The sequence below is a fragment of the Lysinibacillus sp. UGB7 genome (assembly GCF_049058285.1).
Taxonomy (GTDB): Bacteria; Bacillota; Bacilli; order Bacillales_A; family Planococcaceae; genus Lysinibacillus; species Lysinibacillus sphaericus_B.
On record NZ_JBMGUV010000037.1, the window covers coordinates 1 to 48,445 of the forward strand.

General features: G+C 38.2%; 42 protein-coding genes, 2 pseudogenes and 4 riboswitches. Of the genes and pseudogenes, 30 read left to right on the top strand and 14 right to left on the bottom strand.

Annotated features, from left to right (window positions below; all coding sequences use genetic code 11):
* Nucleotides 1-390: 390 nt before the first annotated feature.
* The 3 genes and pseudogenes from ACOMCU_RS23400 to ACOMCU_RS23410 all read right to left on the bottom strand — a co-directional run bounded on the left by ACOMCU_RS23400 (nucleotide 391) and on the right by ACOMCU_RS23410 (nucleotide 2,197).
* Entirely contained in the window at nucleotides 391-966 is a 576-nt protein-coding gene (locus ACOMCU_RS23400; RefSeq protein WP_010857086.1) for a YdhK family protein, read from the bottom strand.
* A 180-nt stretch (nucleotides 967-1,146) separates the two neighbouring features.
* A pseudogene (locus ACOMCU_RS23405) lies at nucleotides 1,147-1,391 on the bottom strand (transposase); the annotation flags it as partial.
* A gap of 209 nt (nucleotides 1,392-1,600) precedes the next feature.
* Nucleotides 1,601-2,197, bottom strand: a complete 597-nt coding sequence (locus ACOMCU_RS23410) for a biotin transporter BioY (RefSeq protein ID WP_421051584.1) — start codon at nucleotides 2,195-2,197, stop codon at nucleotides 1,601-1,603.
* A 190-nt stretch (nucleotides 2,198-2,387) separates the two neighbouring features.
* Nucleotides 2,388-2,579: riboswitch (cobalamin riboswitch) on the top strand.
* Nucleotides 2,580-2,730: 151 nt separating this feature from the next.
* Between ACOMCU_RS23410 and ACOMCU_RS23415 the strand changes: the two genes are divergently transcribed.
* A complete protein-coding gene (locus ACOMCU_RS23415; protein ID WP_010857089.1) occupies nucleotides 2,731-3,798 on the top strand; it encodes a FecCD family ABC transporter permease in 1,068 nt (355 codons plus the stop codon).
* A 5-nt stretch (nucleotides 3,799-3,803) separates the two neighbouring features.
* Nucleotides 3,804-4,607, top strand: coding sequence for an ABC transporter ATP-binding protein (locus tag ACOMCU_RS23420; RefSeq protein ID WP_010857090.1), 804 nt, complete (start codon nucleotides 3,804-3,806; stop codon nucleotides 4,605-4,607).
* Between the two features lie 362 nt (nucleotides 4,608-4,969).
* On the opposite strand, the gene ACOMCU_RS23425 is transcribed toward ACOMCU_RS23420, so the two are convergent.
* The 3 genes from ACOMCU_RS23425 to ACOMCU_RS23435 all read right to left on the bottom strand — a co-directional run bounded on the left by ACOMCU_RS23425 (nucleotide 4,970) and on the right by ACOMCU_RS23435 (nucleotide 6,286).
* The gene (locus ACOMCU_RS23425) at nucleotides 4,970-5,284 is read right to left on the bottom strand and encodes a DMT family transporter (protein WP_010857092.1); all 315 of its coding nucleotides are present in this window, start codon (nucleotides 5,282-5,284) and stop codon (nucleotides 4,970-4,972) included.
* Entirely contained in the window at nucleotides 5,284-5,637 is a 354-nt protein-coding gene (locus tag ACOMCU_RS23430) for a DMT family transporter (protein ID WP_010857093.1), read from the bottom strand. Before ACOMCU_RS23430 ends, ACOMCU_RS23425 begins: the two co-directional genes overlap by 1 nt.
* Before the next feature lie 70 nt (nucleotides 5,638-5,707).
* Nucleotides 5,708-6,286, bottom strand: a complete 579-nt coding sequence (locus tag ACOMCU_RS23435) for a TetR family transcriptional regulator (protein ID WP_010857094.1) — start codon at nucleotides 6,284-6,286, stop codon at nucleotides 5,708-5,710.
* Nucleotides 6,287-6,437: 151 nt separating this feature from the next.
* Here ACOMCU_RS23435 and ACOMCU_RS23440 point away from each other — a divergent pair, with 151 nt between their 5' ends.
* The 3 genes from ACOMCU_RS23440 to ACOMCU_RS23450 all read left to right on the top strand — a co-directional run bounded on the left by ACOMCU_RS23440 (nucleotide 6,438) and on the right by ACOMCU_RS23450 (nucleotide 9,600).
* Complete coding sequence (locus ACOMCU_RS23440) at nucleotides 6,438-6,608, top strand: hypothetical protein (RefSeq protein ID WP_010857095.1); 171 nt, start codon at nucleotides 6,438-6,440, stop codon at nucleotides 6,606-6,608.
* A 76-nt stretch (nucleotides 6,609-6,684) separates the two neighbouring features.
* A complete protein-coding gene (locus ACOMCU_RS23445) occupies nucleotides 6,685-7,866 on the top strand; it encodes an endonuclease Q family protein (RefSeq protein ID WP_010857096.1) in 1,182 nt (393 codons plus the stop codon).
* Between the two features lie 114 nt (nucleotides 7,867-7,980).
* A complete protein-coding gene (locus tag ACOMCU_RS23450) occupies nucleotides 7,981-9,600 on the top strand; it encodes an S-layer homology domain-containing protein (protein WP_421051586.1) in 1,620 nt (539 codons plus the stop codon).
* 76 nt (nucleotides 9,601-9,676) lie between these two features.
* On the opposite strand, the gene ACOMCU_RS23455 is transcribed toward ACOMCU_RS23450, so the two are convergent.
* Nucleotides 9,677-9,964 (bottom strand): DUF2653 family protein, encoded by a 288-nt coding sequence (locus ACOMCU_RS23455; RefSeq protein ID WP_010857098.1) that lies wholly within the window; start codon nucleotides 9,962-9,964, stop codon nucleotides 9,677-9,679.
* Nucleotides 9,952-10,425: a hypothetical protein gene (locus ACOMCU_RS23460; RefSeq protein ID WP_010857099.1), complete on the bottom strand. Its 474-nt coding sequence runs from the start codon at nucleotides 10,423-10,425 to the stop codon at nucleotides 9,952-9,954. The genes ACOMCU_RS23455 and ACOMCU_RS23460 overlap by 13 nt, the downstream gene beginning before the upstream one ends.
* 186 nt (nucleotides 10,426-10,611) lie before the next feature.
* Between ACOMCU_RS23460 and ACOMCU_RS23465 the strand changes: the two genes are divergently transcribed.
* The 7 genes from ACOMCU_RS23465 to ACOMCU_RS23495 all read left to right on the top strand — a co-directional run bounded on the left by ACOMCU_RS23465 (nucleotide 10,612) and on the right by ACOMCU_RS23495 (nucleotide 22,660).
* Nucleotides 10,612-11,628 carry a YdcF family protein gene (locus ACOMCU_RS23465; RefSeq protein ID WP_036129664.1) on the top strand — a complete coding sequence of 339 codons (1,017 nt, stop codon included), beginning with the start codon at nucleotides 10,612-10,614 and terminating at the stop codon, nucleotides 11,626-11,628.
* Nucleotides 11,629-11,701: 73 nt separating this feature from the next.
* The gene (locus ACOMCU_RS23470; protein ID WP_010857101.1) at nucleotides 11,702-12,985 is read left to right on the top strand and encodes an SEL1-like repeat protein; all 1,284 of its coding nucleotides are present in this window, start codon (nucleotides 11,702-11,704) and stop codon (nucleotides 12,983-12,985) included.
* A 556-nt stretch (nucleotides 12,986-13,541) separates the two neighbouring features.
* A complete protein-coding gene (locus tag ACOMCU_RS23475; protein WP_010857102.1) occupies nucleotides 13,542-14,831 on the top strand; it encodes a globin-coupled sensor protein in 1,290 nt (429 codons plus the stop codon).
* A gap of 156 nt (nucleotides 14,832-14,987) precedes the next feature.
* Nucleotides 14,988-16,376: a protoporphyrinogen oxidase gene (gene hemG / locus ACOMCU_RS23480; protein WP_010857103.1), complete on the top strand. Its 1,389-nt coding sequence runs from the start codon at nucleotides 14,988-14,990 to the stop codon at nucleotides 16,374-16,376.
* A 124-nt stretch (nucleotides 16,377-16,500) separates the two neighbouring features.
* Nucleotides 16,501-16,602: riboswitch (SAM riboswitch) on the top strand.
* A 92-nt stretch (nucleotides 16,603-16,694) separates the two neighbouring features.
* The gene (locus ACOMCU_RS23485) at nucleotides 16,695-18,542 is read left to right on the top strand and encodes a bifunctional homocysteine S-methyltransferase/methylenetetrahydrofolate reductase (RefSeq protein WP_010857104.1); all 1,848 of its coding nucleotides are present in this window, start codon (nucleotides 16,695-16,697) and stop codon (nucleotides 18,540-18,542) included.
* A complete protein-coding gene (gene metH, locus ACOMCU_RS23490) occupies nucleotides 18,535-21,966 on the top strand; it encodes a methionine synthase (RefSeq protein ID WP_421051587.1) in 3,432 nt (1,143 codons plus the stop codon). The genes ACOMCU_RS23485 and metH overlap by 8 nt, the downstream gene beginning before the upstream one ends.
* A 193-nt stretch (nucleotides 21,967-22,159) precedes the next feature.
* Nucleotides 22,160-22,660 (top strand): GNAT family N-acetyltransferase, encoded by a 501-nt coding sequence (locus ACOMCU_RS23495; protein WP_010857106.1) that lies wholly within the window; start codon nucleotides 22,160-22,162, stop codon nucleotides 22,658-22,660.
* 15 nt (nucleotides 22,661-22,675) lie between these two features.
* Here the strand turns inward: ACOMCU_RS23495 and ACOMCU_RS23500 are convergent.
* A pseudogene (locus ACOMCU_RS23500) lies at nucleotides 22,676-22,890 on the bottom strand (transposase); the annotation flags it as partial.
* Nucleotides 22,891-23,308: 418 nt separating this feature from the next.
* Between ACOMCU_RS23500 and ACOMCU_RS23505 the strand changes: the two are divergent.
* The 4 genes from ACOMCU_RS23505 to ACOMCU_RS23520 all read left to right on the top strand — a co-directional run bounded on the left by ACOMCU_RS23505 (nucleotide 23,309) and on the right by ACOMCU_RS23520 (nucleotide 27,111).
* Nucleotides 23,309-24,340 carry a fatty acid desaturase gene (locus tag ACOMCU_RS23505; RefSeq protein ID WP_010857107.1) on the top strand — a complete coding sequence of 344 codons (1,032 nt, stop codon included), beginning with the start codon at nucleotides 23,309-23,311 and terminating at the stop codon, nucleotides 24,338-24,340.
* A gap of 196 nt (nucleotides 24,341-24,536) precedes the next feature.
* A complete protein-coding gene (locus ACOMCU_RS23510) occupies nucleotides 24,537-25,682 on the top strand; it encodes a sensor histidine kinase (protein WP_421051598.1) in 1,146 nt (381 codons plus the stop codon).
* A 19-nt stretch (nucleotides 25,683-25,701) separates the two neighbouring features.
* Nucleotides 25,702-26,307 (top strand): response regulator transcription factor, encoded by a 606-nt coding sequence (locus tag ACOMCU_RS23515; protein WP_010857109.1) that lies wholly within the window; start codon nucleotides 25,702-25,704, stop codon nucleotides 26,305-26,307.
* Nucleotides 26,308-26,394: 87 nt separating this feature from the next.
* Nucleotides 26,395-27,111: a 3-ketoacyl-ACP reductase gene (locus ACOMCU_RS23520; RefSeq protein ID WP_010857110.1), complete on the top strand. Its 717-nt coding sequence runs from the start codon at nucleotides 26,395-26,397 to the stop codon at nucleotides 27,109-27,111.
* A gap of 165 nt (nucleotides 27,112-27,276) precedes the next feature.
* On the opposite strand, the gene ACOMCU_RS23525 is transcribed toward ACOMCU_RS23520, so the two are convergent.
* The 3 genes from ACOMCU_RS23525 to ACOMCU_RS23535 form a co-directional block, all read right to left on the bottom strand.
* Entirely contained in the window at nucleotides 27,277-28,251 is a 975-nt protein-coding gene (locus ACOMCU_RS23525; protein ID WP_010857111.1) for a proline dehydrogenase family protein, read from the bottom strand.
* Nucleotides 28,252-28,325: 74 nt separating this feature from the next.
* Complete coding sequence (locus tag ACOMCU_RS23530; RefSeq protein WP_421051589.1) at nucleotides 28,326-29,078, bottom strand: ABC transporter permease; 753 nt, start codon at nucleotides 29,076-29,078, stop codon at nucleotides 28,326-28,328.
* Entirely contained in the window at nucleotides 29,075-29,806 is a 732-nt protein-coding gene (locus ACOMCU_RS23535; protein WP_010857113.1) for a phosphate ABC transporter ATP-binding protein, read from the bottom strand. Before ACOMCU_RS23535 ends, ACOMCU_RS23530 begins: the two co-directional genes overlap by 4 nt.
* Nucleotides 29,807-29,931: 125 nt before the next feature.
* On the opposite strand from ACOMCU_RS23535, the gene ACOMCU_RS23540 reads away from it, so the two are divergent.
* Nucleotides 29,932-30,432: a methylated-DNA--[protein]-cysteine S-methyltransferase gene (locus ACOMCU_RS23540; protein WP_421051590.1), complete on the top strand. Its 501-nt coding sequence runs from the start codon at nucleotides 29,932-29,934 to the stop codon at nucleotides 30,430-30,432.
* A gap of 58 nt (nucleotides 30,433-30,490) precedes the next feature.
* Here ACOMCU_RS23540 and ACOMCU_RS23545 read toward each other — a convergent pair whose 3' ends face one another.
* Nucleotides 30,491-31,786 carry an ammonium transporter gene (locus ACOMCU_RS23545; RefSeq protein WP_421051591.1) on the bottom strand — a complete coding sequence of 432 codons (1,296 nt, stop codon included), beginning with the start codon at nucleotides 31,784-31,786 and terminating at the stop codon, nucleotides 30,491-30,493.
* 13 nt (nucleotides 31,787-31,799) lie between these two features.
* Nucleotides 31,800-32,141, bottom strand: coding sequence for a P-II family nitrogen regulator (locus ACOMCU_RS23550; RefSeq protein ID WP_010857116.1), 342 nt, complete (start codon nucleotides 32,139-32,141; stop codon nucleotides 31,800-31,802).
* A 312-nt stretch (nucleotides 32,142-32,453) separates the two neighbouring features.
* Between ACOMCU_RS23550 and ACOMCU_RS23555 the strand changes: the two genes are divergently transcribed.
* The 13 genes from ACOMCU_RS23555 (at nucleotide 32,454) to ACOMCU_RS23615 (ending at nucleotide 48,098) form a co-directional block, all read left to right on the top strand.
* Nucleotides 32,454-33,923 (top strand): nicotinate phosphoribosyltransferase, encoded by a 1,470-nt coding sequence (locus ACOMCU_RS23555; RefSeq protein WP_010857117.1) that lies wholly within the window; start codon nucleotides 32,454-32,456, stop codon nucleotides 33,921-33,923.
* A 15-nt stretch (nucleotides 33,924-33,938) separates the two neighbouring features.
* Nucleotides 33,939-34,763, top strand: coding sequence for an ammonia-dependent NAD(+) synthetase (gene nadE, locus ACOMCU_RS23560; RefSeq protein WP_010857118.1), 825 nt, complete (start codon nucleotides 33,939-33,941; stop codon nucleotides 34,761-34,763).
* Between the two features lie 166 nt (nucleotides 34,764-34,929).
* Complete coding sequence (locus tag ACOMCU_RS23565) at nucleotides 34,930-35,250, top strand: hypothetical protein (RefSeq protein ID WP_010857119.1); 321 nt, start codon at nucleotides 34,930-34,932, stop codon at nucleotides 35,248-35,250.
* Nucleotides 35,251-35,700: 450 nt separating this feature from the next.
* Nucleotides 35,701-36,339, top strand: coding sequence for a nitrous oxide reductase accessory protein NosL (locus tag ACOMCU_RS23570; protein ID WP_010857120.1), 639 nt, complete (start codon nucleotides 35,701-35,703; stop codon nucleotides 36,337-36,339).
* Between the two features lie 60 nt (nucleotides 36,340-36,399).
* Nucleotides 36,400-37,671, top strand: a complete 1,272-nt coding sequence (locus tag ACOMCU_RS23575; RefSeq protein ID WP_421051593.1) for a right-handed parallel beta-helix repeat-containing protein — start codon at nucleotides 36,400-36,402, stop codon at nucleotides 37,669-37,671.
* Nucleotides 37,668-38,120 (top strand): nitrous oxide reductase accessory protein NosL, encoded by a 453-nt coding sequence (locus tag ACOMCU_RS23580; RefSeq protein WP_421051594.1) that lies wholly within the window; start codon nucleotides 37,668-37,670, stop codon nucleotides 38,118-38,120. Before ACOMCU_RS23575 ends, ACOMCU_RS23580 begins: the two co-directional genes overlap by 4 nt.
* Complete coding sequence (locus tag ACOMCU_RS23585; RefSeq protein ID WP_010857123.1) at nucleotides 38,117-38,929, top strand: ABC transporter permease; 813 nt, start codon at nucleotides 38,117-38,119, stop codon at nucleotides 38,927-38,929. The genes ACOMCU_RS23580 and ACOMCU_RS23585 overlap by 4 nt, the downstream gene beginning before the upstream one ends.
* Entirely contained in the window at nucleotides 38,929-39,606 is a 678-nt protein-coding gene (locus ACOMCU_RS23590) for an ABC transporter ATP-binding protein (RefSeq protein WP_421051595.1), read from the top strand. Before ACOMCU_RS23585 ends, ACOMCU_RS23590 begins: the two co-directional genes overlap by 1 nt.
* Before the next feature lie 293 nt (nucleotides 39,607-39,899).
* Entirely contained in the window at nucleotides 39,900-40,844 is a 945-nt protein-coding gene (locus ACOMCU_RS23595) for an AAA family ATPase (protein WP_421051596.1), read from the top strand.
* On the top strand, nucleotides 40,841-42,022 hold the full coding sequence (locus tag ACOMCU_RS23600; protein ID WP_421051597.1) for a DUF58 domain-containing protein: 1,182 nt from the start codon (nucleotides 40,841-40,843) through the stop codon (nucleotides 42,020-42,022). Before ACOMCU_RS23595 ends, ACOMCU_RS23600 begins: the two co-directional genes overlap by 4 nt.
* Complete coding sequence (locus ACOMCU_RS23605; protein WP_010857128.1) at nucleotides 42,019-44,202, top strand: transglutaminase TgpA family protein; 2,184 nt, start codon at nucleotides 42,019-42,021, stop codon at nucleotides 44,200-44,202. The genes ACOMCU_RS23600 and ACOMCU_RS23605 overlap by 4 nt, the downstream gene beginning before the upstream one ends.
* A gap of 35 nt (nucleotides 44,203-44,237) precedes the next feature.
* A riboswitch (purine riboswitch) is annotated at nucleotides 44,238-44,339 on the top strand.
* 153 nt (nucleotides 44,340-44,492) lie between these two features.
* Complete coding sequence (gene guaA / locus ACOMCU_RS23610) at nucleotides 44,493-46,046, top strand: glutamine-hydrolyzing GMP synthase (RefSeq protein ID WP_010857129.1); 1,554 nt, start codon at nucleotides 44,493-44,495, stop codon at nucleotides 46,044-46,046.
* Nucleotides 46,047-46,561: 515 nt separating this feature from the next.
* Nucleotides 46,562-46,663, top strand: a riboswitch (purine riboswitch).
* A 130-nt stretch (nucleotides 46,664-46,793) separates the two neighbouring features.
* Nucleotides 46,794-48,098, top strand: a complete 1,305-nt coding sequence (locus ACOMCU_RS23615) for an NCS2 family permease (protein ID WP_010857130.1) — start codon at nucleotides 46,794-46,796, stop codon at nucleotides 48,096-48,098.
* Nucleotides 48,099-48,445 lie beyond the last annotated feature (347 nt).

Consider the following 48,445-nt stretch of genomic DNA (forward strand, 5'->3'; position numbering starts at 1 on the left):
AACGTAGCGACAGGAGCAGTCATATTTGTGACGAAAGCGTGAGTGAAACGTAGCGACAGGAGCAGTCATATATGCGACGAAAGCGTGAGTGAAACGTAGCGACAGGAGCAGTCATATATGCGACGAAAGCGTGAGTGAAACGTAGCGATAGGAGCAGTCATATTTGTGACGAAAGCGTGAGTGAAACGTAGCGACAGGAGCAGTCATATATGCGACGAAAGAATGAGTGAAACGTAGCGACAGGAGCAGGAAAAACAAGAGCATGAGACCCAGCAGGGAGCGTTAGCGACCGATGCGGCTCATGCCTTGCCCGCGGAAAGCGAAGCGGATTTTTACCATATAGGAAAGCGGATTGTATTGTTTGAAGGACTTTTTAGACAGCCCCTTCATCTATTCATTTTTTGTTAGTTCATCTTCAGTAACCCATTTGTGATTTTTAATAACATCTCCATTTGTCGTAGATACATAATCAATCATATAAATAGTGGTTTGTAGTGCCTCATCAATACGCACCATCGCATTTTCCATTCCTTCCATATGTGAAGCAGCCGTTTTTACTTCTGTTCCAGGTGTTAAAGGTGCGCTATCTGGATTTAATAATTCCTCATGAATGACCCATTTATGATTCTCCACACGTTTGCCACCTGTAGTTGGTTCATACGAGATAATGTAAGCAGTTGTATCATAAGCTCCAACAACAGTTGCTTCAGCACCTTTCATACCTTCCATATGGCCATCTGCAATAATAGCAGTACTACCAACAGGATATATTGGGTTTTCTGCGTTTTTCAGAGTTGCTGGTATTTCACCTGAACTGGAATGATTCATCGAAGAATGGTCCATTTCACTTTGTTGTTCAGCCTTGCTTTCTTTTTTTGTATCGGCTGTATTTTCTGAGCACGCGGATAATACCAGAACGGCAACTACCGTCAGTAAGCCTACACGCCATTTTTTTTGTAGTTTCAAAGCCAATTCCTCCTTCTTCATTTGCCGTAAATGTAGCAAATAAATGTGCAGAAATTATGGATGAAGACTGCATATCATATCTATTTTATAAATAGTAAAGTTCCACTCTAGAGTGGAGTTTCAGATTGACGACAAAAGGTATTCGGAATGATCACATTCCGAATACCTTTTGAAGCTTTATCAGAAATAGTAGTTACAAATAGCCACTATTAACGACAGTATTACGCTACGTTTAACCAACTTCTGCCACTTTAGAACTTTGCTATGACCATAAACTAGCTTCTTCAAATCCATAGCAGTAAAAGTAAGTACCGCCTGCATGGACAATTTTTTAATCCTTCGAAAGGTTGTCCAACGCATACCATACTTTTCTTCGCATCCGCACATACGCGTTCAATCGTCTCTTTACATCGTGCATAGATTTGTTACTTGTCACTTTGTTGAAATAAATGATGGACTGAAGCCATGCCCGCGAAAAGCGTCCGCCGTAGCGAAAATCAACGGGTTCTTATAGAAACTTCTATTTTTTAAAAAATAAGACTTACTGTAAAAACTCAACTTTGAGTATGTCTATAGTCTGAAACTCCACTCTCTAAAGTTATTGAGTGGAGTTTTTATCAAAATAGGTTTCGTATTATTTCACCGCAATAATTTTCAGCACTTTTTCCACACGATATGCGAAAATACCAGCGAATACGGCTAAGATAATATCCTTTGGCAATGGTGGCATCATCCAAAGCCATGCCATTTTATAGGTGAATCCTTCAGGTGCACTAGCCCATAGTTTATAAGCAAAATACATCCAGTTTGTACCAAGTAAATAATTAATGGTCATTGCACTTAGTGCGGCTATGACATAGCTTTTTTTCGTAGCACTTTTTTCTATTATAAGCCCTGCGATAAAGGCTGCTAAAATAAAAGTTACGATAAAGCCGAATGTCGGGCTTAAAATTTGTCCAAAACCCCCTCCGAAACGAGCAAATACAGGTGCCCCTGCTAAACCGATACACATATAGACGGTACAGGCGAGCGCTCCTTTTCTACTACCAAGAATAAGTCCTGCTAAAATAGCAAAAAACGTCTGTAATGTGATAGGCACGCTTCCAACTACCATGAAAGGTGCAAAGGAAGTAATATTTGCACCAATCATCATCAATGTAGAAAATAAGCCAATGTAGGCCAGGTCGACTGTTCTTAATTTATGATGTCCATGTTCAGCTACTGTTGTCATAATATCTCCTCTTTTTAGTAAAGTTGTTAGTGATATTTTAAGAAAATAAAAACTTTGTGTCAACTTTATAAATAAATTAAGTTAACGTAAAATTCCCTGTTTAGCGAGGAGATACATGGTTTAGATATGGTAAAAAGATAAAATATGTATAGACTACTATAATTATGTATGTTAGAATCGTCATAATTTTAATATTTCAGATACTATTGGTGTGATGCCTTTTAAAGCGTCACTTAAAAGGGAAATCGGTGTAAATCCGGTGCTGTCCCGCAACTGTAACGAGGAATTCTATGATATATAAGCCACTGTTTTTTAAATGGGAAGGCTGTCATAGCAATGATGAATCGAAGCCAGGAGACCTGCCAATTAGTTGTTACCTGTAATGCCCACGAGGATGCAAGCAATTACGGACAATTGAAGGATACATTTCTTACTTTTGTTTATTCGAGGGTATTTCTATGCAAATTTTTTGCGTAGAATACCTTTTTTTATTGCTTCACATCTATCATTTTTGACTAGGAGTTAATAAACAGATGAAGAAACAGTACCTGTTCCCAAAGAATAAATTTATCTTACTTTCTATCCTGCTTCTCCTATTGCTATTCATTTCAATTACTTTCGCCATCATGATTGGTTCCGTTTCTATAACACCGTTGTATGTTTGGAAAGTTATCCTTTCAAAAATTCCACTTGTCCAAAATTGGATAGAGCAAGATTGGAGTCGCTCACAAGAAATTATTATTTGGCAAATTCGTGTGCCACGTGTTTTACTTGCCGCAATCGTTGGGGGAGGATTAGCTATTGCTGGTGCTGCCATCCAAGCACTCGTTCGTAATTCAATTGCGGATCCGTATATTTTAGGGGTTTCATCTGGTGCAACAGTTGGGGCTACGGCGGTCATAATTTTAGGCGCCTTTTCATTTTTAGGCATATACGCACTTTCTATCGCTGCGTTTTTAGGCTCTTTACTAGCGATTGTATTAGTGTTTTTCTTATCACGTGTAGGTGGGCGAATTTCTATCTTTCGCTTGTTACTAGCAGGAATGGCCGTATCATTTATTTTATCAGCCACTTCGAATTTTATATTAATGATGTCGAAGCAAGAGGGTGGCATGAAAGCAGTAATGTACTGGATGCTAGGGAGTCTAGCAGGTGCTAAATGGAATAATCTACTCATCCCAACAATTATTTTTGTCGTTGTCTTTGCCTTGCTTTGGCTCCATTATCGGAATTTGAATTTGCTTCTACTTGGAGAAGAGGCAGCAGTAACATTAGGTGTTAATCTACAACAATTCCGAATACAACTTGTTGTTCTTGTATCTCTACTTACAGGCGTACTTGTTGCTGTAAGTGGCTCGATTGGGTTTGTTGGCTTGATTATTCCACATATTGTCCGGTTAATTATAGGTTCAAATTATAAATATGTTATCCCCATTAGTGCTTTATTAGGAGCGATTTTCTTAGTTTGGGCAGATGCGCTTGCACGAATACTAATTGCGCCAGAGGAAATGCCAATTGGTATTATTACTGCATTTTGTGGAGGGCCATTTTTCATTTGGTTACTGCGTCGTAACAATTATTCTTTCGGTGAAGGAGACTAAAACATATGACATTAGAAGCGAAACAAGTATCATTCTCCATTCATGATCAGCGTATTTTACATGAGGTGAGCATTCAAATAAAAGAAAAGCAATTTGTCGGCTTAATTGGTCCCAATGGCAGTGGAAAATCAACACTTTTAAAAAATATGTATCGTCTATTAAAGCCAGAAAGTGGAACGGTTTTACTGAACGAGAAAGACATTTTGAAGCAAACGAGTAAAACTATTGCAAAAAATCTAGCTGTTGTTAGTCAGGAAACTCCTGTATTATTCGATTTTCAAGTACGAGATCTGGTTAGCATGGGAAGAACTCCTCATAAAAAATTGTTTGAACTTGACCATGAAGATGACTTTCAAATTGTCAAAGAAGCATTATCGCAAACGGGTATTGCCCATTTAGAAACCCGTAGCTTTAGCTCTCTTTCAGGAGGAGAAAAGAAACGAGTGATGGTTGCTCGTGCTCTCGCTCAACAAGCACAGGTGATTATTCTAGATGAACCAACGAATCATTTAGATATTCAGCACCAATTACAACTGATGGATTTAATTCAAACACTACATTTGACTGTAGTGGCAGCGCTACACGATTTGAATATCGCTGCTATGTATTGCGATACTATTTATGTGTTACAGCAGGGAAGAATCGTACACTATGGAACGCCAGCAGAAGTGCTCACACCAACTTTACTAAGAGAGGTATTTGGTGTATATGCAGATATTCAAGTACACCCGTTGACAGGAAAACCGTACTTAACATATGTGTCTGAACAATTCACAAAAAAAGCTTTGAAAGAAAGTTCAATTATATAAATGTGAAATTATATTGGCATGTACATAGGAACACACAATAGAAAGCTGGATGTATTAAGTCAAAAGATGAAAAATGGACATTTCCCAGTTTATTTGAGAAACGTCCATTTTTACTTATTATTTTAAATGAGGCGCGGTTATTTGTAGATAATACTTCATCAGCTTCAAAAATTTTGCCACAAATATTAGTGACACCGAAGTTTGTTCAACGTGCCCTTTAGAATCAAATAAGCACACGCCACCAGCTTCTTTAGCAACCGCATCCTTGGTCCGTTTATACGGCGGTTTTGACTGACAATATGTTGAACTAAAGCTAAAGCCTGACTCAATTGATATATGAAAAATCAAAGTCATTATTTGCTTTATGCCACCGCTTTTAAACCAGCTACACCAATGATAATGGCAATGATGCTAATGATTCGGGTGAAGTTTTTAGATTCTCCGAAGAAAATAATATTAACGACTACTGCACCAACCGTACCAATGCCAATCCACACAACATAGGCAATACTTAACTGTAAATAGTTAAAGGATGCATATAAAAGGGCGAATGACAGACCGAAGCCGCCAATATATAATAATAAATTACGTACAGTTTTTTTCTGACTATAAAAACGTAAACCAATTACACCGATAATTTCTGCAATAGATGCTAGTAGTACGAGTAACCAACCCATTATACATTTGCCCCTTTCTCTGTATCTTTATCTTTTGGAGAGTTATCTGCCAGCTTAAGCCCTATAACACCAAGAACTAAAATAAACATAAAGATGCCTTTAATAGAGCTAAATTCACCGTCAAAAATAAAAATATCCATCAGGGCCGTACCAATTGTTCCTGCACCAGCAAAAACCGCATAAACAGTTCCAGTAGGTAGGTTTTCACAAGCCTTCGATAGAAAATGAAAATCAACGGCAATCAGGACTACAATAATAACCCAATGCCACCAAGCGCTTGCTACATTAAAGCCAAATATCCAAAACAATTCAAATAAACTCGTTAAACCAACATAAATCCAATCTTTTTGCATAGATAAAATCCTTTCTATTAACAATTTATATGACTGACAATCAGTCAATTTAATATAAAAGAGAACGTCACTAGTTGTGACGTAGACCGAGTGCATGATGTAAAAAATCTAGAAGCTCTAGCTTTTGAAGTCTAATTGTTTCGTCCTCACTATCATCATACAAATAAATCTGTTCGGCTGCAGATTCTACTAAACCAATAATAAGTTTCGTGGAGCGTGTTGTATTTAGAGAATCGCGTATAATTCCCTGTTTTTGTGCAACCGATAAGAAATCGTTCATCCATTCATAGTAGGGTGCATAGATATTTTCCCATTCTTTCATATGCTCCGTTTGTGTGATACCAGCATAAATAAGAGCAAAAACATCTCGATATTCTTCGGTTAAAGAAAAGACAATATCAATCACTTGTTCAAGTTGCTGTTCAAATGATTCCTGCCCATGGACACCTTGTTCAATTGCTGTAATAATTTTTTCGACCATGACTTTAGCAATCGCAGGCATGACAGACAATCGTGATGGAAAGTAAAGATAAAATGTGCCTTGTGCAATCCCAGCAGCTTTTACGATATCGGATACTTTCGCTTTTTCTATCCCTTTTTCTCGAAATACTTCAATAGCAGCTTGAATAATTTTTTCTTCTTTTGACATCTGAAATCCCTCGCTTTTGGAATGCTTATTTAGTATGTTACAGAATAGATGACATGAAGTCAAAGAAAATGACTGATAATCAGTCATTTATTTTTTGTATATATAGGAGCTTTTCCGGGAACTTTACTTTTGAAAGGAGAAGTGATGAAAAATGGAAGACGTTAAGATTGCTCAATTAGATAAGCAACAGCTCGATAAAATAAATGAGCTAGAAAAGAAAATAGGTGTTACATTAGTGGCGTATGATTGTGCGACAATGTCCTCGCAAGGTTCGGGTGCTTATCAGACCAATAATAGCACTCATAATAATCATCCATCATAAGTGAAAAATGCCTTGCAGCTATGTAAGGTTTTTTCATTTTTTATTAGAAAGTAATGGATTGAAGGAGAGATTTTCATTGTTTAAAGAGTACTATGCAGATTTACATATTCATATTGGTCGTACGGTAAGTGGGCGTGTTGTGAAAATTACGGGTAGTAAGACTTTAACATTAGCCCGAATTTTAGAGACAGCTAGTGCTAGAAAAGGGCTAGATATAATTGGAATCATTGATTGTCATTCACCCGAAGTAATAGAGGAAATGACCAAAATGATTGAACAGGGTGAGCTGGAAGAATTAGCTGAAGGGGGGCTTCGCTTTCAAGAAACAACACTTATCCCAGGCTCGGAAATTGAAATATTCGATAGTAGCTGTCAAGGTCCTATTCATGTGCTGGCCTATTTTCCAACGCTTACGGTAATGAAGGAGTTTTCGGATTGGATGCTGAAACATATGAAAAATATCCATTTGAGTTCGCAACGTATTTATTGTGACGGTCGAACACTACAAGAAAAAGTGTGTGATATAGGGGGACTTTTTATTCCTGCGCATGTATTTACACCTTTTAAAAGCTTGTTTGGTAAAGGCGTACATCGCAGTTTAACGGAAGTATTTGATCCACAGTTAATTGATGCAATCGAACTTGGCTTAAGCTCAGATACAAATATGGTGAGTGCCATAAGGGAACTTCAACAATATCCTTTCGTGACAAATTCCGATGCGCATTCATTAGGGAAAATAGCACGTGAATATCAAAAGCTACGATTAAAGCAGGCTAACTTTACAGAATTGAAAAACGCGCTTCATGAATGGGAAGGTCGAGCGATTGTAGCCAATTACGGATTGAATCCCTTGCTTGGTAAATACCATCAAACGGTGTGTACAAAATGTGGGGAACAGTTAAAAGCTGAGGCAACGAGCTGTACAGTTTGCGGGAGTATGCAAATTATAAAAGGTGTTGCAACACGTATTAAGGAACTATCAGAGCCGATTGTAAATGTGCGCGAGAGACCACCTTATATACATCAAATACCTCTTGAATTTATTCCAGGTTTAGGACCGAAAATGATGGAACGGTTAATCGAGGCTTTTGGAACAGAGATGGCTATCTTGCATCGTGTGACAATAGAACAGCTTGAACAAATCGTGCCACATAAAATTGCTACAATGATTGATTTTGCCCGAATAGGCCAATTAAGTATTGCAGTTGGTGGCGGTGGTATTTATGGAAAGGTTCAGGTCGAGAAGAGAAACAAATAGCTCGGCACATAATTGAAAATAAAAATGCGTTGAAAAATCTTGCAATTATTTAACCTATTTTTATCCTTTATCTAGTAAACTAGTTACTATTAGATTGTTAGGAGGAGTAGGAACATGCAATTTTCAAAGAAGTTCCGTTTTTTAGCTGCTAGTGTACTAGCATTACAATTAACAATTCCAGTAGTTGCGAGTGCACAGGAAACGAGCGATACAATAGCACCGAGCTGGATTGAACAGGCAGATTACGTTGCCCTAGGAGATTCCTTGGCACATGGTATGAATGAAGTCGGTGCCATCGGGTTAGGGTATACAGATTTTGTAGCGCAAGTGTTGCAACAAGAGGGGTTTATCACTTCTTATAATAAGGGATTTGCTTATTCAGGCTATACAACAAAAAACGTCTTGGCGGATTTACAAGGTGATGTAGAAAAACCAGTGACCGGCTTTGGCTACGCGAGCGAGCAGGCAAAACTTCGAGCATCAATTCAAGAAGCTGAACTAATAACCCTAACAGCTGGTGCTAATGATTTATTGCCAATTTTACAAGATTCACTTGCAACAGGCGTGAACGCAGCACAAATATTAAAAGCATCCCAAGAAGCAATGCAGAATATTGCAGCTATTTTAGAAGAGATTTATCGCCTCAATCCACAAGCGCAAGTTTATGTCATGGGTTACTATAATTCTTTCCCCTACTTGAATGAGGATTTACAGACACAATTTAAAATGTTACTAGCAGTCATGAATACTTCAATTAAAACAACTGTACAGAAAGTGGGGGCAGTTTTCGTTCCTACTTTTGAAGTTGTAGCAAAAGATGTAGCGAACTATTTACCAAACCCAGAAAATATTCATTTAAGTGAAGCGGGTTATTTAGCAGTAGCAAACGAAGCATTTCTACCAATCATTAAAGCAAATAAAATGTGGGATGCATCTAGTGCAATACAAGTAAACGTTAAAAATAGTACAGCTGTACAGGTGACTTGGCAGGAAGCAACTGATAATGTAGGGGTGACAAATTACAATATCTATGTGAATGGAAAACTGTCTTCTACACAAAGTGCTGATAAAACAGCTATTACGCTTGAAAATTTAGCAGAGAATACTGCTTTGACTGTTGCTGTAAAAGCAGTTGATGCGGCAGGTAATGAAAGTATACAAAGTCCAGCCGTAACAGTTACAACGGATGGTACATTAAACTTTACAGATACAGAAAATCATTGGGCAAAAGATTTTATTCAAAAAGCAGCGCAGGCGGGTATTATGAAGGGCTATTCTGATGGTACGTTTAAACCAGAGCACAATGTAACACGCGTACAGGCTGCGGCAATGCTTGTTCGAAGCCTAGGCTTAACAACATCAGAAAAAGCACCTTTTACAGATATTTCGAGCTATGATGCTGAGACTCAAACAGAAATTGCAGCGGCGTATACACATGGCTTGATAAAGGGGAACAAGGGCAAGTTTAACCCGGGTCAACCTGTTACTCGTGCACAATTAGCGTTAATGATTAACCGTGCCTATGAACAAAAGTTACAGCAAACTTATGTTGCAAAGGGGGAATTACCTTTTACAGATATCGCCCCATATAATGATGAAACAAAACGTGCAATAGCTATGCTCTATAATGTTGGTATTGTTACAGGAAGTGATGGTAAGTTTTCACCAAGTACAGCAACCAAACGCAGTCATGCAGCTAAAATATTCGTAAATTTTAGTGAGCTGTTAAAATAGAAATTTAAATGCAAATGAAAAAGCGGTTCAATAAATCTATTTTACAGATTTATTGAACCGCTATTAATTGATGTAACTATGATAGTTTGGCGATAATACCTTCTTCATCGTCTAACACAAGCTCGATCCCCGTTGAGAATGGATCGCCATGTAGCACATCTTTAATCCATACACGTAATGCACCAATCATTGCAGCCGTATTTAAGATTTCTGTTTGCCCGGCGCTATCAACTTCGGCACCAAAGCCTGTTTCATCATCATACATAAGCTCAACCATTATTTCATCTGGTTGCATTTTTTTGTGATATGCTTGTGATAAGCAGATGGCATTAATGATATCTTGCTCATTAATTATTTGTGCCATTGAGTAGCTTCCTGTTCTTTTCGTTTTTTATCTTTGAATATATTGAAGATTTTTATAACTAGCATCACGATAACTGCGATCGCTGCAAAGTTAATTAATAAACCTAGAATATTACCAAGTATACCCATGCCGCCAAATAGACTACCAAATAGCAAGCCAGCTAAACCACCTAGCATTAAACCCTTCATGAGACCACCGGAGAAGAAGCCGCCCTTTTTAGCAGTTGTTGAATCTTTTTTATTAGTAGAAGTCGTATTTTTATTTGTTGTTGCATTATTTTTGTCTTTTGATGTATCCTGAGATTTTTGAATATTTGAGCTGTTGTTATTGTTTGAGAAGCCCTTTTTACCTGATTTGTACGATTTTGCTTCTGCAGTTGGTGTGTCTGAAACTAAAAGTGTCGCACCAACAGACGCAAACATGAGTGTCGCTGCAAAAATAGCAGCAAGAATTTTTTTCATTACTTACATTCCTCCAACATAATCTTTTATTTTGTCATAAACTAGTATTACTAATAATTTTACATGAATTAACGCGAAAAATAAAATAATCGCTTCAATTAATTTAGGAATAATGCAATATATGAACAAGTCGTGTCATGATAAAAGAAGGATAATACGATAACACTACTGAATGGGGTGAACATAATGATTCAATCATTACTAGTATTTATAGCACTGTTTTTAACATTGTATTTGACTGACAAAAGGCGATTTCTCAATGCAGTTGTACTTGGCTTATTAGGGCTTTATTTGTTAAGAGAAATAATCATATACTACCCTTTATTGATTCCCAATGAGCAAGGAATAGTGTCTGAGATGGGGATAATAATTCTACTGGGAAGTTTTCCTAGTATAATGTTTATATTGTCGATTGCCATGTTTTTTAATAGTAAAGTTTTACTTGAAAAGGAAGGACGTAAATTTCGTAATTTATTATTAGCTATTTTTGGTTTAAGCTTTTTTCTTATGATGATTTGGTATGTATTTATCATTTTTACGAATATCGAAAATGCTATTTGGCATATCCTTTTCTTTTATGCATTTTTAATTTTTGGCTATACCATGTTTTTATATACGAGCGTGCTGGCCTACGCAACCGTTTACCATTTCACACCTATATCCTATGAACCTGACTATATTATTGCACTGGGCTCAGGGCTAATTGGCGATAAAGTGCCACCTCTTTTAGCTAGTCGCTTAGATGAAGCGGTGAAGCAATATAAAAAATACGGTGAACGACCTGATATTATCGTCTCAGGTGGGCAAGGTAATGACGAAAAAGTATCCGAGGCATTTGCTATGAAAAAATATATAGTTGATGTGCACCAATTACCAGCTCAAAAAGTACTAATGGAAGATAAATCGACGAATACTGAACAGAACATGGCCTTCTCAAAAGCAATAATGGATGCACATGCACAGGGGCGAAAATATCGTTCTTTGTTTGTCACAAATAATTTTCATGTATTCCGAGCAAGTATTTATGCAAAAAGGGCGAAGCTTGATGCAGAAGGTGTTGGTTCAAAAACAGCTTTTTATTATATACCTAATGCTTTTACTCGCGAATTTATTGGTTTATTAGAAATGTATAAATGGGTTCACGTGACGGTCTTTTTATTCATTACATTATTTGTAGGATTAATACTGAGAGCATATGTGTAACCATTCTTGAACTGCCTTCCATATAATGATGATAAGGCAGTTTTTTTACATAGCGCGCAAGGGAGGGAATTCAATGTATGGACAATTTTTAGCAAAGCAAAATAAGGAACGAATTGGATCCTTACAACAGCTAACACATACACATAATACATGGTTTGCACAAAATATCGCATTACTGACTTTTGAGGAAGTGCAACTAACGACCTTGCAAAAAATGCTCCATCAAGTTGTTCAGGGGCTTTTAAGGAAAAATCAGCAACGGCATCTACAAATTGTACACCCAGAGCAAACACAAACGATAAAGGAAAATGTTTTAACTCTTTTAGCTGAATATGATGATTTATTACGGGAAGCAATCCCTCTCCCAATTTATATTTTAATTTGGCAAATTACTTCACTAGAGAAATTAGCCTATACAAATGAAGTTGTTGACGATGTACTGGATGTAGTGGAATGGTATTTTATCCATCAAGATGAAGAAGTTAAAGTAGTTGAAGAAGAATTAGATTATGAAGAAATAATTGACTTATATAAAGAAGCGATTGAAGAAAAAGATGCCGAAGCGCAATTTGAGCTTGGAGAATATTATAGTGCAGATGATAGCGAATCCTTTCAGCCCGAAAAATCGATAAAGTGGTTTGAATTGGCAGCGTTGCAGGGCAATGCTGAGGCCCAATATGCACTTGGAAACTATTATTTTGAGGGTATCGGTGTGACAGAGAGTTATGATCGTGCGTTCAAATTATATGAGGCGGCAGCAATGCAAGGGCATGCAGATGCAGCGAATAACTTAGCTGATATGTATTTTAATGGTGAGAGTGTACCAGAAAATATGGTGCTTGCGAAGCGATGGTTTGACTTTGCCGCAACACAAGGTGTAGCAGAGTCTATGTTTACATTAGGTATTATATACGAGCAAGGTTTAGGTGTGACAATTGATGAAGAACAAGCATTTCTTGCCTATAAGAAATCATCCGAATCAGGTTATGTAGAGGCACAATATAGACTGGGTGGAATTTATTTAGAGGGTCAGTTAGGGCAAACACGAGATGTGAATCGTGGTTTGTATTGGTATGAAAAGGCTGCGGGACAATATCATGTTGATGCCTTTTATGACTTAGGTTTTATTTGGAGTAAAGGCTTAACAGGTATTCGTAATATTGAAAAAGGTATTCATTGGTTTAAACAAGCGGCATTACAAGGAGATCCAGAAGCAAAATTGCAGCTTGGACATATCTATAACAAAGGAGAGGGCATGCCGAGAAATATGAAAGAAGCTAAAAAATGGTATGGTCTTGCTGCGGAAGCAGGTATCGAAGAAGCCACTTTATTGCTTGAAGAATTAGAGGAATTGTAAATTTTATGTAAAAAAATTATGAGTATTTAGAATCGTTTTTAATATTGGATATTTTTAAGTATAAATGACTATTGTTTAATCTTTTTATAGGATAGTACACATAGGGTGTGGTTATCATTTTATATGTTAGGTAAAGTGATCGCCAATAATTATGTCAAAGGTAATGAGAGAAATAGATAAAGCCATAAAGCGTGGAAAAACAGAGTTTAATGATTAAGGCTGCTCCAAAAACCTGGAGTAGCTTTTTTGATGTTTGTTGATAATTTTGGTAAATATATTATATAGGTGTTTCTATATCACAATAATAATTGGTAAAAAATAGATAATAAAAAATTGACAATCAGGGATAAACTGTATAATGTATATGAAGTATTTGAATTTAACAATTAGTGATTTTTTGATTATTTTTGTGAAATTATATTATGTTATTTTATTGTAATATTATCTAAGGAAACGGAATCTTTTAGAGTTTTTTTAAATATATATTGATAAACGGACGGATAAAGTACGAGGCTCAGCTTTTTAAAAGTAATCGTTAATGAAAGAGGGAAAATGTGTGATTTTTCAAAAACAGAAAAAGGCAACGGCATTAGATTTGCAACAGTACACAGTTAAGATGGATGTTTCTAACCGCCTGCCGATGGTAAAGCAGATTGAAATGCTTAATTTAACGAAGCAGGATTTACAATATTTAAAAGCTTTCAAACCATTTGTTGAGGACAATATTAATCACATTGTTGACCGATTTTATGACATGATTGTCACTGAGCGTAGTTTAGTAGACATCATTAATAGACATAGTTCTGTGGAAAAGCTGAAAGTCACACTCCGTCGTCATATTATTGAAATGTTTAATGGAAGTATAGATGAAGAATTTTATAAAAGACGAATTAATATTGCAAAAGTACATGTACATATTGGACTTAGAACACAATGGTATATTTGTGCGTTCCAAGATTTATCTATATCATTTACAGACTTAGTAGAAAAACATGTAGAGCATCCGATGGACCAATTTAACACGATTCGTGCTATTTCTAAGATTTCAAATTTTGAACAACAACTTGTATTAGAATCATTTGAAAACACCGTCATGCAACTCAAGGAAAATGTAGAGCGTGGAAAAGAAGAGGTGGAGAAAAAAATCGTTGAATCTTCAGAGGGACTCGCTACAATCTCTCAAGAGACAAATGCCTCCTTCTGTCTTTTAAATAGGCAATCAGGTGAAATGAAGCAATTAGCAAAAAAATCACTTCAAGTGTCTACTTTAGCGGAAAGCCAAGCGCTAGAAGGTCGAGAACGATTGCAAAATCAATCCACGAACATGAATAATATTATTCACTCACTCGATGACATTACCGATAACGTTGAGCAATTGTCAGATATGTCAAAGGAAATGGAATTAATAATGAGTGTTGTAACGAATATTGCGAATCAGACAAATCTACTAGCATTAAATGCTGCGATTGAAGCCGCCCGTGCTGGAGATGCCGGCAAAGGCTTTAGTGTGGTGGCAGATGAAGTTCGGAAATTATCAGATCAAACGAAAGAATCGGTCACAGCTGTTGCAAAGTTATTGCAAAAGACGAATGAACGTACAGATAAACTTGTTCATTCACTTAGTAATATTCAGGAAGAAGTAGCGTCTGGTGAGGAAAATATGGTACAGACGGAAGGTCAATTCAATAAAATATTGGATGCTATGACACAAGCCAAGTGTCAAAATGACCGTATGGAAAAGGAAGTACAGGCTGTTGCAGAGGTTTTAAGTGAGCTTGGTATTTCTTTTAACGAAGTAACCCATTCAGCTGACAAATTAGCGAACTTTGCACAAAATTTAACTTAAACTAGAAACCTACTGTGCTTGTCACAGGAAATGGAGCTATCCAACACGTTGGATAGCTCCATTTTTGCTAAATTTGTAAAGGGTTTAACGTAATTCTCATGAAAAAGAGTTTATACTGAAGGGAGGGAAATAAAGAAAATAATAGGGGCGGTAAAGATGAAAACAGTAGTTGTATTAGGTGGCGGAATTACAGGATTATGTACGATGCATTATTTACAACGCCAGGTGAAGGAAAAAGGCTTGGATGTAAAACTAGTACTCATTGAAAAAAATGCCTACTTAGGTGGCAAGCTACATTCTGCATATGAACAGGGCTTCATAATGGAAACAGGTGCAGATTCCATTGTGGCTCGTCATAAAGGGGTCATGGAACTAGTGCAAGAGCTTGGGTTTGAAGAAGATCTTGTCTACAACGAAACAGGCATATCGTATATCTACACAAATAATGAGTTATATGCAATCCCAGCAGATTCAACATTTGGTATTCCAATGAGTTTAGCATCTCTTGAAGCCAGTACACTTGTATCACAAGCAGGAAAGCAAGAGGCATTAAAAGATTTAACAATGCCAAATGTAGGATTTACTAAGGAAAGCTCTATTGGTGAGTTTTTAACATATTATTTAGGCGAAGAGCTCGTACAAAATCAAATAGCACCAGTACTAGCTGGGGTATATTCGGGTGACTTAAATCAGCTATCAATTGGCTCAACGCTACCATATTTAATCGATTATAAAAATGACTATGGTAGTGTCATCAAAGGTTTTGATGCGAACCGCGAGCAATTTGTGAAAGCTGCAAATAAAAAATTTATTTCATTTAAAAAGGGTTTATCGTCGCTTATTGACCGACTTGAAGAAACGTTAACGGATGTAGAAATTGTCAAAGGAATAGCGACAACGCACATAAAGAAACATGACGAACACTATGTAATTACTTTGGCCAATGGTGTAACAATTGAAGCAAATCATGTCGTATTAGCAGTACCTAACGAGGCTGTACAATATTTATTGCAGGACACATCATTAAATAGTTATTTTGAACGATTTAATACGGCATCTGCAATTACAATTTATTTAGGCTTTGATGTGCCAGATGCAGTCCTCCCGGTGGATGGAACGGGCTTTATTGCGTCACATAATTCGAATTTACAATGCAATGCGGCAACGTGGACGAGCCAAAAATGGAAGCATACATCAGCGGATAGTAAATTACTTGTCCGACTGTTTTATAAGAGCATTAACCCTGCGTATGAGGAATTACGTGCAATGACAGATGAGGAATTGACTGTTATCGCTCTAGAGGACGTTAGAAAAAGTTTAGGCATTGAGGAAAAACCAACTGTTGTAAATGTTGCGAAATGGATTGATCAAATGCCAAAATATGATTTAGCTCATCAGGAAGCATTAAAGGGATTAACAACAGAACTTGCAGAAAGATACCCTAATTTATCAATTGCAGGTTGTTCCTATTTCGGCGTAGGGGTCGGTGCTTGTATTCAAAATGGTAAAAAAATTGGTGAAGAGCTTGCTGAAAAATTATCGTAATTTTTAAGAAAAACTCAAAAAACATTTATTTCGTGTGAAAAATCCTTTGTTATGTGAAATAGTCTTGACTCTACCGATTGTATCCGATATGATTCTTTTAATTATTTAAAAAATTCATACTATATTCTTATCAAGAGAAGCTGAGGGACTGGCCCTGCGACGCTTCAGCAACCAACTTCGTGTCAGGTGCTAAATCCAGAAGACCTTTTTGGTCCGAAGATGAGAAGGAAAAAACAATTACGATTCTGTTAAAGCCTTCTTTTTTTGTAAAAGAAGGCTTTTTATATTTTGACAACAAGGGAAGCGAGGTTACGTTTTATGGGATTACTTGAAAAGCTAAAAACACATGTCTTAACAGCAGATGGTGCAATAGGAACAGTATTATATGGTTATGGTTTAGAGTACTGTCACGAGGAAATGAATGTACAACGACCCGAATTAATAGAAAAGATACATCGTGAATATATTGCAGCTGGCGCTGATATTATCCAAACCAATACATATGGTGCCAATGCGATTAAATTAGCTCGCTACGGGTTAGAAACTCGTGTGCAGCAGTTCAATGAAGCGGCCATTACGATTGCGAAGCGTGCAGCAGCGGATGGCGGACAATTTGTACTTGGCACAATCGGAGGAATCCGTGGTATTCGCAAAAGTGATGCAACATTAGAAGAAATTCTAGTGACTGTTGAAGAACAGGCAACCGTGTTACTTGCAGGCAATCCAGATGGCCTTTTACTAGAAACATATTATGATTTTGAAGAGTTAACAGCAACATTATCTATGTTACGGACTAAAACAAATTTACCGATTATTGCACAGGTATCTATGCATGAGCCAGGGGTATTGCAAAATGGAATGACATTAAATCATGCCTTACACGAGTTAGAGACACTTGGTGCGGATGTAGTTGGTGTTAACTGTCGATTAGGCCCCCATCATACAATTCAAGCGTTTGAAGGGGTAGAACTTCCTGACAAGGCATTTATGTCAGCCTATCCGAATGCTTCCCTGTTAGATTTGGAGGATGGGCGTGTCGTGTATGAATCGGAAGCAGATTATTTTGGTCGTGCGGCAGTTGCTCTACGAGATCAAGGTGTACGTTTAATCGGGGGATGTTGTGGGACGACACCAAAGCATATTGAGGCTGTTAAAAAATATTTAGAAGAGCTTGCACCTGTAAAACAAAAGTATGCAAAGCCAGAAAAGATTGAGATCGTTCGCGAGGCAGAGCCAGCAACGTACGAACCGTTACATGAAAAGGTCAAACGTGAGCGTTCTATCATTGTGGAACTAGATACACCAAGGCATTTAGAAATTGACGGTTTTATGTATGGAGCCAAAAAGTTATATGACGCAGGTGCAGATGTGGTGATGATGGCAGATAATTCTTTAGCATCCCCGCGTATTAGCAATGTTGCGATGGGCGCTTTGCTTAAAGGAACACAGGGTATACGACCACTGACACATATTACGTGCCGTGACCGTAACTTAATTGGTTTACAATCACATTTGATGGGCTTAAATGCACTAGGGATTCATGATATTTTAGCAGTTACTGGGGATCCCACAAAGGTGGGGGACTTCCCAGGTGCGACAAGCGTTTATGATGTATCATCAATGGAACTAATTCAACTCATTAAGCAGCTAAATGAAGGGGTATCATTCTCAGGAAAGCCTCTTCGTAAAAAGGCAAACTTCTCGGTAGCGGCTGCATTTAATCCGAATGTACGGGTATTGGACCGTGCCGTGGCACGATTAGAGAAGAAGATTGAACATGGTGCGGATTACTTCATATCACAGCCTGTGTATACGAAGGAAAAAATCATAGAAATTTACGAGGCAACAAAGCATTTAGACACACCGATTTATATTGGAATTATGCCCGTTACGAGCTATAAGAGTGCAGAGTTTTTACATCATGAAGTACCGGGCATTAAATTATCGGATGATGCATTAGCGCGAATGAAGGTTTGTGGGGAAGATAAGGAACGTGCCACACTGGAAGGAATTGCGATTGCAAAAGAATTAGTAGAAGTAGCTTCGGAATATTTCAATGGTATTTACTTAATCACACCGTTCTTACGCTATGACATGACACTAGAGTTGATGAAATATATTGAGCAATTGGATGAACAGAAAAAAGGGGTACGTATAGATGGCTAAGCACTTAATTGAAGAGCGACTAGAGAAAAGAATATTAATTCTTGATGGCGCAATGGGTACAATGCTACAAAATGAAAACTTATCTGCAGAAGATTTTGGCGGTGAGGAGCTTGATGGTTGTAACGAAAATCTTGTGCTAACAAGACCGGATATACTTGATAAGGTTCACCGAAAATATTTAGAAGCAGGTGCAGATATTATTTGTACAAATACGTTTGGGGGCACACCACTCGTATTAAATGAATATAATCTTGGCGCAAAGGCCGAAGAAATTAATAAGCGTGCTGTGGAAATTGCTCGTAAAGTTGTGAATCAGTTTTCGACACAAGCATGGCCTCGTTTTGTGGCCGGAGCGATGGGACCGACAACCAAAACATTATCCGTAACCGGTGGTATTGCATTTGATGAGCTTGAGGAAAACTTCTATGTGCAGGCGAAGGCATTAATAGAAGCAGGTGCAGATGTTCTTTTACTAGAAACAAGTCAGGATATGTTGAACGTCAAGGCGGGGACACTGGGAGTATCACGCGCCTTTGAAACTACGGGAAAAGAAATTCCAGTGATGATTTCAGGTACGATTGAACCAATGGGTACAACACTTGCAGGACAAACAATTGATGCATTTTATATTTCAATTGAGCATATTAAGCCGTTATCAGTTGGCTTGAACTGTGCAACAGGTCCGGAGTTCATGACAGACCATATTCGTTCACTGGCAGAGCTTTCTACAGGCTATATTAGCTGTTATCCGAATGCAGGGTTACCGGATGAAGAAGGTTGTTATCATGAATCACCAGAATCACTGTCACAAAAATTAAAAGGCTTTGCTGAAAAAGGTTGGCTAAATATTGTGGGCGGTTGCTGTGGAACGACACCAGCGCATATTGCAGCAATCCGCGAGGCGATAAAAGATGAAAAACCTCGTCAATTACCTGAAGCGACACATGGACATGTTGTATCTGGGATTGATCCACTAGTCTATGACGATTCAATGCGACCATTATTTATTGGGGAGCGTACAAATGTTATTGGTTCCCGTAAGTTTAAAAACTTAATTATAGATGGCAAGTTTGAGGAAGCGGCAGAAATTGCACGTGCGCAAGTGAAAAATGGAGCGCATGTTATTGATATTTGTTTAGCTAATCCAGACCGTGATGAATTAGCAGATATGCGTGGTTTCATGCAAGAGGTAGTAAAAAAGGTTAAAGTGCCACTCGTAATTGACTCTACAGATGAAAACGTGATTGAGGAAGCATTGAAATTCTCTCAAGGTAAGGCCATCATTAACTCCATTAACCTTGAGGATGGCGAGGAACGTTTTGATGCGGTTATGCCTCTTGTGAAAAAATATGGTGGCTCACTAGTTGTCGGTACAATTGACGAACAAGGTATGGCGGTAGATCGTCAGCGCAAGTTAGAAATTGCCGAACGTTCGTATCAATTATTAACGGAAAAATGGGGCCTAGCACCAGAAGACATTATTTTTGATCCGTTAATGTTCCCCGTTGGTACAGGAGATGAGCAATATATTGGCTCAGCACTTGAAACAATTGAGGGAATTCGACTTATCAAAGAAAAAATGCCAAGAGCATTGACAGTGCTCGGCGTTAGTAATATTTCATTCGGTTTACCACCAGTAGGTCGTGAGGTTTTGAATGCCGTCTATCTATATCACTGTACACTTGCTGGCTTAGATTACGCGATTGTCAATACGGAGAAGTTAGAGCGTTATGCATCAATTCCTGAAGAGGAAATTAAGCTTGCCAATGATTTATTATTCAATACGAATGATGAAACACTTGCAGTATTCACCGATTTTTATCGTGATAAGAAGAAAGAAAAAACGGAAGCGGATATTCCAAAAACAGTGGAAGGTCGCTTAGCTTACTATATTTTAGAGGGTACAAAAGAAGGTTTAATTGAAGATTTAGACGCTGCTCGTGTAATCTATGATGCACCACTTGATATTATTAATGGTCCATTAATGGCAGGGATGGCTGAGGTAGGTCGCTTATTTAACGATAATCAGCTCATCGTGGCGGAAGTTCTACAATCGGCAGGTGTTATGAAGGCAGCAGTAGCGCATCTTGAGCAATTCATGGAAAAAGATGAAGAAAGCGCAGGCAAAGGTAAAATGGTGCTTGCTACTGTAAAAGGCGATGTGCATGATATCGGTAAAAACTTAGTTGATATCATTTTAAGTAACAATGGCTTTAAGGTAGTGGATCTTGGCATCAAAGTTACACCAGCGCAGTTAATAGAAGCCGTTCGCAAGGAGAAACCTGATTTCATCGGACTTTCTGGCCTACTTGTAAAATCTGCGCAACAAATGGTTATTACCGCACAGGACTTTAAGGAAGCAGGTATTGATGTCCCGATTTTAGTAGGTGGCGCAGCGTTGTCTCGTCGCTTTACAGAAACGAAAATTGCTAACGAGTATGATGGTCCTGTTATTTATTCTAAAGATGCGATGCAAGGTTTAGAGCAAGCAAATCTATTAATGGGTACGGAGACTCGAGAGAACTTCTTAACTGAAATTGCAGACTCACGTCAAAAACGATTAGAAGCCGATGAAAAACGTGCGGCTCGCCCTGTGAAAGAAGTAACGGTTAAGCCAGCGCGTACAGTCAAGGATGCACAGGTTTACTTACCGGCAGATGTTCGTCGCCATGTGAAAAAAGAGTATTCAGTGTCTCATTTATATCCTTACGTAAATATGCGCACATTACTTGGGCATCATTTAGGCTTAAAAGGGCAAGTGCAACAATTACTAGACGCCGGGGACTCACGTGCTACAGAACTAAAAGATTTAGTGGATGGCTATCTACAAAGCGATTTACTAAAACCATCCGGCATGTATCAGTTTTTCCCAGCGCAAGCACATGGTGATGATGTAGTGGTTTATGATCCAGCAGATAGTAAAACAGAAATTGAGCGTTTTACATTCCCTCGTCAACAGATTGAGCCTTTTATGTGCCTAGCGGATTTCTTAAAAACAGTAGAAAGTGGCGAAATGGATTACATTGCACTTATGGTTGTAACAGCTGGACAAGGCGTAATGGCAACAGCACGACAGTTAAAAGAACAAGGGAAATTTCTAGAAAGTCATGCGCTGCAATCAACGGCTCTTGAATTAGCTGAAGGTTTTGCTGAGCGCATGCATCAAGAAATCCGTGATCAATGGGGCTTCCCGGATGCTACAGACTTCACGATGCGCGACCGTTTTGCGGCGAAATATCAAGGACAGCGTTTCTCATTTGGCTACCCAGCGTGTCCAAACTTAGAAGACCAAGAAAAATTATTCGGCTTATTGAAGCCAGAGGATATTGGTGTTCAGCTAACAGAGGGCTTTATGATGGAACCGGAAGCTTCTGTGTCAGCAATGGTCTTTGCCCATCCAGATGCACGATATTTCAATGTGTAATTTTATGTCAGTTGGTTTGACTCTGTGTAGTAGGCATTAAAGGTCACCTCGGCGGATGTCATGGATATTGACTTTGTACTATTCAAAATCCCCTGACATCAATTACGCCAAGTGATAACGGATTATGTATAACATGTAAAATACCTGCTGTTTACAGAGGATGTATTTTCTTAAAGTAAGGATGTGGATATAAATGATTCGAATAATGGAAGTAAAAGATTTACCCGAAGTTTTAGACATCTACAATGACATCATTTTAACGAGCACAGCTGTCTACCGTTATGAGACGCAAACATTAAATGAAAAGAAACAGTGGTTTGACGAGCAACAACAATCTGGTAATCCATTGCTAGTCTTTGAGGAAAACGGAGAAGTGGCAGGTTTTGCTACTTATAGTCAGTTTCGCCCATACCCTGGTTACAAGCATACGATGGAGCATTCAGTGTATGTACATAAGGAACATTATCAGAAAGGTATTGCGACTAAACTGATGCGTGAATTAATACGTATTGCAGAGGAGCAAGGGGTCAAAACACTTGTGGCGGGTATTGATGCTGAAAACTTAGGAAGTATGAAAGCGCATGAAAAGTTAGGTTTTGAATATGCGGGAACGATAAAAAATGCAGGCTATAAATTTGAAGAATGGCTGGATTTAGTATTTTATCAACTACATTTAAGCGGACCGAAAATATAAAAAGGCTATGACATTCACATCTGTATTTCGGAAGCGACGTTCATCATTTTTAGTGAAAGTAGAGAAATGAAGTACTCCTGTATGAAAGCCAAATCTTAAAAACCAATGATAGGGCCATACTCGTTTCAATTACTTTAATAGTTTGACGCATTGAACGGATACGTGGACGCCCTATGGTAAATATAGGTTTCTACTAAAGGATAGATAAACAAAAAATCAATCGCTAACATTTCTAGTTATTCACGCTCATTGATTTGATTTTTCGTCATCATGTTTATCATCACTTCAAGTATGTTTAGCAGGTTAGAGCAGAATTATCAATAGGCGATACAAGTTGATTGGAGTGGAAGGCGCGACACTCCTGCAGGAACAGCACGTGCGGAAAATCCATTTTTGCGGCGATCCGCCGCAAAAATTAGTTGGTGCCGTGCCTGCGGAAAGGGAGCGCCTGGAACGGAAACCAACGTTTTCTTACTATTTATTCTAAAAAGAAAAAAGCCTGTAGACACTCATATTTTTTTGGAGTTGGTCTACAGTCAGAAAGGATATGACATTTGTCATATCCTTTTTATGATGTTTGCGTCTGTTGCTCATTATACTCTTGTTTTATGATGAGGTCATAAGCAAAAGGAAACGAGGGAAAACGAAATGGCTACAGATAAAGAAAAAACAAAAAAGCTGCGCCAAGATGTAGCACCATTTGCAAAATCGGATACTGGAAAAAGTATTTTTCAAATGGTGAATACAATTGTACCGTTAATTGTTCTATGGGTTGCTGGATATATGTTAGTTAATGTTTCACCATGGTTAACTGCAGGTTTAAGTGTAATTTCAGCTGGGTTTGTCGTACGAGCATTTATTATTTTCCATGACTGTACACACGGTTCATTTTTCAAAAGTAAAAAAGCAAATGACTGGGTTGGTTTATTTACTGGGGTAATCACTTCATTTCCGTATGAAAAATGGAAGCGTGAGCATACAATTCACCACGCAACAAGTTCGAACTTAGATAAGCGTGGAATCGGTGATATTGATATGATGACAGTGGAAGAGTATATAGAAGCTTCTAAAGGGCAACGTTTATGGTATCGTTTTTATCGTAATCCACTTGTAATGTTCGGCTTAGGTCCGTTATATATGGTGTTAGTGTTAAATCGTTTTAATCGTAAGGATGCAAAATCAAAGGAACGTGCCAATACACATATTACGAATGTTATTATTGTAGGTATATGTGCAGCATTAATTTACTTCTTAGGGTGGCAAGCATTCTTGTTAGTGCAGGGTGTAACATTATTCGTTGCAGGCTCACTTGGCATTTGGCTATTTTACATCCAGCATACGTATGAGGATTCTTACTTTGAACATGACACAGAGTGGGATTATGTAAAAGCAGCTGTTGAAGGCAGTTCATACTATAAATTACCAAAGGTATTGCAATGGGCAACGGGTAACATCGGTTTCCACCATGTCCACCATTTAGCACCTCGTGTACCTAACTATAATCTTGAAAAAGCGCATAATGAAACACCACCGTTACAAACAGCAACAACAATTACATTACGTACAAGTTTTGAATCGTTACGTTATAAATTATATGACGAAGAGCAAGGGAAATTTGTATCATTTAAAGATGTTAATGAAATTATTAAACGAAAAGCGAAAGGCAGTATAGCTGCTTAGTGGAAATTGATCAGCCATCTCTTCTGGGGATGGCTGTTTTACATAAGGTGATTTTTTGTATGGAAACGATGAGGTGAAGCGACAGCAACGAAAGGTTTGACCGTGCGAAAGCGAAGCGACAGCAACGAGAGATGGGCGCATATGCGCTTTTCTTGTTATAATAAAGGGAAAAAGTAGGAAAGATCGTGAGGTTATGATGAAAAAGTGGCATAGTATAATTCCGAATAGTCCCATACTGAGTATTTATTTATGGATTATTTTTTGTTTTCTACCGTTTTTCTTTATTTTTAAAAAATCTTCTTATATTGAAATATCGATAGGAATTACCTTTTTAATGCTGTATTTTATTTTTTATCGTTTTTCCGTAAATTCGAAAAATGGGCTTGTTTATATGTGGATTAGCTTCGAAATGGTCATTAATATCATTTTGACAATATTGTATGGCTATGTGTATTTGTCCATATTTACTGCGTTTTTCATTGGAAATATTCGTAGACCTGTAGGCTTTTATATTATGTACGGGCTGCATATAGGCTTTACTGTTATTTCTACTGGGGTTGGATTCTTCGTGGAATTACACTTATTTTTATCTCAACTTCCGTTTGTAGTGCTAACGATTTTAGCGGTAGTGCTTTTACCTCTTACCATTTATTCGAAAAATAAGCGTGAGAATTTAGAAGGGCAATTGGAAACGGCCAATGAAAGAATTGCGGAATTGATTATTTTTGAGGAACGTCAACGCATTGCGCGTGATCTACACGATACATTGGGTCAAAAATTATCAATGATTGGATTGAAAAGTGACCTAGCCACAAGACTTATTGAGCGAGATCCGCAACAGGCGTTAGTAGAGATTAGAGATATTCGTCAAACTGCCAGTATTGCGCTTAAAGAGGTTCGTGAATTAGTTTCAGATATGCGTACAGCGAAATTTGAGGATGAGATTATGCGTATTTCTCAAATCCTAAAAGCGGCCGAAATGGAGTTTGTTTTTGATGGAGATAAGGATTCGCTACAGGTTCCACCGCTTGTGGAAAATGTTTTATCCATGTGTTTAAAAGAGGCGGTAACGAATGTCGTTAAGCATAGTGGTGCGAGTAAATGTGAAATTGCCTTCCATCAAAATTTTAAGGAAGTATATCTAGTTGTTCGTGATAATGGACAGGGTATTTCGAAGAAGCAGGTATTGAAGAATGGTAATGGGTTAAAGGGGATGCGAGAGCGTTTAGAATTTATTAATGGCACCTTTAAAATAGAGAATGGTGAGGGTACAACATTAACTGTGTCTATTCCGGTGACCATCACACATCAAAAGGTCAAAGACAACCTGCAGAACATATAGAGGAAAAGAGGATTGTGACATGATTCGAATTGTAATTGCTGAAGATCAAGGTATGCTGTTAGGGGCACTTCGTTCGTTACTCAGTATGGAGGATGATATGGAGGTCGTTGGGTTAGCAAAAAATGGTGAGGAAGCATTGGCACTTGTAGAGCAGTATCAACCAGATATTTGTATTATGGATATCGAAATGCCAGTGAAAACTGGACTTGATGCTGCTGAAGAATTGCATGGTTCGGATTGTAAAGTCATTATTTTAACAACGTTTGCAAGACCGGGCTATTTTGAACGGGCAAGAAAAGCGGGTGTTCGTGGTTATTTACTAAAGGATAGTCCGATAGAGGAATTGGTAAGTGCTATTCGTACAATTATGGACGGCAAACGTATTTATGCCCCAGAGCTTGTTGATTTTGTTTATGAAGATGATAGTGAAAATCCTTTAACTGAGCGTGAAAGTCAGGTACTGACATTGGTTGCTGAAGGGAAGACAACAAAGGAAATTGCCGCAGAATTGTTTTTATCGGCGGGCACTGTACGTAACTATATTTCAACTATCTTAGAAAAGTTACATGTTGGGAATCGGATTGAAGCTATTGCGCGCTTTAAGGAAAAAGGCTGGAATAAATAAGACTTCTGAATGTACTTTTGACTGACGAATAGGTATGCTAAAAAATGGAGATTTGATCTATAAACTATTCAAAAGGGAGTAAGAGCTATGCAAACTATATCTGGAAAAAATGCGTTAATTACTGGTGCGGGTCGTGGCATTGGACGTGCGACAGCAATCGCCTTTGCGCAAGAGGGCATAAACGTCGGTCTTGTAGGTCGTACAGTGGAAAATTTGCAACATGTTGCCGAAGAATTAAAGGCATATGATGTGAAAGTAGCCATTGCGGCAGCTAATGTAGCCGATTTAGAGTCGATAGAAAAAGCGGTTGAAAGTATTCGGACGGAATTAGGTCCTATTGATATTTTAGTAAATAACGCAGGTATTTCAAAATTCGGCAAGTTTTTAGAACTTTCACCGGAAGACTGGACAAATATCGTAGATGTAAATGTAAAAGGTGTGTATTACACGACACGTGCAGTATTACCTGAAATGATCGAACGTGAGTCAGGCGATATTATTAATATTTCATCTACTGCAGGGCAAAAAGGTGCACCGATTACAAGTGCATATAGTGCATCGAAAGCAGCTGTTATCGGTATGAGTGAATCATTAATGTTAGAGGTTCGTAAGCATAATATCCGCGTTGTGACGTTAACACCAAGTACAGTGGCGACAGATATGGCTGTCGAGTTACAACTAACTGACGGCAATCCTGAAAAAGTTATGCAGGCGGAAGACCTTGCCGACTTAATGGTGGCACAATTGAAGTTACATCCACGTGTGGTATTAAAACATGCTGGTCTATGGTCAACAAATCCTTAACAATGTGGCGGGAAGCAAATTCTCGCCGCATTTTCTATTTTGTAAGGTGTTTATTGAAAAAATGAAAAAATCGTCCATAAAATGCACGTGGTACATTATGATGAAATGTATAATTGTATGATAAAAAAGACCTTATCGCCATGAAGAGGCGATAAGGTTCAATCATTACTTATTGCGCTTTGTTAAGCGTCCAAGAACGAATGCACCTGCTGCAACAGCAAGGACTGTATTCGTTTTTTTCGTAAATACTTGCTTCGTTACAAGGTTAATGTTTTGTGGGCGCTCCGCTAAACGACGCATAAAGTAACCGTACCAATCTTCGCCAAATGGTACGTATACGCAGAAGTTATAGCCTTCTTTTGCCAGCTCTTTTTGCATGTCCGTGCGGAAGCCGTAAAGCATTTGGAATTCGAATTTATCAAGCGGTATATTATTGTCAGCAACAAAGCGTTTTACATGTGCGATGACGTTATGGTCATGTGTTGCAATTGATGTGAATTTACCATGAAGTAAATGATATTCAATCAGCTCGATAAAGTTTAAATCGATATCTAATTTATCCTGGAAAGCAACTTCCACAGGTTCTTTATATGCTCCTTTTACAATGCGTAAACGATAGTTTTTGAATTTCTCTATATCGTCTTTTGCACGATAAAAGTATGATTGAATAACTGTACCGACGTTATTAAACGTTTTAGAAAGTTCTTCTACCATATCAAAGGACGTTTGGAGACGACCGTAATCTTCCATATCAAAGTTAACAAAAATATTATAGGCAGCGGCTTTTTCAACGATTTCATATAAATTGTCATAGCAAAAATCAACGTCAATATCTAAGCCCAACTGAGAAGGTTTAAGTGAAATATGGGCGTTGACACCGTTTTCATGAATCGCTTCAATAACAGCAAGGATTTGTTCTTTGGCTGCAGATGCTTCTTCTTCACTAGCAACAAATTCCCCTAAATTATCAACTGTACAAGAGATATTATGGGCATTTAGTTCTTTGATGCTTGCAATCGTTTCTTCTATATTTGTACCAGCTACTACATTTTGGGCTCCTAATTTTAAGCCGTATTTTTTAGCAGTACTATTTAATAGTTGGTTCTCAGATAATTGAATGAAAAAATCGCGTAATAACATGGTCATTCTCCTCACAGCATTTTTCTTTTTAGTATAACATATTTGGAAAAAATGTAATGGATTCGATGTTACAATTATTTGTTTTCTATTATTTGCATACGTTCATTAAATAATACAGGATAGCTTAAAAAGCCTATCATTATGCTGGATAATGTTGCAGTTGTTAGAAGTGCGAAAATGATCAATAGTTGAAATTGTACGGCTTGGATAGGGTCTGCACCACCGATGATTTGTCCGCTCATCATGCCTGGTAATTGTACAAGTCCAATTGTTTTTTGACTTTCAATTGTTGGAATCATACTGGCCTTAATAGCACTGATTAATTGCCGATGGATCGCCTGTTTTGGGGTACCTCCAAGTGATAAAATGAGCTCAATCTCATTTTGATGACCTGTAATTTCTGCTGTGAAACGATTTAAAAATAGTATTGATAATACCATAGAATTTCCAATTAACATTCCGCTAATAGGAATGATATATTGTGCTGTTGCAGGTATAATGCCAAAACCAATTAATACGCCTTGTGTCACAATTTCGACTACAACAAGGGTAATGGCAATCTTCCATGTAATCCCTCTTATTCCTTCCCCTTTTTTACGAGTATTTAGGGTTGCGACAATAATCATCAATGCAACCATCAACAAAATAAAAATAATGCTTCCTGTATCAAAGACAAGTTTTAAAATGTAGCCAACTGCCAATAACTGAATAATGGAGCGTATAGTCGCAATAATTGTATCCTTTTCAAGGCCAAGCTTTAACGCTTTTGATAATAACAATGGAATTAACACAAAAATCAATGTAAGGGAGAGTGCGGTATATGTCATGCGTTTACCCCCTGTACAAATTCTGCAACACGAGGATTAGTTGGTGCATTCAGTAGTGAGCTTTGGCCAGTTTCAATAAGCTCTCCATCCATCATAACCCATGTATAATGACCAATCGTTAGTGCCTGATGTAAATTGTGTGTAATCCAAATCATCGTGACATTGTATTTTTTGTTTAATGTCACAATGAGTGCCTCGATGTCCTGTACTGATTGACGATCGAGAGCAGAGGTAATTTCATCTAATAATAGGATAGACGATTGGTTGATGAGGGTACGCGCGATTGATACCTTTTGGCGTTGTCCACCGGATAATTCAGTTGTTGAACGTTGTAAAAAGCTTTCATCTAGTCCGACGTCCTGTAGATACTGGATTGCTTCTTGTTGAGTAAGTGTTTTTCCTTGTAGTGAACGGGGAAGGGCTAAATTATCAAAAACCGAACCGGCAATCATTGGCGCGGCTTGAAGAGCAATACCTACCTGTCTTCGTAAAGTAGTGGGCTCATAGGTAGAAATTGGCTGATCATCAATCAAAATTTGCCCGTCTGTTGGTGTTAGTAGCCCATTGCACATTTTCAGTAACGTTGTTTTACCTGCACCAGATGGACCAACAAGTGTCGTAATTTTGCCCTTTGGTATGGACCCAGTAATGGTTTTTAAAATAGCCTTGTTATTCATTGAAAAGCTGATCTGTTGAAAGTGAATTGCAGGCTCGTATAACATTTTCATATAGTAGAAACTCCTTTATACTAGTAGGTAATATTAATGTAGCATAGAAAGGAATGGATGCTACAGCTATTTTCCATTTTCATAGTAGAGTACTAGTAATACGTTATGTAAGGAGAACAGGAAAAATGGATATTTTATATGTGGATACGATAACTTATGCCCAGGGAACTATGTACATTGTTGCATCAGAAGAAGGTCTTGTTTATATTGGAACGCCCAATGCGCCATTTGATGAAGTAGAAGTGTGGGCAAAAAAGCCATTTAAAGGCTATAGCTTTGAAGCGAATAAAGAAAAATTAGAGCTATACGTTAAACAATTAACAGCTTATTTGAACGGGCAACTTACTGAATTTGATCTACCGGTTCATGTGAAGGGAACAGCTTTTCAGCTCGCTGTCTGGGATGCATTAAAAGCGCTTCCTTATGGTACAACAACATCGTACTCAGCGATCGCACAAGGAATTGGCAACCCAAAAGCGGTAAGGGCGGTTGGGAGTGCAATCGGCGCCAACCCAATATTGGCTATCATTCCGTGTCATCGTGTCATCGGGAAAAATGGTAAACTAACAGGTTTTCGTAGTGGTTTAGCAATGAAAGAATTTTTACTTCAATTAGAGAGAGCGTAAAAGAAGGAGTCGTCTCAAATGTTCTGTGAGACAGCTCCTTTTTGCCAGAAAGTTTTCTTTATACATGTTCCTCTTGTACATTTGTTGGAGATTTTCCGAAATGTGTTAGTCGTTGAGCAAATGTTTCCCCTTGTACAGCGGAACTTTTAAAGATATCTTGGTATTCATAAGCGGCCGTACCGTGTTCCATAACATCTAGACCAGCAACCTCTTCCTCCGCTGTTACACGTAATGGGATAAATGCTTTAATAATGAATAAACCAGCTGATACAGATACGCCAACCCAAGCGATTGTTGCGATGACACCAATTGCTTGAATACCAAGTAAAGCAAACCCTCCACCGTAGAATAAACCTTGACCACCAACATCGAATAATCCAACAGCGAGAGTACCCCAAATGCCACAAACACCATGAACGGCTATCGCTCCTACAGGATCATCAATTTTTAGCTTCCACTCAATGAAGCGGACACCTTCCACTAATAATGGCGCTGCAACCATACCAATTATCAGTGAACCGATAATGCTGACGTTCGCTGCACCAGCCGTAATACCTACAAGACCTGCTAACGCACCGTTTAGTGTTAAGGAGCCATCAATGTGACCGTAGCGAAATTTAGTATAGAAGGCAGTAGCGACAACACCAGCAGCAGCAGCGAAAAATGTGTTACTAATCACACTAGGTACAAGTTCGGGGTCGGCCGTTAAAGTAGATGCCCCATTAAAGCCGAACCATCCAAACCATAGTAAGAACACACCTAATGCGCCTAGTGGAATACTATGACCTGTTATAACGTTGACGCGCCCGTTTTCATATTTTCCTAGACGAGGGCCAATGATTGCTGCCGCCACAAATGCTGCTACTGCACCTGTTAAATGAACAACAGTTGAACCGGCGAAATCTACGAAACCTAGATCCGTTAACCAGCCTTGACCGCTCCAAACCCAGTGACCTACCACAGGATAAACCAATAACGTCATTAAAACGATAACTCCTATATATGCAAAAATATTCGTGCGTTCTGCTACAGCACCAGATAGGATGGTTGCACCAGTTGCTGCGAACATTGCTTGGAAGATAAAGAACGAAAGATCATCTACGCCATTTAAAGCAAAGCCATTTGTTCCGATGATACCGCCGGCTGTATCGCCAAACATAATCGCGTATCCACATAAGAAATAAACGATACCGCCAAGTGAGATGGTAAGAAAGTTTTTCATAATAATATTGACTGCGTTTTTCGATCGCGTAAATCCTGCCTCAACCATGGCAAATCCTGCATGCATAAAAAATACTAAAATTGTTCCGAGCATAACCCATACTAAATTTACAGATAACATCACTTCATCCATTTACATCGCCCCCTTAATCTACTGCAATTGATCCGACTTCTTTAGTGCGGATACGAATTGCCTGTTCTACTGGATAAATAAAGATTTTACCGTCTCCAACTTTGCCAGTCGCTGCATCACGTAATAGAACTTCCACAATGGCATCGACCTTTACATCATCGACAATCATTTCCAACTTTAGTTTTGGTAAAAATTCAATTTCATAAGTGTTCCCACGAAATAATCCCGTCCGGCCTAATTGGCGTCCACAGCCAGCAATTTCTGAAATACTTAGACCTGCAATTCCTTCTTTTGCAAGACCGTCCCTAACAGTGCCGAAAACTTCGGGACGGATAATTGCCTCTATTTTTTTCATCAAAACCAGCTCCTTGCGTTAATTTAATTTACATGTTAAAACGGAGAGGTATTCAACGCAATTGTTTTTTTGAAACATATGTGAGGTTATGTAACATTATATATTTTGTGTGTCGTAGTAAATTGTAAAAAAGCTAATTATTTAAGGAATGTAAGCGGTGCTAAAATTTGTGTCTAAAATATGTACGATTCGAAATTTTCTGATTATTTATGTGAGGAAATCTAACATCATTTCTCTGGAATGTTAAACGCAAGAATTTGGGTATATAGTGTATACTAGGACTAATTATGATAGCGGAAGAAGGGTTTTCTTATGAGATCAAACTATGTTGACGATAGCTTAGCGTTGCACACAGACTTATATCAAATCAATATGGCGGAGTCCTATTGGGCTGATGGCATACATAATAGAAAAGCAATTTTTGAATTATATTTTAGAAAATTACCGTTTGGTAATGGCTATGCCGTGTTTGCAGGGTTAGAGCGAATGCTCGAGTATTTGCGAGATTTTCGCTTCAGTGATTCAGATATTGCGTATTTACGTGAAGTGGTTGGCTATAAAGAGGACTTTATTGATTATTTAAAGAATGTTCGATTTACAGGGGATATGTATTCAATGGTGGAAGGTGAACTTGTTTTCGCAAATGAACCAATTGTACGCATTGAAGCACCATTAGTGGAGGCGCAACTGATTGAAACGGCGCTACTAAACATTGTGAACTATCAAACCCTTATAGCAACAAAGGCCAGTCGTATTAAGCAAATTGTAAAAAATGAAACGGCCATGGAATTTGGAACACGTCGAGCGCAAGAAATGGATGCAGCTATTTGGGGAACACGTGCGGCCTTCATCGGTGGTTTTGCATCTACTAGTAACGTTCGTGCAGGTAAATTATTTAACATTCCTGTATCGGGCACACATGCGCATGCGCTTGTGCAGGCGTATAAAAATGATTACGATGCCTTTCATGCTTATGCTAAACGTCACCGTGATTGTGTATTCTTAGTGGATACTTACAACACATTGAAATCAGGTGTGCCATCAGCGATTAAAGTAGCGAAGGAACTTGGTGATAAAATTAATTTTGTTGGTATTCGCTTAGATAGCGGTGATATTGCTTTCTTGTCTAAGGAGGCACGCCGTATGCTGGATGAAGCTGGCTTCCATGATGTGAAAATCGTGGTTTCCAATGATCTCGACGAATACACGATTTTGAACTTAAAGGCGCAAGACGCACGTGTGGATGTATGGGGAATAGGTACAAAGCTTATAACGGCTTACGATCAACCTGCATTAGGGGCTGTTTATAAAATGGTTGCTATTGAAAATGATGATGGTCGGTTAGAAGATACGATTAAAATTTCTGCAAATGCTGAAAAAGTATCGACACCAGGCCTCAAAAATTTATATCGCATTATCGATCGGAAAAATGGCAAGGCAGAGGGAGACTATATTACGATGCATGATGAGGACCCTCAATCCCAAGAACGCATTAAAATGTTCCACCCGGTGCATACATTTGTATCGAAGTTTGTGACGAACTTTGAAGCGAAAAATTTACATCAACTTGTTATTAAAAATGGGGAAGTTCGCTATCAAAATCCTACTTTAGAAGAAATGCGTACTTATGCTGCGGAGAACTTGGAGTTGCTATGGGATGAATATAAACGTTCCATGAATCCAGAGGAGTATCCGGTCGATTTAAGCCAAAAATGTTGGGATAATAAGATGCGTAATATTGAAGAAGTTCGGGATATGGTCAATAGAATTGTGAAAGAGTAAGGAGTGGAAAGCGATATGACTTTACAGCAACAAATCATTCAGGAATTACGTGTATTACCGTCAATTGATGCACAAGAAGAAATTCGAAAATCCGTTGATTTTTTGAAAGCATACGCCCGTAAATATAGCTTTATAAAAGGTTTTGTACTTGGTATATCAGGTGGACAAGACTCTACTTTGACAGGAAAACTAACACAACTCGCGGTTGATGAATTAAATGCAGAGGCAGGAGAAGTGAAATATTCGTTTTGGGCAGTTCGTTTACCGTATGGCGTACAAGCAGATGAACAGGACTGTCAGGATGCCATTGATTATATAAAACCTTCGAAAACCTATACAGTAAACATCAAAGAATCGGTTGATGCCAGTGTCCGTGCATTAGCAACTGCTGATGTGGAGCTAAGTGATTTTGCAAAAGGGAATGAAAAAGCACGTGAACGAATGAAGGTACAGTTTTCTATTGCTGCGATGAAAAGCGCTGTCGTTTTAGGAACAGATCATGCGGCAGAGGCAATCACTGGTTTTTATACAAAATTCGGTGATGGTGGAGCAGATTTAATGCCGATTTATCGTCTTAACAAACGTCAAGGTAAGCATTTATTGGCGGCGTTAGATTGCCCACAGCATCTGTATTTAAAAGTACCAACAGCAGATTTAGAGGAAAATCGTCCATCATTACCAGACGAAGTGGCCTTAGGTCTGACTTATGATCAAATTGATGATTATTTAGAGGGAAAGGAAATTCCTAAAGAGGCACGTGAAAAGCTAGAAGGGCATTATTTACGATCACAACATAAACGCCATATGCCAATCACAATTTTTGATGATTTTTGGCAATAAAATAAGTTCATGGGAAAAGAGCTGACCAAAAGTGTGATTATACACTATGCGGAACAGTTCTTTTCTACTTTTTTTTATGTAATTGGTTCTGTTTGCTTGATTTCGAGCATATAATGTCGATATAAATACCTATAAAGCTGATAAAAAGAAAAGGGGGGTAATTATTTTGAGGACTTCTAGAGTAAGTGCAACGACAAACAGTACTTTTCGTAATGAACAGCAGTATTTGCATGCAGGTGACATTAGCCATAATTTCGGACAGAATCCGAAACAAAAATTTAGACAGAGCATGAGTAAAAATAAGGAAAATAAACAGCCGCTTATTAATAAACAAATGAAGCAACACGGTCTAAATAAAATAGAAGTTGCTTACGTTGACAGCGGTAGCGATCTGCAAATCCGTAATGAGCTATCTGAAACCGCTATAAAATTAAGTCGAATAAGCAAGCAAAAGAAGCGTCTCACTAGTTACCTCTCTTCTATATAACCGTCCGTGAAATTGACCCTCTCTACCATTTATGGTGGTGGGGGTTTTTGTGTTTTCAAAAAAGCAGAGTGACCACTCGAGTGAGGCTTCGTATCGCTCAGGAAACGCACGCGAACGCTCGGGTAAGTCCGTGTATCGCTCAGGAAACGCACGCGAACGCTCAGGTAAGTCCGTGTATCGCTCAGGTCCCGCGCAGAAACGCTCGGGTGAGCCTGTGTATCGCTCGGCTCCCCCCACGTCCCCCAACGTAAAATCGGTTTAGCTAAAACCCATAATCGAATACTCGAACAAATGTCCATTCACTAAATAACCCAACAAAACCTTGATTTCGAGACGTTCAATAATTATTCAAGAAGATTTTTCCAATTCTTCACAGGGATTTTCATCTTATTTCACAACTTATCTGTAATGTATTATTTGCAACAGAAAAAAGATTTGGGGGAAGCAGTTGTGAAAAAATTATGGATACCTGTACTAGCGATTTTACTATTACTAGGAGCATGTGGTACAGAAAAAACGCAAGTAAAGGAAGATGAAACTAAGCAAGAGGTAGGGGGAAATAAATCAGAAATGCAGGATAATTCTGTGCAAGTTGCTTCGTTGGCTGATCCGCGGTTACAAGAACCGAAAGAAGATACTGTTTGTGAGATGTGTAATATGAAAGTATATATGAAGGATCATGATATGGGCGTTTTTTCTACACAAGCGATTAAAGAGGATGGGACGATTGCTTTTTATGATGACATCGGTTGCTTATTAAATGCAGAGGTAGCAAATGAAGAAACAAATGAAAAGTTTGTTCGTGATTACATTACGAAGGACTGGGCAAAGGTTGAGGATGTCACAATCGTCAAAACGGAGCTGAAATCACCGATGAACTGGGGGTATATTTATTTCACTGATAAAGCACATGCAGATAAATATATCACTGAACATCCTAAAGCGTATGTAGAAAAATTACAAAAAATAAAAGATGATGCACTAGAGCGCCGCAAAAAGAAAATGCAAGAAAAAGAAGCAAATGGTGAAGTGGAGCCAATGCAAATGGAAGAGAAGAATCATGAAGAAGGTCATGATCATAATCACTAATACTGGAAGGCTAGGGGATTCCTCTAGTCTTTTCAGGCTGAACTGGGAGGTAGTGGTATAGTGAAGAAAATAAGCAGTGTCTTATTGTTTTTTCTAGTTATGAGCCAGACGGTCTATGCAGATTTTGATGTGCAAGAAGCCATTGATGCAGCAAAACCTGGAGCAATAATTTCCATCCCTACTGGACATTACAAAGGTAACTTTGTTTTAACAAAAAAAATAACACTGCGTGGTGAACAAGGGACTGAACTTGTCGCACTTGGGAACGAGCCGGTGCTTCGTATTGACGGTTCCACTAAGGTGACGATAGAGAATATGACGTTATCGGGAACAAAACAAGCAATTGTGGCAAGTGATGTAGACGGTCTAGAGCTGCGGCATCTAAAAATGAAGGATATTCATGCGGGTGTGCATATTCAACGCTCGAAAAATGTGCGTATCCAACACATTGAAGTGACTGGTAAACAGGCGCATTATTCGAAAAAGGGCAATGGACTAGCGATTTTTCAGAGTGAAGATGTTGTGGTAGAGGACGCGAACATAAACCATGTACAGGATGGGATTTACGTGGAAGAAGTGAAGAATATACGTGTACAAAATAACACAATAGCGAACAGCCGTTACGGGATGCATTTTATGTATTCAAGTAATGCACAGGCGTTTCATAATACATATCAAAATAATGTTACGGGGCTCATGATTATGATGACAAGCAACATTTCTATCAAGGGCAATCATCTAGCAAACCACAACGGTTTAAATAGTTACAGTATGTTGTTATATGACGTACAGCAAGCGGTTGTTGAGCTAAATACAATTAAGAACAATCGAACAGGTGTGGCGTTGCAAAAAAGTACAGGTATTCACATAGCGAGTAATGATTTTCAAATGAATCAAACGGCACTCGAGGGAACGAAGGTAGATGGCCATTCAAAGGTGACGAATAATCAATTTACAGGCAATATCTTAACGGCACGCTCAGATCATCAAGGCTTTTTACTATCGAATAATTATTATGATGATTACGCGGGCATTGATTTAGAGAATGACGGTATGGGTGACGTTCCATATGTGGCTGTGTCAAGTTTTGGACAGTGGATGGTGCGTCAGCCTGTATATCAATATTTTGTGGCATCACCTAGCGTGGTTTTACTCACTTCCCTGGATCAGCAAATAAATAAAACCGAAAAGTCGGTACTCGTGGATGTTACGCCGAAGCTAATGATGGACCAAATAACGGAAAAGAGCAGAACAAATATTAAACAGTTATTACTAGGTTTTCTCATTATAATCGCTAGTGTCTGGCTATGGAGAAGAGGAATGATGGAATGAAAAAATGGATACTAATTGTTGTTGTGTGGTGCGTATTATTAGTTGGCTGTAATGAAAAAGCGTATGAACCACGTGAAATTGTTGGTGAAACGGATGTTTGCAAAATTTGCAATATGAGTATTGTTCACAATAAGTATGCAGGGCAAATTGTTTTAAAGAATGGCGATTATGAAATGTTTGATGATCTAGGGTGTCTAATGGAATATATTGATGCCAATGGAGATGAAGAGATTGGCGCTGCATTTATCAAGGATTCGACGGAAAATGAGTGGATTGATGTTTTTAAGGCGACGTTTGTTTACAGCAAAGAGTATTGGACCCCCATGAATTATGGTGTATTGGCTTTTAAAACGAAGGATACAGCAGATAAATGGATGACTACCGAAGGAGATGGTCAGGTTCTTGTTTATAAAGATTTACAGGATTTTAATTGGGGGATTCACCAATGATGCACAGTATGCTCATGAAGCTTGAATTGAAGCAGATGTTGAGAAGTCGGTGGATGCAACTAGTAGGTTTGCTGTTTACATTCGTTTTTACAGCTATTATCGTCATTCAGCAAATGGCGTTACCTGATGTTGAAGGTTTCACGCGCCAAACAGCTTCATTTTTAAATGTATTACTATTTTTATTACCGCTATTTATTTTAACAATTGGTAGCATGAGTGTTGCTGGTGATATAGAATCGGGCTGGTTTTCTTTATTAAAGACATATCCCATGACAAGGGCACAATACATTGTCGGAAAGTATATGGCAGCTGTTTGTGCTTTTGTATTAGTTGTTGTAGTAGCGTTCGGCGTTGTGTTGGCACTTGGAGGATTTCTTGGTGGCGTGCGTTTACCACTGATCTTTATTACGTTGACGTTAATGTGTATTGTGATATTCGCATCTCTAGCAATTGTCATTGGGGCGTTTGCAAAAACAAGATTATTTGCGCTGTCTTTGTCACTTGTTTTATGGTCGTTTTTTTTATTGCTTTTATCCTACGCATTAATGGCGATTGGTACTGTAGTTGCAGGGCATATTTTACAAAAGCTAACGGTTATCGTAATACACATTAATCCCGCAGAATGGCTACGCTTTGGTTACTTCATTTTTTCTGATCAAGCGAGTGTACTTGGACCTGCGTTTTATGGAGTTACACAGTTTTACTCGTCCTATTTAGGTTATATAGTCTATGGGGCAGTAACATTTCTTTGGGTAACTATACCGTTACTATGTGCAAATAAGCTACTACAGAAAAGAGGGAAACGTTAATGTTACTTGAGGTGAAAGATTTATCGAATGTATATGAAAATAATAAAGGTCTAAAAAAAGCGTCCTTTTCTGTACGGGCAGGACGTATTTTGGCACTTGCTGGCGGTAATGGTGCGGGTAAAAGTACACTTATTCGTCTTATAACTGGTCAAGAAAAACAAAAGGCTGGGGAGCTTATTTGGCGGGAGCGACAAGCCATTCGTTTTATGCCGGACGATATAGATTTTCCATCGATGCTAACGGCAGCAGAAGTTATACAGTTACTCGCTTCGTTAAAAAAAGTAGGGCCAAATGAGCGGGAAAAGGTCTTAAAACGAGTTGGATTATGGGATGTGAAGAAACAAAAGGTTCAGCAATTTTCAAAGGGGATGCGTCAGCGTCTTAACCTAGCACAAAGTTTACTTGGGAATGGGCACTTGCTTATTTTAGATGAACCAACAAATGGTCTGGACCCCTTCTGGATTGCTGAGCTGAAAAAAATGATGTTAGAAGAAAAAGCAAAAGGTTATACAGTAGTATTCTCCACGCATCTATTAGCCTTTGCAGAGGAGGTAGCGGATGATGTGCTGGTTTTACATGAAGGGGAAATATTAATTGCCGGTGACTTGAAAGAAATCCTCGCAGAAGAAAATTGCACTACTTTAGAAAAATTATGGCTAAAAAAATTAAATTTGTAACGTTTTGATAGATAATGTCGTTATATAGTAGTAGGTGGGCTTGTTTGAAAAAACTTCAGACAAGCCTTTTTTAATGAGCTTTAAAGGGCGGCCATGAATCTTCATCCATAAAAAATCACGAATAAGAAAAGGGAATAATGCCCATAATGGACTAAATAAAATAGCTAAATATATATTATCCAAATGATAGGAATTCCAGATAATTGTGTTACTATGAAGTTTTCGTTATGCTTAAATCAAGTTATCGTGCAATTCACACAATTGTTTGATGAAATAAGGAGGTATTTTAATTTATGAATGCACAAATACAAACTGTACTAGAGAACATAGAAAAAGTGATGATTGGGAAAAGGGAAGTAGCAGAACTAAGTATAGTGGCATTGCTCGCAAGGGGGCATGTACTATTAGAAGACGTGCCAGGTGTTGGTAAGACAATGATGGTGCGCGCACTTGCAAAATCTTTTGATGCACAGTTTAAACGTATTCAGTTCACACCTGATTTATTGCCGTCTGATGTTGTAGGTGTATCTATATACAATCCCAAAACAATGGAATTTGAATTTCGACCAGGTCCAATTATGGGCGATGTCGTGTTAGCAGATGAAATTAATCGAACATCTCCGAAAACACAATCAGCTTTATTGGAGGGAATGGAAGAAGCTTCTGTCACTATTGATGGTAATACGCTAAAAATATCTCAGCCATTTTTTGTAATGGCTACCCAAAACCCTATTGAACATGAAGGAACTTATCCACTACCAGAGGCACAGTTAGATCGATTTTTACTAAAAATAAAAATGGGTTATCCGTCAAGAAGTCAAGAGGTAGAAATACTACGCCGAGCAGAAAATGGAAAGCCAATTGAAAAGATTGATGCTGTACTATCGGTGGCACAATTAATTGAATTGCAGGAGCTTGTCCAAGGTGTCTACGTTGAAGATTCAGTTAAAAATTATATGGTTGAGCTGGCTACGCAAACGAGGGACAATAGCTATGTTCATTTAGGGGTTAGTCCACGTGCGACAATTGCTTTAATGAAGGCATCCCAGGCATATGCGTTTATAAAAGGGCGTAGTTTTGTGACACCAGATGATGTGCAGTATCTAGTACCTTTTGTCTTTAGCCACCGTATAACACTAAAGCCTGATGCGCGCTATGATAATGTAACATGCGAGGAAATTATTGAACGGATTATTGCGAAAACGCCTGTGCCCACAAAGAGGTTTGCAGAGCAATGAAAAAGTGGCGAGCTCTATTTGAGAAAAGTAAACATTTCCTATTAGTGAGTTTACTGATGCTAATAACGTTCTGTTATGCGATGTTCCAAGGGGGCTTTGTTAGCTGGTTTGTATTTTTTACCGTTAGTCCATTTTTGCTATATGCCTTTATTTTTTTACTAGTAAGGGAAGAGATAGTGGGGATAGAACGTAAAATTGAACCTTCACATGTAGAAAGTGGCCAATCAGTGAAAGTGACAATAAGCTTAGAGCGAAAAACACGCTTTCCTTTTGTTTATATGATGATGGAGGAGCTTGTTAACAGCGAATCACTTGTCCAATCAAAAGTACTAGGCACAAATGTTATTAAATTTGTTGGCTTTGCGAAAAAGTTTACTTGGAATTATACACTTGAAAGTTTACCACGTGGGGAACATCGATATTTAGGTGCAACCATTGTCTTTAGTGATTTTTTTGGATGGGCAAAGAAGCGCAGAGTAATAGAAAGAGAACAAATCGTTTTAGTGTACCCAAAGGTAAGAGAAATGGTATACGCTGCACTACAAACGAAATTAGATATTGGCACAATGATGTCACCTTATTCGGTTGTGAAGGATACATCAATGGCAGTAGGTTTACGCGAGTACGTGCCAGGTGATCGTTTTTCTTGGATTCATTGGAAATCTTTTGCGAAAACTCAAACACTGCAGTCAAAAGAATTTGAAGATCGTCAGTCTCAGGAATTGTTGTTAGTGCTTCATATGGAGGCTTCTCCTTTATTTGAAGACAAGGTTGAGCTTGCTGCTTCCATGTTACAAACGATTGTGCGAGGACGTGGAGATATTTCTTTTGTTTCAACAGGGCCAAAAACGAAGGTGTTCCCATTCATTCAAAGTGAAAAGCAACTAGATCAAGTTATGCGTCATTTAGCTGCAATAAAACCTATCAAAAATGCTGAATTTCAATTACGTAATCAGCAAAGCTTTAAGCAGGGTGCATCACTGTTATTTGTTACGAACGAAATATCGGATGATTTACTACATAGTCTTGCCAATGCAGTGAAATACTGTATTTGTTTTGTAGTCGCAGAACAACCGCCAAAACAGACAGATATAGCAAAACGATATAAACAAATTCAAATTGTGCATGTTGATCCAACAGAGTATTATCACTTGTTCACGGAGGTGGTGAAGCCGTGAAAAAACCACTAGGAAATTTTGTGGAATTAGCAATTGCATACGTTGTTATTTTCTTTATTTTACGTGAATGGCTCGTACCAGTAATGGAGTTAACGAATACGAGTCTAATCCATTTGTTTTTAGTGTTTATTGGCTTAGCGCTTGTACTTAGTTTATTTGATGTCCATCCGTTGTTGTCGGGGCCTGTGAAACTTGGCTACATTACTTGGTTTATTGTATTTGTGTATAGCGGTAGCCCTGTGTTATCTGGAGAGACCCTACCATTTTTAATAAATGAATTGAAAGTGAATACGGCAACCATTCTTGCTGGGAACTTTGGACAAGTCTCCGATTCGTTTAGAACTGTACTATTTCTTGCGCTTATTTGGATGCTAATATACCTAATTCACCACTGGATTACTGTGCACAAGAATATTTTCTATTTCTTCTTGTTGACCGTTTTTTTCATCGCTACACTAGATACATTTAGTGATTATGACGGGAAAGTGGCAATCGTTAAAGTTGTTGTACTTGGTCTTATCATGACAGGGGTGTTATTTGTCAAGCGTTTGTGGCTTCAAACAGATACGCCAAGTGATGCAGTAGGGAAGTGGAAACTCGTTATACCAATGATTGTTTCCGTAATGATTGTAAGTTTAGTAGCCTTCTTTTTACCAAAAGGGGGACCAACATGGGCGGACCCAGTTCCATTTATCCAAAGTGTTACGGGGCAAGGAGAATCAGGAACAGGTAAAAGATCGGTTGGCTATAGTGAGGATGATAGTCAGTTGGGGGGGCCGTTCAAAGGTGATGATACACTCATTTTTACCGCTAGTTCTCGTGACCGACATTATTGGCGTATCGATACAAAGGACACCTATACCTCCAAGGGCTGGATTCACTCTAATGGCAATTTTGAAGAAGCGATTTATCAAGATAATAGCTTAATTGCTACTTCACTTCAGGTGGGACCTCCTGAAAATGAACGTGAAATTCAGATGGATATTATGGTTCCTATGCCATTTTTAATTCAAACATATGGCATGCAATACATTTCAACAGAAGATCCTACAGTACTTATTCAGAATGCGCAAACGGAAAAAATTTTGACAAAGCAACAAAATGGAGATGTTAAATTACTATCTAATTATACGATAGCTTATAGTGAACCAAACTATAGCATGCAGCAACTTCGCTTATCGGAGCCATCGATGCTTGAAACGTTAGATCCGGATTTAAATCGCTTTTTACAACTACCAAATACGCTGCCGCAACGAGTAAAGGATTTAGCAGAAGACTTGATACAAGATAAAGCTACAGTGTATGAACAAGTAAAGGCAGTGGAAGCTTATTTTTCAAGAGGTGGCTTTAGATACGATAAAACAGCTTCGGCTATCCCAGCAGCAAATCAAGATTATGTTGATCAGTTTTTATTTGATACCAAAATTGGCTATTGTGATAACTTCTCTACTTCAATGGTTGTACTGTTGCGTTCAGTAGGTATCCCCGCACGATGGGTGAAGGGTTTTGCGCCAGGCAATATGGGACCAATATCAAGTGGTGAACGTGAGTATCGTGTAACAAATGATAATGCACATTCGTGGGTAGAAGCTTATATCCCTGGGACAGGTTGGATTGAGTTTGAACCTACAATTGGCTTTTCAGGTACTGTTAATATCGATTATGATTTACAAGATGAGCCATCGCAACAAGAGGAAGTGTTACAGCCGGAAGAACCGAAAGAGCAACCACAAAAACAACAACCGGAAACAAAAAAAGCAACGACTAGTTCTCCATTTAGCTTAAGTGACGTTTGGACGTGGTTAAAGAAACACAAATACGTATGGTTATCTGTTATTGTTTTAGTGGCTGTTGTGAGTTTAATGCTATTTATGCAACGTAAAACATGGATTCCTAAGATGCAGGTGCGTGCTTATCGTAAAAAAGAAGCGGATTGGACAAATTTTGATGCTTCTTATCAAGTGTTAACGAAGCAATTATCACGCATCGGCCTACGTCGAAAAGATGGTGAGACATTAAGGACGTTCGCGCAGCGTGTAGATGCCTCATTAGAGACTACTGAGATGCAAAAGCTAACTGCGGTGTATGAGCAACATATTTATGGCAATGATGTCAAGGACATTGATTTTGTGAAACTGAAAGAAAGTTGGGAATATTTAATCAATCGCACAATGAGTTGATTTTAGTGGGTACAAAGAGTAAAATGAAAAAAATTATATATGATTAGGATTGCTTTCATATAAGTTCGAAAATAGGGTTCGGATGTCTCTACGAAATCACCGTAAATGATTTCTCTATGAAGGTGAATGTTTTGGTTAGGTGAGAAGTTTAGAGAATCACTTTTCTTTACTACGCATTCGCCTTTATAATTCAAGAACTTATGGACGCGTAGGAAGTTTTTTACTTTCGTACGCGTTTTTATTTGAACATATGAAAAAATCCTTTAAAAATAGAAGAAGAGGTGGAAATATTGTCAGCAAGCCCTTTATTAAAAGAGCAAGAAAAAATCGTTGTTTTAGACTTCGGTAGTCAATTTAACCAATTAATTACGCGTCGTATCCGTGAATTTGGTGTGTTTAGTGAATTGCATCCTCACACAATTACAGCAGAAGAAATTAAAGGCATGAACGCAGCAGGTATCATCTTTTCAGGTGGTCCAAACTCAGTTTATGATGAAAATGCCTTCCATGTAGATCCGGCTATTTTTGAATTAGGCTTACCAATCTTAGGAATTTGCTATGGTATGCAATTAATGGCTTATACGCAAGGCGGTAAAGTTGAAGGTGCTGAAACACGTGAATACGGTAAAGCAGAAGTACAAGTAACAGTTGCTAACAAATTATTTGGTGATTTACCAACTGAACAAATCGTATGGATGAGCCATGGCGACCATGTAACAGAAGTACCTGCGGGCTTTGAAGTTATCGCAACAAGTGCTGCTTGTCCGATCGCTGCAATGGCGAACGTAGAACGCAAACTATATGCAGTACAATTCCACCCAGAAGTTCGTCACTCTGTATATGGCAATGACTTACTACGTCAATTTGTATTCGATATTTGCGGCGCTAAAGGTGATTGGTCAATGGCGAACTTTATCGAGCTTGAAATTGCTAAAATTCGCGAAACAGTTGGCGACAAAAAAGTATTATGTGCCCTTTCTGGTGGTGTGGATTCTTCGGTTGTTGCGGTACTAATTCATAAAGCAATCGGTGACCAACTTACTTGTATGTTCGTAGACCACAACTTAAACCGTAAAGGGGAAGTTGCTCAGGTTATGAAAACATTCACGGAAGATTTCGATATGAACCTTATCAAAATCGATGCACGCCAACGTTTCATGGACAAACTTGCGGGTGTTTCTGATCCAGAGAAAAAACGTAAAATTATCGGTAACGAATTTATTTACGTATTCGATGAAGAAGCATCGAAACTGGAAGGTATGGATTTCCTAGCACAAGGTACGTTATATACAGACATTATTGAATCGGGTACAACAACTGCTCAAACAATTAAATCTCACCATAATGTAGGCGGTCTGCCAGAAGACATGCAGTTCAAACTAATTGAACCACTAAAAACACTATTTAAAGACGAAGTGCGTGCTTTAGGTCTAGAGCTTGGTCTAGATGAGAAAATCGTGTGGCGTCAACCATTCCCAGGTCCTGGTCTAGGTATCCGTGTACTTGGTGAAGTAACAGAAGAAAAACTTGAAATTGTGCGTGAATCTGATTTCATTTTACGTGAAGAAATCGCAAAAGCAGGTCTAGATCGCGACATTTGGCAATACTTCACTGTATTACCTGATATCCGTTCAGTTGGCGTAATGGGCGATGCACGTACGTATGACTACGCAATCGGTATCCGTGCAGTAACATCTATCGACGGTATGACTTCTGACTGGGCACGTATCCCTTGGGATGTATTAGAAAAAATTTCTGTACGCCTAGTTAACGAAGTAAAACACGTAAACCGCGTGCTGTATGATATTACATCTAAGCCACCAGCAACGATTGAGTGGGAATAATCTAGATATTTACGTTTTAAAATGCTTTAGCAGCCTTGATTGTTCTTGCAACAATTGAGTGAAAAAAACTCTCTTTTATTTGCGTTATATGCAAATAAAGGGGAGTTTTTTTATGACTACTAATTTGAATGTCAATGGTTTTTAAAATAAAACAGGGGATAGGGACGTATACATATTAGGAAAAGTCATGGGCTTCCTTGAATATTAAATTTAAAAGTTTGTAATACTAGGGGAAACAGTATTAGTTCAATCTACTAGATGTCAATTTAAAAGGTTTTGGACTTCGGATTGGTATTAAATATAGTGTTTATTAAGAGTTTATACTAATAATCATTGAGACAAGATAAAAATTTGAAGAAAAACGTAGTCTTGCAAAAGGGTTCTTTTCTACGTTTTTGTGATGTTTTTATAAAACATGAACATTAAATTAGTATTTTACACGAACTTTCGCATTTTATTTATATGAAATGTTCGGAAATAGGCTTGAAATCTGAAAAATGAAATGATATATTACAAATGTAAATTAAATAAGTCGTCGTATAATGTCGGGGATAAGGCCCGTGAGTTTCTACCAAGTTACCGTAAATAACTTGACTACGATTTAGTGTTATACGAATGTATAGACACTAATAAATTTCACACAATAGATGTGATGAAATGTATCGTAGACATGCGACTAGTAGAATAGTCAGTGTGTCTTTTTTTGTTTTCGATATTGAAGACGACAACACGGAGGATTTTTTAATAATGAAAAAGTATTTCATGTTCGATGAGCTGGGCACGAATTACCGTCGCGAAATAATCGGTGGTATTACTACTTTCCTTGCTATGGCTTATATCTTAGCAGTTAACCCGAATATCTTAAGTAATGCGGGTATGGATACAGGTGCAGTTTTTGTTGCTACGGCATTAGCGGCAGCAGTAGGTTCGCTTATTATGGGGATTTTTGCTAAGTTCCCAATTTCATTAGCTCCTGGTATGGGACTTAATGCATTTTTCGCTTTTACTGTGGTAGGAGCATATGGTATCCCATGGCAAACAGGGTTAACAGGCGTATTTTTTTCAGGGATTATTTTCATTATCCTTTCATTGACAGGTATTCGTGAAACAGTTATTAATGCAATACCAGCTCAACTCAAATATGCAGTATCAGCTGGTATTGGTTTATTTATTACATTTGTTGGCTTACAGGGTGCTGGCATTATTGAAGATAGTCCGGCAACTTTAGTTACATTAGGGTCATTTACAGGTTCAACATTATTAGCAGTATTCGGTATTATTCTTTCAGTCATCCTAATCATTAAATTCCGTAGTATCGGTATCTTCTTAGGGATGGTTATCACTGCAATCGTTGGTATGATTACTGGTGTAATTACACCACCAGAAGCAGTTGTTTCGGCGATTCCAAGTGTAGATTCAACTTTTATGGTTGCACTTAACCCAATTTTTAATGACTTTGATTCTTTACTAAACGTAAAATTTTTAGTTGTAGTGTTAACATTTTTATTCGTTGACTTCTTCGATACAGCGGGTACATTAATGGCAGTGGCAACACAAGCTGGATTGGTAAAGGACGACAAATTACCACGTGCAAGCCGTGCCTTAATGGCTGATGCACTTGCAACAACAATCGGTTCTTTGTTCGGTACTTCAACTACTACTGCTTATGTGGAATCAACTTCAGGTGTAGCTGCGGGTGCTCGTTCAGGTTTTGCTGCAGTTGTAACGGCTGTATTATTCCTAATAGCATTATTTTTCTCACCATTACTTGCTGTTGTAACTCCTGCAGTAACAGCCCCGGCACTTGTTATCGTAGGTGTATTAATGGTATCGTCTTTACGTTTAATTGATTGGGATAAATTCGAAATTGCAGTACCGGCATTCTTTACAATATTAATGATGCCTCTTGGTTATTCAATTGCAACTGGTATCGCAATTGGTTTTGTATTTTATCCAGTGACAATGCTTTTAGCAGGTCGTAAAAAAGAAATTCACCCTATGATGTACGGATTATTCTTTGTCTTCCTTGCATACTTTATCTGGGTTCGATAATTTTAATGATAGAAGCGCCACTAAACTTTCTGATAGGTGGCGCTTTTTTTCGTTCATTTGAACTTTACTATTAATATAGAAGAAACTTGTTTTATTATAAACTGAATAGTTTTACTTTAATAAAACCCTTGCAAACTATTTTTTGCGATGGTATATTTAATCACGTTGTTACGAGAACAAACGAACAACAAAACAAAAACTAAACAAAGTGTTGACAATAAGTTAACAACATGTTAAAGTATAAAAAGTTACTTAAACAGTAACTAACAACATGAACCTTGAAAACTGAACAAGCAAAACGTAATCAACAAAGTTTTTAGTAGCGAACTTCGGTACGTGAATAAAAC

What these genes read in the sequence shown, in the direction of transcription:
- ACOMCU_RS23410 (WP_421051584.1), bottom strand. Translation starts at nt 2,197, where the DNA reads ATGACAACAGTAGCTGAACATGGACATCATAAATTAAGAACAGTCGAC.
- ACOMCU_RS23415 (WP_010857089.1), top strand. Translation starts at nt 2,731, where the DNA reads ATGAAGAAACAGTACCTGTTCCCAAAGAATAAATTTATCTTACTTTCT.
- ACOMCU_RS23420 (WP_010857090.1), top strand. Translation starts at nt 3,804, where the DNA reads ATGACATTAGAAGCGAAACAAGTATCATTCTCCATTCATGATCAGCGT.
- ACOMCU_RS23425 (WP_010857092.1), bottom strand. Translation starts at nt 5,284, where the DNA reads ATGGGTTGGTTACTCGTACTACTAGCATCTATTGCAGAAATTATCGGT.
- ACOMCU_RS23430 (WP_010857093.1), bottom strand. Translation starts at nt 5,637, where the DNA reads ATGCAAAAAGATTGGATTTATGTTGGTTTAACGAGTTTATTTGAATTG.
- ACOMCU_RS23435 (WP_010857094.1), bottom strand. Translation starts at nt 6,286, where the DNA reads ATGTCAAAAGAAGAAAAAATTATTCAAGCTGCTATTGAAGTATTTCGA.
- ACOMCU_RS23440 (WP_010857095.1), top strand. Translation starts at nt 6,438, where the DNA reads ATGGAAGACGTTAAGATTGCTCAATTAGATAAGCAACAGCTCGATAAA.
- ACOMCU_RS23450 (WP_421051586.1), top strand. Translation starts at nt 7,981, where the DNA reads ATGCAATTTTCAAAGAAGTTCCGTTTTTTAGCTGCTAGTGTACTAGCA.
- ACOMCU_RS23455 (WP_010857098.1), bottom strand. Translation starts at nt 9,964, where the DNA reads ATGGCACAAATAATTAATGAGCAAGATATCATTAATGCCATCTGCTTA.
- ACOMCU_RS23460 (WP_010857099.1), bottom strand. Translation starts at nt 10,425, where the DNA reads ATGAAAAAAATTCTTGCTGCTATTTTTGCAGCGACACTCATGTTTGCG.
- ACOMCU_RS23465 (WP_036129664.1), top strand. Translation starts at nt 10,612, where the DNA reads ATGATTCAATCATTACTAGTATTTATAGCACTGTTTTTAACATTGTAT.
- ACOMCU_RS23470 (WP_010857101.1), top strand. Translation starts at nt 11,702, where the DNA reads ATGTATGGACAATTTTTAGCAAAGCAAAATAAGGAACGAATTGGATCC.
- hemG (WP_010857103.1), top strand. Translation starts at nt 14,988, where the DNA reads ATGAAAACAGTAGTTGTATTAGGTGGCGGAATTACAGGATTATGTACG.
- ACOMCU_RS23485 (WP_010857104.1), top strand. Translation starts at nt 16,695, where the DNA reads ATGGGATTACTTGAAAAGCTAAAAACACATGTCTTAACAGCAGATGGT.
- metH (WP_421051587.1), top strand. Translation starts at nt 18,535, where the DNA reads ATGGCTAAGCACTTAATTGAAGAGCGACTAGAGAAAAGAATATTAATT.
- ACOMCU_RS23495 (WP_010857106.1), top strand. Translation starts at nt 22,160, where the DNA reads ATGATTCGAATAATGGAAGTAAAAGATTTACCCGAAGTTTTAGACATC.
- ACOMCU_RS23505 (WP_010857107.1), top strand. Translation starts at nt 23,309, where the DNA reads ATGGCTACAGATAAAGAAAAAACAAAAAAGCTGCGCCAAGATGTAGCA.
- ACOMCU_RS23510 (WP_421051598.1), top strand. Translation starts at nt 24,537, where the DNA reads ATGAAAAAGTGGCATAGTATAATTCCGAATAGTCCCATACTGAGTATT.
- ACOMCU_RS23515 (WP_010857109.1), top strand. Translation starts at nt 25,702, where the DNA reads ATGATTCGAATTGTAATTGCTGAAGATCAAGGTATGCTGTTAGGGGCA.
- ACOMCU_RS23520 (WP_010857110.1), top strand. Translation starts at nt 26,395, where the DNA reads ATGCAAACTATATCTGGAAAAAATGCGTTAATTACTGGTGCGGGTCGT.
- ACOMCU_RS23525 (WP_010857111.1), bottom strand. Translation starts at nt 28,251, where the DNA reads ATGTTATTACGCGATTTTTTCATTCAATTATCTGAGAACCAACTATTA.
- ACOMCU_RS23530 (WP_421051589.1), bottom strand. Translation starts at nt 29,078, where the DNA reads ATGACATATACCGCACTCTCCCTTACATTGATTTTTGTGTTAATTCCA.
- ACOMCU_RS23535 (WP_010857113.1), bottom strand. Translation starts at nt 29,806, where the DNA reads ATGAAAATGTTATACGAGCCTGCAATTCACTTTCAACAGATCAGCTTT.
- ACOMCU_RS23540 (WP_421051590.1), top strand. Translation starts at nt 29,932, where the DNA reads ATGGATATTTTATATGTGGATACGATAACTTATGCCCAGGGAACTATG.
- ACOMCU_RS23545 (WP_421051591.1), bottom strand. Translation starts at nt 31,786, where the DNA reads ATGGATGAAGTGATGTTATCTGTAAATTTAGTATGGGTTATGCTCGGA.
- ACOMCU_RS23550 (WP_010857116.1), bottom strand. Translation starts at nt 32,141, where the DNA reads ATGAAAAAAATAGAGGCAATTATCCGTCCCGAAGTTTTCGGCACTGTT.
- ACOMCU_RS23555 (WP_010857117.1), top strand. Translation starts at nt 32,454, where the DNA reads ATGAGATCAAACTATGTTGACGATAGCTTAGCGTTGCACACAGACTTA.
- nadE (WP_010857118.1), top strand. Translation starts at nt 33,939, where the DNA reads ATGACTTTACAGCAACAAATCATTCAGGAATTACGTGTATTACCGTCA.
- ACOMCU_RS23580 (WP_421051594.1), top strand. Translation starts at nt 37,668, where the DNA reads ATGAAAAAATGGATACTAATTGTTGTTGTGTGGTGCGTATTATTAGTT.
- ACOMCU_RS23585 (WP_010857123.1), top strand. Translation starts at nt 38,117, where the DNA reads ATGATGCACAGTATGCTCATGAAGCTTGAATTGAAGCAGATGTTGAGA.
- ACOMCU_RS23590 (WP_421051595.1), top strand. Translation starts at nt 38,929, where the DNA reads ATGTTACTTGAGGTGAAAGATTTATCGAATGTATATGAAAATAATAAA.
- ACOMCU_RS23595 (WP_421051596.1), top strand. Translation starts at nt 39,900, where the DNA reads ATGAATGCACAAATACAAACTGTACTAGAGAACATAGAAAAAGTGATG.
- ACOMCU_RS23600 (WP_421051597.1), top strand. Translation starts at nt 40,841, where the DNA reads ATGAAAAAGTGGCGAGCTCTATTTGAGAAAAGTAAACATTTCCTATTA.
- ACOMCU_RS23615 (WP_010857130.1), top strand. Translation starts at nt 46,794, where the DNA reads ATGAAAAAGTATTTCATGTTCGATGAGCTGGGCACGAATTACCGTCGC.